We start from the raw sequence: 57,671 nt of genomic DNA, 5'->3' as shown, positions 1-57,671 counted from the left end.
CAAATGTATTCATTATACTATTATATAAACAAAACATCTATATAATGGAAAAAATCAGAAATTAAAAAGGGATTTCACAAAAAACAGCCTTCGTCCAGTAAATAACCGAACTAAGACTACTTTTGCTATCCTCAAACGGATATATCCATGTCAGCACTAATTTTGTCTTTGATTAAATTTCCAAGTAATCGGATGGTTTGATGCTCTAAAAATTCTTTATACGTTATATTTATGTTCATGAATTCCTGAATCTTGAATATAATTTTTGCTATCTTTAACGAATGTCCTCCGAGCGAGAAGAAATTGTGTGTAGCTCCTATATGGCTAACTTCAAGCACTTCTTCCCATATAGCCGCTAATGCTCGCTCCACTATATCATCTGGAGTTTGATATTCCGTTTCAGCATAATTTTGTCTTTCAATCATCGGAAGGTTCTTACGATCAACTTTTCCATGAGATGACAATGGCAATTCATTTAATTGTACAAAATGGCTTGGAATCATATGATCCGGAATCAATTCCCTTAAATGTTCTCTCACTTCCTCGGGATTAACGCCCGCCTGCTTTGCAGTATAATAGCAAATCAGTCCTATAAGGCCCGTTTCTTCCGTATAGTGGACTACCGCTGCCTCTTCTATAAGAGAACAGCTGACCACCGCCTTCTCAACCTCCTTCATTTCTACACGGAACCCTCGAATTTTTACTTGGTCATCTTTCCTTCCCATATATTCGAACATTCCGTCAGGCCTAAGGTAACCTAAGTCTCCAGTACGATAAAGCTTCTCTCCTGACTGCGGATGGACAGTAAAGGCGTAATCGGTCAGATCAGGCCTATTCCAATATCCATTTGTAATCCCTGCACCACCAATGCAAATCTCACCTTGCGTATTAAATCCAGCAATCTGGCCTTCACGATTCAGAATGTATACATGAGTATTTGATATCGGTCGTCCCAATGGAATCCGCAGTTGTCTAGAATCAGGCTTTCCCGCGATGATATAATTGATTGCATAGGCCACTGACTCTGTCATACCGTAAATATTAGCTAGTTTCGCCTTGTTGAAGATCGTGTACCATTCCTGTACCATATTTACCGGCAAAGCCTCTCCGCCGCAAAAGACCCATATTAAATCGGGCAGGGGATTATCCTCGCCCTTTCTACGTGCAACACTTAAAAAAACACCTAACAGGGATGGAACAAATTGAGTCACTGTTACCCTATTATTCTTTAGACAATCATACAGTTTCAAAGGGTCTTTAACTGTATCTGAAGGGATAATAGTCATTTGCGCCCCTACAATCAATGGCCAAAAAAATTCCGCAACTGAATCAGTAAAGCCCATAGTCGTCTTTTGCGCCAATACATCATGTTCACTTAAAGGATATTCCTCTTGAAGCCACAACAACGAATTGAGCGCTGTCTTATGTGTAATCATAACCCCTTTGGGACTTCCTGAAGATCCGGAGGTATACATGACATACGCCAAGTCATCTTCTACAGCGATCAACTCCAAATCGTCGAACGAAACAGATTGGCTGGAAGCTTTCAGCAACTGATAGGAATCACTGGCTATCTCTCGTTTGTATATTGAAATAGCTGTAGTTAATTCCTCAGTTTCGTCTATGCAGATCACTGTGTCTATACTATTAGGCAAAACATTAATCATCGATTCAAAATATCTTTCTTCCATGATCAGCACTTTACAGCCACTATCGATAAGCATATACTCAATCCGCTTTTGTGGATAAGCGGGGTCTATAGGGACATACGCGCCTCCAGCTTTTTGTATGCCCAGAATTGCAGCCAGCAACCTCGTTCCCCTGTTTACTAAAACAGCAACCAACTGATTGGGTTGAATGGCGTATTCACGCAGAAGGTTTCCTATTTGGTTCGATTGGGTATGCAATTCTTTATAAGTCAGCCGCTTATTATCTTCAACAATACATACTGCATGTGGGGTCTTGTCCACTTGCATGGTAATTAGTGAAGGAATCGTGGAGCCTTGGGGGCGATCTTTTGATGTTTGATTAATTTTGCTAATAACTACTTTCTCTTCTGTAGATAGATAATCAATGTCCCGCAACAGCTGATCCGGGTTCTTTGCAACATTGACAATAATACGATAGAAATTTTCGGCAATACGACGCATCGTAGCAGCCATAAACAAATCCGTTGCATAATTGAGTGTAATCACCATTGAGTCATCAACTGTTTCAACAATTACCGTTAGATCGAACTCATTGATCTCCGCTCTATCCCCAACTTGGATCTTTTCGAACATCCTCCCGCCGAAATCGGATTCTCCACTGAAACTGGAAGCAAAATTGATTAATACATCAAAAAGAGGCGCCCGATTCATCTGGCGAGAAATGTTGAGTTCCTGCAGCAATTTATCAATGGGATAATCCTGATGAGCATATGCTTCCACACAATTTATTTTCACTTGCTGCAAAAAATCAGAGAATTTACCCCCGACCTCCAGGTGGTTTCGCAGCACAATCGTATTTACGAATAAACCAATTAAGTTTTTGTCATGTTTATTGCTTCTGCCTGAAATCGGAGTACCGATAACAAACTCATTTTGATTCGTTAGCTTGCTTAATAGAATGTTAAGACAAGCGACTATTGCCATAAACATAGTGGTTCCATATGTTGTATTCAACTGTTTAAGTCTTTTACATACTTCCGGCTCTACAACGATCTTCTCCACCCCGGATGATGTTGTCCTGTTAGTGGGCCGAACAAAGTCGAGCTGCAAATCAAGAATTGGCAATTCACCAGCAAGTTTCTCTCGCCAATAATCACCATGCTTCCGGAACTTCCCCTTGGATACCATTTGATTCTGCCAATGCGCATAGTCAACATACTGAACCGGCAACTCTGGCAGTATGACAGGCACATCGTCCCTTAGAGCCTGATAGATCGTGAAAAGCTCATGAAAAAACAAGTTCATAGACCAGCCATCTTCAATAATATGATGCATACAAATATAAAAAATATAATCATCTTCTGCAAGTTTGATTAAGCATGCTCTCAATAAAGGCCCACGTTCTAGATCAAATGGTTTTTCAGTAAGAGCTAACTGCTCTTTTTGCGCTTCAGTCCATCTCTTTTCCTTATCCAAGACTGAGAGGTTGATCACAGGAATCTCTACATCCAAACGATGTAAAATAATCTGCCTCGGCTCTCCATTTACTATTGTAAATATAGTACGTAGGATATAATGCCGTTCAATTATTTTATGTAGTGCAAGATTCAAGTACTGGTCATAGACATGCTGATTAATCCGAATTGCGATCGCTTGGTTCAAAACACTGCTTCCTGGACTCATATGTGACTGAATCCAGAAGCGCGTTTGTCCATGTGACAGTTCATAAGTATGCCGCTCATCCATGCATTGCAACCTCCATTTCTATATTGATGAGAACTGTTTATGATTACAATTCAACTACTTTTTCTTATACTGGCAATGCAGTTCACAAAATCATCTATCGTTTCAAACTTTTCCATTACTAGGAATTCATCAGGGATTTCAATTTCATAAGCGGATTCTAGTGCAACAATTAACTTAATAAAAATAATTGAATTTACCCCATTGTCTGTTATCCGATTATCCAACATTATATCTTCAGGAAGCTCCAACAATTCCTTTATAATTCGTACTACATCTGCCTTAATTTGATTTATCATTCTGTTCCCCCAGTATGTTTAGTGCATAGCTAAATACGTCGGATCCGGCTTGACTAGCTGGATCCGTTACACCCGGATTTATGAGAAGGCTATGCACAAACACATAGACCTCCCCTGATTTTGGTTTGTAAATAGGTATCACGCTATTATGGATTTTATTTTACAGGCGGCTTGTTCTTATGATTCCAAAATGGCAATCGTCCTTGTACGTCGTCAATAACTGAAGAGAAGCCTGGTACTAATGACTTAAAAAATCCTGCACAATGATGAGCTTTTTGATATTCAAAATCATCCATTAAAACCAAATGAACCTTCCTAATATTGTAATGAGGAACAGCAGGGAACAAATGGTGGACCAGATGGTAAGAGTTTTGGTGAGGATGGATAATAACTCTTTCAAACCAGTTGCCAAATGAGTTTCTAGTTGCGAAAATTTCCTGCTCATTCTCCAGACCTGCATGTTCTGCCATTTCAGCCCAGTATTTAATGATTTGCAGCGTCGTCAAGAACGGAACAACCCAAAATAAAATGAGTTCTTGCCAAAACCCGAATACAATGGAACTCGCTATTATAAGCAAATAGTATAAGTTGCGAATAATTCCATCAAAACGCAGTTCATCTTTAGAGTACATCGTTACTTTAATCATCCCAAGAATGTAACGTGGGACATGAAAAAGGAACAACGGTTTTATAAGATGGCGTAAGAAAAATTCCATGCGGTTTTTCGGGGGCTGATCTAGACCGAATATTCGATATCGAATCAAGTCTGGGTCCTCTTCGCTCCATAGATACTTATGGTGAGTCATATGTCCTTTACAGTATGCGCTATAGGAAATCATGATCGGAAATGCACAGAACAAACATGCAACCCACTTGTTAAGTTTACGGTTTTTAAAAAGTATGTTATGGCTGGATTCATGCATCATGATGTCTAAGCCACGCATGCGACTCCCAATAATAATAATAGCGATAATATACATCCATATAGTCGTAAATATGTAATAATATATCATGATAAGCGAGAAAATAATCAGCCAATCAAGTGCTATGGCAAAAATATTGTACCAGTTATTTTTTTGCTGCAACAAGCGAATTTTTTGGATAATTTCAGACGAAAAACGATGTTTTTCTAATACCCGCGGTGTACTGACATTGTGATTGATGTCCACAATTATTCCTCCAATTCTCAATCATTTGAGATTTCAACTTATATATTCGAAATAGACGAGGCAATGAAAATTAGTAGAGACATGATTGCATATTTACGAATCTTCCCTTATTTACTCTCTCCGAGACTAGCATCAGGATACTTCGAATAAAGGGAAAAGCTCGTGTGTACACGTATTGGTGAGTATTTGATTGAATCGCTCCCGCTGAAGTTCTTTCGTTGTCAATTTGGTCTCTAGTATCGACCTAAGCATATCTAGAGCGAACTGCAATTGATCGATTGTCGGTTCTGTATTCGACTGAATCAACTGATCCCTTAAGTCCACAAGTTTGTTATAGGGAATCACAACGCCCGTCTCATAATGCTCATTATCCCAATTCCGATTTTGAGTCGAGACTGCAACAGCAATGCATTTGGAAATAAGACCCATCCCGTCCGGATGGCTCTCTATGCCTGCTTCACGAATAGCTCCGATTTCAAATGGATGTTCGAAAGACACGGACTGATGGACTTTGGAATAACCCGTTAGCAGGTTTTTCAACACTTTTTTTGGTCCAACTTCAATAAAGGAATGTACGCCTTGGTTCAGCATGTATTGAATACTATTATGCCATTGGACCGGCTTGAATAGCTGGGTCGTCAAATTGGAGACAATGTAGTTCGAATCAGAATACGGCGTAGCCGTTACATTAGAAATAACAGGATATGCAAATTTGCCATACGAGCAGCTCTCCAGTTCATCACGCAGCCCGGCGAACGCTGAATACATTAGCGGCGTATGGAACGGCGCGCTAACCTTCAGGGCTATCGTCTTCACGCCTTTGGCACTGAGCTTTTCCTTGACGATGTCCACTGCTGCAGTGTGTCCTGACACAACGATTTGATCGTGAGAGTTATAATTGGCAACGACTACCATGGATCCATAGCCGGTGGACACCTCTTCACAGACCGCTTCAACTTCCAGATCGCTAAGGCCGATGATTGCCAGCATGGCCCCTTCATTGGAAACGACTGCATCTTGCATAAGCAATCCGCGTTTGCGGACAATTCGTAGCGCATCCTCAAACTTGATGGCTCCTGTGCATGTAAGTGCTGAAAACTCTCCAAGGCTGTGCCCCGCCGCAAAGGTCGGAGTTAATCGGAGTTCCTGCAGCAACACGCGAAAGGCTGCCACACTAGCGGTCAAAATTGCTGGTTGGGCATTGAAGGTCATAGTCAACTCGTCCATCGCACCTTCAAAACAAAGGGATGACAGATTAAACTCCAGTACTTCGTTGGCCTCCTCGAACGTTTCCCTAGCAACCGCATATTGTTCGTATAAACTTTTGCCCATCCCGATATATTGCGAACCCTGACCCGGGAACAACAATCCAACTTTACTCATGTATACACACTCCCCAAATAATAATCCGCAACCTTATAAAGAACCATTACCGTTTTTCGTAAAGCGTTTCATCACACCAAACATACTTAGTACCATTCCATTCCGTAGCAGAACGTACGTCTGGAAAAAATCCACTGCCTAATGTATTTGCGCTCGTATTGCATAATACCGGAATGCCACTCAAGCGCTCATATTCTTGAAGAAGCTCATATATTCGCTCGTTATCGTTCGGGCCGACCGTTTGAAGCCGGGCCGTACCATCCAGATGGCGAATGGCAGGAATTCGTTCGGCCCATTCATCACGAAGCTTGTGGTCAAACAACATATAAGGGTCGCGTGTACCCGGCGAAAATATCATCGATGCACGTTTCTCCAAACAGATTGGAGAGACTGGCCGGTAGCCTTCCCTACACTTAATTTCGTTCATCCGGTCTTTCATTTGGGGCTGTACAGCAGCGGCGAGGATGCTTCGATTTCCTAAAGCCCGCGGCCCCAGCTCAGCGTTTCCGCTCAAAAAAACGACAGGATCTTGGGTAACATGAAGTAGCGAAGCTAATTCATGAATGGAGCAGTTCCTGCTGCTCCAACCCTCCGCCGGCTCATTCTTCACTATGGCAGGTCCGCTGTACACGGACCAGTCGAGGCGAACTTTGCCGGTTTGCTTATATCTCTCGCAGCACGCCACCCCAATTGCCGTCCCCGTATCATTCGTGAATGGGGAAACAAACATCTCATCAAACAAACCGCTGTTCCGAATCGCACTATTCCATTTAATATTCAGCGAGCATCCGCCAACAAAACCAAAATACCGGCTCTTTCGTCCGTGCTTGCGAATTCTCTCGTTTAGACAGTTGACCAGCATCCGTTCGAGATATTGGTGAAAGGATGCTAATACATCGGCATGTGGGATTCCTTGTTCGGTAACTTGTCGTTGTACCTCTTGAGAAAATGTCCAGCTAAACTCCAGTGAAGGTGAAAAATGTTTTTCATAAACACGTCCAAACATTTGAATTAAATCTTCCCGTACTTGTCCAAGCGCAATATACGCCATTACCTTCCCTGCAACCGATAGGTCATCTACCCGTGGGCCTGAGCCCTCGTTAAAAAATGGTTTAAAATGCAGCGAGAACAACGAGTAGATATTTCCCATAAACATGAACAAAGGACCTAAATTCTCGAGCTTGCCTTGAGCGGGATCGAAATAATAGAGACGGGGATACATCCCACCGTCATATACAAGCATATAGCAAGGATCACTCTTCTCCGAAAACGGACTCGCACAATACGTGCTGAAGATATGTGTCGTCGAGTGCAAATAGCTCGTATATGCTAACGATTGTCCGTCGATGATAAAGCCATTTCCCTCGTAAGTCTTTAGTGAATCAGCAGACAGTGAAGCTTCCCGGTAAGGGGCAACGATCACGTTCAACTCGGTTCCGTTGGAACGTACTCTGACTTCGCTCTCTTTTAACCCCGCCCATCCGTCAATGCTATAAAGATTAATGTCCGAAACCCCATAACCGTTCATGCCGAGTACTTCAGTAATAAAGTTTGTATCCGGGATTTCACTATAACGTTTATTATTGTTGAACTTCTCTACTTCATGACTGAAAACGAGCCTATTGTCCTCAATAACTGCTATACAGCCGTCATGTGTCAATTTAATACCACAATATAACATCCTTACGCCACTCCCTACCTATATTTGATAGAGCTACACGTCCTTGAAGAAGATCCAGATCATAGCCACGGCATCTCACTTATCCAAAATGTCGCGGCAAGAGAGGGATGTCGTCCATGTCGTCAGTCTCCTCAAAGACCGTTCCTTTTGCTTCATCGATCCATCGGCTCAATCCATGCACGGTCGGTTCCTGGAAAAAGATATTAATAGGCAGATCAACCGATAGTCGCTCATTAATTTTGGTCACGACGCTCATGAGCATCAAGGAATCTCCGCTCTCGAAAAAGTCAGTATGCACATCAATATGTTCCAGCCCGAGCACCTCACCCCATATTTGTCCCAAAATACGTTCCGTTGGTGAATCGCCCTCAGCTCCGTGCAGCGTTACCTTAAGCTCGAATTGTTTTCTTATGTTCGATTCAGCTATCTCTTTGTGCGGCTCCAAAGTCGCATACAATAATTCTTCGAAAGCGACAAATTTCGCTCCCAGTTCAATGTTGCGCTGCAAGCTGTCATGAATCGCCTCGTTAGATTGCATGACTCTCTTCAGTTCTTGATAGGACTCAAGAATTTGTCCCGAAGGGGCATCATCGAAGCGACTGCTTACCGGTTCAATCCATTCCTGAGTCAACGAAGAGGAGAATTGAATATTTAACAACGACAACGCTTGAACCAACCGTTCAATTCGAATATTTGCTATTGCGACCTGCGTCATTTGGTACTTAAACACCCGATCCAATAATAGCCCATACTCGTCTCGAGAAATCGGAAACGACAATTCGTGATCCGACATTTGATTAGAAGTTGCACCCATTTCAAAAAAGGACCAATTGATGGCAGTCATCTCAATCCCGCGACGGCTTTGGTAGTGGACATATTGGTCCATAAACGCGTTGGCTGCAGCGTAGCCGCTGAGTCCAGCACCGCCAAGAACTGAAGCGAATGAAGAGAACAATAATACAAAATCCAACTGTTGGTCTTTCGTAACTTCATTGAGTACCCATGTTCCTGCGATTTTCGATTCCATATTCCGGAGAATCGCAGTCCGGTCCTGCTGTTCAATACGTCCTTCCTCCAGATGCATGGTAGCGTTAATGACTCCATGGACCTGTCCGAACCTGTCTTTCACATCATTCATCACTTTTCTCATAGCGACTTCATCGGTTATATCGGCTGCATAGTAGCAAACTTTCGAGCCTAACTCTTCCAATGCCAATAGATTTCGAATTCTTTCCCCAGCCTGCGGATTATCGTTATTCCTTAATACCTCGTCCCATTGTTCTCGAGACGGAAGCGGCAGGCGATGAATAATGACAAACGTTACGCCGACTCGCCGGGCCAAATATTTGCACGTCTCCATCCCGACAACCCCAACACCACCGGCAATAAGATAGACCCCTTCTTCCCTCACTTTAATTTCTTTACGCGGAAGCTTGGACAATTCTACTCTTTCCAGCTGCTGCGTATACCTTACATCGCTTCTCCATGCCACTACCTGATCACCCGCATGTTGGCCGGGTGCCAATTCTCGCATAACCTCCGAAGCCGACTCTTCCGCTGTCCGTCCGATCGTCTCGATATCTATGCTGCTAAAACGGTACTCTGCAAACTCTTGCGCCGCCACTTTCATCATTCCCCATAGCGAAGCCTTTTCCGGGAAGATGTACGTATCATCTTTATTTACAAGGTTCGCATAGTTGGAGACAATTTTTATATCAAGAGACTGTTGAACCTCATACACCTTTAATGCATGTAATAGATGGAACAGACTAAGCACGCCTTTTTCCTGGCTAGCATGCAGATCTTGCAAGCTTCTCAGGCTGCTGCGAATGTCCGTGCACGTCCACAAATGAATGATTCCGCGAAGATGCCGCAACGAATCGCAGTCGGCTAACTCCGCTACAAGTGTTAAGTAATCCTCAGGCGAAGCCGGGTTAATGCGATACCGAAAAGCGGAAACTTTAGCAAAACCATCTGCGGCTTCGACCAAAATCGAATCCTTACCTAACGTACTCGCCCGATCGTTCATTGCCGCGGCAATTCCTTCATCGTCGGCCAAAATCAACCAAGGGCCTTCAACGGTCTGGCTCTGTTCGACCGGTTCCAACGGCTTCCGTACCCATTGCATCTGGTAGAACCAATTGTCAATCGCCTGCGAAGATGCCTGCACCCTTATCGTTGCCTGTACCGCTTCCTGTTCCGGTACATAATCGAACCAGTGACGTTTACCCGAGAACGGATAGAACGGAAGAGGAACCCGGCGTCTCTGATCCGCTGTATATAAATATTCCCAGTTAATTTCACTCCCGAGCATGTACTCTTTCACTACAGTGTTAACACTGTAGTCGGAATCGGCTACAGTGCGTTTCTCGACTCTTTTAGACAAAAAAGTATAATAGATGCCTTGCTCTTTCAATTTGTCGCGACCTGCTTCGCTCGTACTCCCGAAAATGTCTAGCTTTGCTTGCAATTCCTCAAGACTCGTTACGATAATAGCAAGACGGTATGTATAGTGCCCCCGGCCGTAATTGCTCGTAAAGCATATATCAGTAAACGAACTGTCCGTTTCGGCTAAATAAGTGCGGTAGCAATCCACCAATTGAATAAACGATTCTTTGCTCTTCGCCGACAGCGTGAACAGATGCGGCACGGGTTCCAGTTCTTTCTGACTCCGGGAAATGCCGACATCCTCATATTCTTCCAGAATGACGTGGCAATTTGTTCCGGCAATTCCGAACGCGCTGACACCCGCCCGCCTAGGCGTATCTTCCATCGTCTCCCAAGGGATCAGTTCCGTATTTACATAAACCGGTGAGTCGATGAAAGCGATATGCGGATTCGGTTCATTAAAATGCAAAGTTGCAGGTATCTGCTTATGTTTCAAAAGGAGCACAGATTTGATCAACCCGGCGATACCAGCAGCGGTGTCAAGATGCCCGATATTGGTTTTCACCGCCCCCAGCGCGCAAAATTGACGCTCATCCGTATAACTTCTAAAGGCATTCGAAATGCCCTCGATCTCTATAGGATCTCCCAGTCTGGTTCCAGTGCCGTGAGCTTCAAAATACGTGACGGTGTGGGGTGGAACTCCCGCGTTGCGCCATGCCTCCTTGATCAGCTCGGTTTGAGCCAATGCGCTTGGTGCCGTGATTCCATTGGATCTGCCATCGGAATTCATAGAGCTGCCCTTAATAACGGCATGAATATAATCCCCGTCTTTCTTTGCCTTCTCCAGTGTTTTTAGAATGATGACGCCGCATCCCTCACCCCATACGGTCCCGTTAGCCGCAGCGTCGAAAGTACGTGCTACTGAATCAGGAGATGCTATGCCGATATCTGCAAGCCCTTCGTCAATCGGGAATAAGGTGAGATTCAAGCCCCCTGCGATAGCCATCTCGCAATCGCCTGTTATCAGTCCTTTTATAGCATGGTGTACGGCGGCTAGCGATGCCGAGCAAGCCGTATCAATTAAGTGGCTGCCGCTTGAGAGATTCAGCATATATGCAATCCGGCTCGCAATTACAGATAGGGTATTTCCAGGTAAAGCATATGGCTCCATCTCTTGAATGAGCTTTAAGTAGTCAGCGTCGGTATCGCCGACATACACCCCGGTACGGGAACCGTAGAGCTCTTTCTCGGAATATCCAGCATTCTCGATGGCTTCCCACGTGACTTCAAGAAATATGCGCTGGAGAGGATCCATGCATCGCGCCTCTACCGGCGTAATATTAAAAAATTGAGCATCAAAAAGATCAACGCGATCCAAATATGCACCTCGACGATAGTTCAGGTCAGGGGCATGACGCTTTCCCTTAAAGTAGTCGCGTATTGGACGATCTACATCCTGTTTGCGGTTCTCGGGAAAATCACGAATCGAGTCTACTTCATTGGCCATGTTTTTCCAAAACTCATCCGTTCCATTCGCACCCGGAAACCGGCAGGACATTCCGATTATGGCAATATCGTCAACCTTAATCGTTTTGGATTGATTCTCGAAAAGTTCCTTTATCATCGGCAAAGCATCCATTTTAGAGAGATTTTTCGCTGCAACCTGGGCTAATAAGTAATTCTGAACCAGCTTCACTGCATTATCCCTCCTTAAGACTATTCAGTGCGTTCATGGATTGAGACACATCGATGGATCCACTCTCAATTTGATCCAGCAGACTCATCAGATCCTGATCCAGTTTATCATCGCCATTATTCCGATTCTCAAAATGATCAAAGTACGCTGTGATGGTAGGATAGGAGAAAAGATCGGCAACCGTTACGTCATGACCCAGCTCCTGTTTAATTCTGCGATGCAATCGAACGATCGAAATCGAAGTGCCCCCAATTTCGAAGAAGCTGTCATGTATACCAATATCGTTCTCATCTTTGTTCAATATATTGGCCCATATGCGTGCCATCACTGTCTCTTTCTCATTGCGAGGGGCTGCATATTCAAAGGTTCGTGTCGTGCGCCCCTCCATCTTAGGCAAGTTTTTACGATCAATTTTGCCGTTGGACGTCAGCGGCATTTCGTTCAATTCGATGAAATGAGAAGGAATCATATAATCCGGCAGAATCGTCTTTAACGATTCCAGCAAATCGTTTACTTCCAGCCCAATTTCACTCGAGGTAAAATAGCATAAGAGACTCTTAACCCCGTATGAGTCCTCCTCGGAAATAACCGCCGTCTCCTTGACCAAATGGAAATCTGACACTGCCCGCTCAACTTCTTTTAGCTCTACGCGAAACCCTCGAATTTGAACCTGATCGTCTTTCCGTCCCAAATATTCGAGTACTCCGTCCGAACGCAATAGTCCGAGGTCCCCTGTCCTGTATAGGTTTTCTCCTGTCGCCGGATGCTTCGTAAAAGCCTTCTCGTTTAAATCGGCTTTATTCCAATATCCCTGCGTAAGCCCTGTTCCACCAATGCAAATCTCTCCTTTCCCATTAAAAGGGCAAAGCTGGCCCTGATGATCAAGAATGAAAACTCTCGTATTGGAAATCGGTCTCCCCAGTGGGATTCTTAATACGCCCTCCGCTGGCCTATTCTCGATTACGAAGTTTGTTGCATAGATGGCCGACTCAGTCATACCGTATATGTTAGCAATCTTCGCATTTCCAAACGTGTCGAACCAATCCCTGACCATATTCACGAGCAGCGCTTCGCCACCGTTGAACACCCATTTCAATGCCGGAAGCGGATCACCCGAAATTTCGGCCTTGACTTCATCCAAAAAGAGGCTCATCTGTGCTGGTACAAACTGCGTGATCGAGACTTCATCCTTCAGAAGCTGTTCGTACAGCTTACGAGGGTCTTTAACAGTTTCACTTCGAATTATGGAAATGTTCGCACCGTATATCAGCGGCCAGAAAAATTCCCACACTGAGTCAGTGAAGCTAGCCGATGTCTTCTGGGCTATCACATCCGTTTCCGTTAATTGGAACGTCTCCTGAAGCCAAAAGAGAGTATTTAAGACCGCTTCGTGAGAAATCGTTACCCCTTTCGGCTCCCCGGTAGACCCAGAGGTATAAATAACGTAAGCAAGATTTTGCTCGCTGGCCAGACACGTCCATGCCCCATTATCCTCCGACTCGATATCTGCCCGTTGGTAAACCAAGTAACGATCCGACTGAATAGAAGTATGATCTAGACATACAATTACCGAAACTGTCTCGGGTAAGAAACCGATGAGAGCTTCCAGGTTGGCGGAATCGGTTACCAGTACTCGACAAGCGCTGTCATGAAGCATATATCGAATTCGTTTCTCCGGGTAATTTGGATCGATAGGGACGTATGCTCCTCCCGCTTTCAATACTCCGAAAACAGCTGTCAAGAGCCCCATTCCTCTTTCCGTCATAACTACCACCAACTGGCCCGGCTCAACACCTGCACGGTTCAGAATTCGGGCAATACGGTTCGACTCCTGCTCAAGCTCGCGATAAGTCATGCTGCTATCCATATCTTTGATTGCAATCCGTTCTGGAGCTACAGACGCTTGCCGCGTAAACAGTTCGGGAATTGTCCCCCTCTCCGTATACACCTTGTAGGTGTTGTTCATTTCAGCAATAACGCGTTTCTCTTCTTGCGTTAAAATTTCAAAATTGTCAAGGTTCAGTTCCATTTCGATTACCTACTTTGCAAATTTTCTATAGAAATTTTTATTTCCTGACTGTGACGAATTTTGAAGATGTCGATACGGCAGATTCGACGGTAAAGAAGTCGACCAGCCTGTCGATCCCCTCGTTATACCGTTTGTTCGAATAGGACAAGCGCAACATAGTCGGCAGTCCAAAATCCGATCCCGGTACGGTTGCAACTTGCTTGGATCTCATAATACACTCTGCCAGTTCAAGACTTGTAGAAATATTATGCTCTTCCATATATTTGGAGCAATCCAACGTCAGGTAGAAGCTACCCTCTGCCGGAATAGCCCTTACAAGAGGAACTTTCTCAAAAGACTCGACCGTATAGTTTCTTCTGCCTCTATATAGCTCAACTAATATATTGACTTCTTCTTCGTGCTGCAGCGCTTCAATTGCACCAAACTGAACGACAGGATCCGTAGTAAGCAACGTGTGGTGTTGCATAACCGTCAATGGCGTCACTAACTCGTCCGGTGCGATGCAATAGCCTACGCGTCGGCTATACATACGGTAGCCTTTTGAGAAAGCATTGGTTGTAATAAAGGTAGACTTTGTATTTTTCAGTTCCAATACTGACGTGCTCCGCTCGTCGAAGCAAACATTGGCATAGATCTCGTCATTTATGACAACGGCGCGCCCGTTAATGATTTCATCGATACCATAAAGATCCTCTTTCGTTAAAATATTGCCCAGTGGATTACCTGGCGAGTTTATCACAACGATTTTGGTTCGATCCGTAAAGTTCTCTTTAAAAGAATTCATATCCAATGCCAAGGTGTCAGTATTGATGTTATAGTAACGAACTTTGGCCCCGACAAGCTGCGCGCAGAAATGATAGAGCGAATAATAAGGATGCGGCAAAAGGATCTCGTCTCCCTCCTTCGCTAGCAAATAGAATAAATTTCTGAACAGCGAGCTCGTTCCTACATTAATTACAATATTGTTCGAATTTATATCCAGATCGTACGTTTTCTTGTATTCTGCAGCTAGCGCTTCCCTGAGTTCCGGCAGTCCTTGCGGGAATACGAGTGTACTCTTTTCAAATGAATCCAGAGCATCCTTCATCGCTCCGGTAATCTCGTCATGCAACGGCAGCTCCGATTTTCCCAACGTCATTCGAATAACGTCTCCCGAGCCATTTTTCTCATATTCGTAAGCCATTTGATCCAGCACAAACATTAAAAAACGATTTTTGAAAAATTCAATTTCTGATCTCAATTCCATATAAATACCTCCTATTATTCCGGTATATTTTGTGCAATAATGCCGATTACCTTCTGATACCTCTCCGATAACGACTCCACGTAAGAAGCCTCTAATAACGCCGTATCCCACGTAAATATACACTCGATGCCATTCGTTTTAATCGCTACGGTCAACTGTAAGGCATAGTGATCCGGACGATATTGCTGAAGGTCCACCATGCGGCATCCTGGCATTGTTTCCGTCCAATCTTCTTCTGCGAAACATAGCTGATACAAAGGCAAAGGAACATCTTTTTTCGTCGGTGCATCGCTATCATGTTGCAGCAATTTGCTAAACGGGTAATGGACTTTTTGAACTCCCGTACGATATGCTGTCGCGACTGATTCCAACAACCTATGAAAAGACGATATGCCTCCCACGTCAACCAGCAAAGGAACGATATAGTTGAGTCTCACGGGTACGCCTGAATTGCCAATGACGTCCGCATTCGGACGAATGAGGCCGATTCTAAACTGTTCCGATTGTGTGAGCTGTCTCAAAAGCAATAAATAACCAGTCAGCAAAACTTCTGTTACAATCGCTTGGCAGTCGTTGGCAAACCACTGTACTCCCTTGAGTTCCTCTTCTGTTAGCGTGAAACGAACTTTTCCTTTGTCATGCCTCTTCACGCCCGATTCTGCCTGCATGACTGGGAACCCTTGCAGCAATGGCGGGGATCCGAGAACCTCGTCCCAGTACGCTTTGGATGAATCCAAATAATGTCCCTTGAACATCCGATGCTGCCAGCAGGCATAATTCACTACCGATACCGGCTTCAGCTCGCAATTACTCGCACCCGAGCCGGCCAATCGATATCGCCTGAACAAACGCGACAAAAAGTCGTTAGTGTCTATACATTCGGCGATTAAGGAATGGATGACGACAACAATGTGGTAGCGCTGGTTGCCTTCACGAATCAGCCTCACTCGGCAGAGTGATCCTTTCATCGCATTGAAGGAATATCGAAGTTCTTCCGCGATCATGTCGGCAACCGAATTACGGCCACCGCCATCCGAGCAATCCGTATAGGTATAATCCAGCGGAAGTTGATCATGAATCTGTTGATAAGGGATCGATGACGTTTCAACGAAAGTCGTCCTCAAAGATTCATCCTCAGCTTGCATCTCTTCAAAAGAGATCTTGATCTTATCCCGATCAATATTCCCGATAATTTGTGCATGAGCGATGAAGTGGCTTAGGTTTTTCTTGGTCTCCCAAATTCTCTTTTGATAGAATGATAATGGATAGAACATGGCATGCGGAGCCGGGGTAATGGGAGGTAGCGCAAATCCTTCTTGGCTACTATTCCGCTTGCGTTCAACCGCTACTGACTCTATCGGAGTGAATAAACGATACTCCATCAGCGTTAACTCCGGAGTTTCAACAATTTGATCCATTAATTCAACAAAAAGCTTTGCCAGATCTATAATGGTTTCTTTTTGAAACAATCGATCGTAATACTCAAACCTGCCGCTTAATTGTCCATTAGCAGCCTGAAACAGATCCAGTTTAAGATCCAGTGTCGAGCTCTGGCGTTTCCATTCGACCATGTCCAGTACCAATCGATCCATCTCAATTCGGGTATTCTGAACGCCTTGATTATGCAATATAATCATGGTGTCGAATATTGGATTTCTGCTAATGTCTCGCTTCTGATCGAATTTTTCTACGATTTTTTCAAACGGATAATCTTGGTTGTCATAGGCTTCCAACGTTTTTTGCCTGACTTCCTTCAAAAACTCAGTAAACATTCGGTTACCGATCGGAAAGCTGCGTATAGGCAAAAAGTTAGTAAAAAGCCCAATTGTTCGACCAAGTCCCGCATTTCGCCGACCTGCAACTAACGAACCGACAACGATATCCTCCTGCCTCGTATATTGATACAGTAGAACCTTGTAAACGGCTAGTAGCGTCATATAAAGCGTTGCACCATGTTGAAGTCCGAGCAACTTGAGTTTGTCGGTCAATGTGGTTTCAATCATGAATGAGTAGCTATCGCCTTCGAAAGTCATGACGGGCGGACGAGGATAATCGTAAGGCATAGCAAGTACAGGCGGCCTTGTTCCTGTATGTATGCCCAGTGCGGTCATCCAATAATCTTCTTGTTGTTTCATACGCTCGCTCTGAAGAAATTCATACTGCCAGACTGCGTAATCTTTGCTCTGTTTACGCAGGGGCGGCAGCTCCCTGCCTTCATAAAGGCTGACGAATTCTTGCAACAGAATCTCCATAGAGACGCCGTCGGAAATCATATGATGGATATCAAACAGAAATAAATGCTTAGGGTCTGCCTCCTCCGAATCAAGCAATCGTTGCAGCCTGACCCTAAGCAGAGGAGCTTCCTCAAGTCGGAACGGCCGAATAAAGGCTGTAACAAGCTGGTCCGTATCGCTTTCCGATACCTCGCTATATTCCACTACAAACTCTACTTGTTGACGCACAATCTGAACGATTTCATCCCCCGACATCTCGAATACCGTCCTGAACGATTCATGGCGAGTTATTAACGAATCAAAAGCGCGTCTGAACCGCTCCATATCGAGAGGCCCCGTTATGTAAGCGGCTCCCGGCATGTTGTAGCTAATGTTGTTCTCATCCAGTTGATTTAAGATATACTGGCGCCTCTGGGCACTGGAGACGGGATAGCTCAACCTTGGAGAAACAGAAACGATTCCGATCTCTTTCCTGCTCCCTTCTTCAGCCAGCAAAGCAGCGAGTCCCCTAATTGTTGGGTGCCCGAAAAAGTCGGCAAGCGTTAATTGGGTTGCAAACTCCTTCGCAATTGCGACTACAAGATCGGTCGCAAGCAACGAATCACCGCCCATTTGAAAGAAATCTTCATCTACGTCTACTTGCTCTAAACCCAGCTTGTTCCCCCATATCGCACCTATCCTATATTCCGATGAAGTAGGAACGTATCCGCCAATGAAACCAATCGGCACGCGATGGAAGTCCTGATCTGACGAATTGTCTCCATCATGGCGATGTCCCACAAGGGGGGCATCGACCCAATATCTCTTCTTCTCCCACGCGTAGGTGGGAACCGGAACCTTCTTACCTCCCTTTGGGTAGTAATCCGGCCAATGCGTCAATTCACCAGCAACATAACGCCTAGCCAAGTCCGACATCGCTAGCGGATTATTCTGAAGAAGATCTTTCCTCGTTGTCTCTCTTTCGATATGAGCATTGTACGTTAACGGCGGCTCGCCAAAAAGCGTGGTGAAAATGCCCGCTTCATCCCTCAAGCTTTGATAAGACTTCCACGACATATCGTGTACCAACTGGAGCTTCTCCTCAAGCATATGAAGATCCGAGACGGGAATCGCAAGCCGATGCTGGTAGTGACCTCTTCCCGTGTTAAGGACGTAACACAACTCATCCAAACCTACAGCCGTATCGTTGCGCAAAAAGTCAACGTATTTGCCGATCAGCCGGCGAAGAGAACCTTCACTTCGCGCCGACAGGGTAAACATTCGTTCTTGTTGAGAAGATGGCTCTTTGGCTGGCGCATTCCGATACTCCTCCAACACCACATGACAGTTCGTTCCGCTCAGACCAAACGAGCTGACACCCGCACGCAAAGGCTCGTCGCCCAATCCTTTCCATTCCGTTACCGTTGTATTTACATAAAGCGGTGAATGATGTAAGCTCATCAATGGATTTGGATAAGCAAAATGCAAGGTCGGGGGAATTTTCTTATGTTGCATGGCAAGCACAATTTTGATTAGACCCGCCATACCGGAAGCCGAATCGATATGTCCAATATTGCTCTTGACAGAACCGAGTCCGCAAAATTGTTTTTTGTGAGTGTACTTGCGGAAAGCATTCGTTATCCCTTTCACTTCAATCGGATCTCCGATCTTAGTTCCGGTACCATGCGCTTCCATATATGAGATCGTCATCGGATCGATACCCGCACGCTTCCAAGCCTCTACAAGAACCTCCTCTTGCGCCCGTGCATTCGGAGAAGCTAGCCCATTGGATGTTCCATTCTGGTTGATAGCGCTTGCCTTAATGATCGAATAAATGTGATCTTGATCCTTCTCTGCCTGGTCAAGCCGCTTAATTAGCACGACTCCGCAGCCTTCTCCCCATCCCGTACCGTCGGCTGCGGCATCGAAGCTGCGAGATCTCCCCTCCGCAGATGTAATGCCCAGATTGCCGATTTCCAGCTTGCCTGGCAATGCTCCGATGGTCACGCCTCCTACGAGCGCCATGTCGCAATCGCCCGCTAACAAACCTTCACACGCAAGATGAAGGGCAACCATGGACGATGAGCAGGCCGTCGCTACGCTTAATGCGGGCCCTGTCAAATTAAGCGCATAAGAGAGACGACTGGCCACGATCGGAGGGAAATTCCCAATAAATGCAGCAGGAGAGTTGTCCGCTATCAAATCTTTGTAACGCGGCTCGCTAAATCCTACATAGACACCTACATGGGAATTGCATATACGCTCTCCACCGTAACCAGCATCTTCTATCGCTTCATATCCCGTCTCCATAAAAATGCGCTGCTGAGGGTCCATATATTTGGCCTCTCCAGGGAGAATGTTAAAAAATTCCGCATCGAACGTTTCTATGTCATCCAGATATCCCGCCGAAAGGTAGGACTCCTTATCTTTTTCACGCAGAAACGGGAGAACTCGAGCAAACCGCGAATCTGGAAAATCCCTTATTCCATCAACGCCGTTGATGAGATTTCTCCAGTATTCCTCTTTGTTAGCAGCCTGTGGAAAGCGGCAGGAAATCCCTATTATCGCGATATCTCTTGCGTTTAATTGATTTTCACCCGATGGTTGAATCGTTTTCATCCGCAACTTGTACTCTTTAATAAGATTGAAAGCACTCTTTTCGGATATTTCTTGTTTGGCGACAAGCTGCAGAATGATTTCAACAAACTTATCTGTCATATTTCTCCAATTCCTTTCATCGCCTCGTCAATTGAGATTTCTTCCTCCTTTACGCGTCGGATCAATTGTCGAAGCTCCTCTTCTTCCTCTTGCTCGATTGCATATTGCACTTCCGTTTCTTCTAACGCTTTCTGCTCTCTTGCCATATACTTCGATTCGATATACTCCGCCAGGTTGGCAACGGTCCCATAAGAGAACAAATCCCCAGCTTCCACTTCCGGATCAACTCGTTCATTCAGAAGTGCCAAGACTCTCAATATAAGCAGAGAGTCTCCGCCAATTTCAAAAAAATTGTCATGCACGTTGATTTCTTCATAACCGAGTGTTTCCGCCCATATTTGAGCGATCTCTCGTTCCAATTGCGTAATAGAATTTTTCGTTTTTCCAATTAAGCGTACTTCTATTACCGGCCTACTGACGGACGACACCTGTCCCAAATGGCTGGAAGCACCGCTTTGAGCCCGGGTTAGTAGCGGAATTTCGAGAACATTGGATGCAATCTGTATTTTCATCATCGGTGCCCACTCGGTTAGCTTTTCTTCATCGAATTTGCCTATCACAACTTGATCCAGTCTCCTAGACAGCCCTAGCCTGAAAGCATCAAGCGCTTCTTGAACGGACATGTAAGCCATACATCCTGGGCCAGTAAGACCTTCCCACGCATACCAGTTGATCGCCAGAGCGTGTTTTCCTTGCCTGTTCCGATATGCACTGAACGCATCCATAAAACTATTGGCTGCCGCGTAATCGCCGCCCCCGGCCCCTCCCCATAAAGAGGCTACCGAAGAGTACAGGATGAAAAAATCCAATGACTCTTCGGCGAACAGCCGGTCTAAAACCAACGTCCCATAAATTTTCGGTCTCAACACCTTTGTAAAATCTTCCTTCGTCTGGACAGCCAAAGGTTTGCTTGTCTCAGCGGTTGCTGCCGCGCAATGAATGACGCCGTCGATCCTGCCCAGTCTTTCCCGCACATGATCCACGATTTGTTCCATCGAATCGAAATCCGATACGTCTCCTGAATAATACAAAACTTCCGATCCGTTCTCTTCCATATCCATGAACGCCTTAATTAAACGGAAGGCATTTGCATTTTCAGAATCGTGACTGTGAGCGGTTAACCATTGTCTCCATGTCGATCGTTCTGGCAATTGGGTTCGGTTCACGATCACAAGCTTTACGGGATTGTCCCGTGTAAGGAATCGACATACTTCCAGCCCTAATCCTCCAGCCCCTCCCACTACCATATACACCCCTCCGTCACGGAAGACAACGCTCTGCGAAGTTCCTTCGCTCAGATCCAGCCTGGACATTTGTTGAACGAATCGTCCGTCACGAATGGCCGTCAATGCATCCGTCTTATTTTCACGGATCTCATCAAGGATGCTCTTCGCCAACTGCAGCGGTGTTGCATTGTACGTATCTAGATCTAAGCCATAGCATTGCAGCATCGGAATCTCCTGCGGGATAACCTTCGTAATCCCGTATATCGAAGCATTGTGAGGCAAAGGGTCCGACTCGTCGAACAGCCGATATCCGTTATTGGACACCGTACGTATCTCAATGATTTCATTTTGTACGCGCCGCGACAGTGCTTGCGTCAGCAATAATAAGCTGTAAATACCTGATTGCAAACACTCCTCGACCGATATCGGTTGCAAGGCTTCTGTACAGGTCCATAAATGAACAATTACGCCAATCTGCCTATGCCTTTGCTCCACCTCATCCAAAAGACGATCATAATCTGCATTCTCATCCGGTCGAATCATAAACCTGCCGTCGTCAATGCTACAAAACGTCTCCCCTATCGCAACTGTGACCACAGGTTGACCAACCGATAGGAGATGGCGGATCAATTCCTCGGCGATCCCCATGTTATCCTGGAAAATTAAAAATGCTCCTTCTGGTAGAGTATTACTTCTGGTCTTCAATTCCTTCTGAACCCACTGGACACCGTACAGAAGCTCATCGGGAGAATGCCGTGTTTTCCCGGTATTGTGTGCGACAATCATGGCCGTTTCCGCCTCGTCGCGCCGCTTTGAACTCATAGGAAATGTTCGCACTTCTCCAAAATACTCTTCCCGCAACAATTGCTCCCAGACATCGGCGGATACAAGAGGCGAATCGGTTCGCCGGTCACCGTCTTCATACAGCCACCACCCTTCCGTCATCCCCCAGACCAGATTTTCCGCAACTTCGTTCTGAACTTTCTCAATCAGGTGCAGCGTACCGTTGACAGCTAAAACCTTCTTCAATTGAGCAAGGGAGTTTTTCATAGAATGGGTGGCATGGATCACGTTAAGCGCGATAATCATATCGAACTCTCCCTGCTTAAATCCTTGTGCGAATGGATCCTCCTCCACATTAAAAACCTTGTAATGCACAAAAGGATATGGTTCGAAATTTTTTTGAGCCTCAAGTATGATAGCCCTTCCAATATCTGTGTAATAATATTCGATTTCCAGATGTTCGATTGCAGGAAAGATCGCTCTTCCTACCGTTCCAGATCCCGCTCCAACCTCTAATACTTTTAAAGGCATTCCAGTATGGGATACAATCTTTTGCTTAATCGAATCGATTGCCATGATTTCATAGAGATCCCCTGCGGTTTTCCCCTTATTCGCGAACGACGCCAAGAAATTGGGAGTACCATCAGGGAAAAGTACGCTCAGCGGAGATCTGCGTCCGCTCAACACATCTGGATAATAGCTGAGACAGTAATGGATCACTTTGAAAGTTCCAACAAACTCCGGGTACTGGGTACAATTGCGGTCTAATAAGGTTGTAAGGTTTTCCCCAGACCTATTCTTCAAGAGAATAACCGTATCTTCGCTAGTGCGAATCCAGCCTTCTGTTTCCAGAACGCTAAGCATGAAAGCAAGCAGCCGCTCATATTGTGGTACGACACCGAGCATGCTCTTCACAAATAGCTTTTGATACACTTCACTTGGATCGGTCAGCGTCCCAACGGATTGGAAAACATCGAGAATAAGCAGAGCGGCAAACTTGCTCACCGCCTCTTTATAGCCTGCCACCGGTGTAAACCCGCTCTCATCCAGCAACCGTTCCCCGATTCCAAAGGTTGACTCATAAATAAGCCAGTGATTAGCATCCATTTGGATTTCTGTCGAGACCCCACCAGTCTCCTGACTTAGATCATCATTACTTTCCTTCTCTATCCAGTAACGCCTCTCATCGTACGGATAGGTTGGCATCGATACACGCTGCCGGTCTTGTCCTTGGTGGTAGCGGCCCCAATCCACATCTTCACCACGAATAAAGCGTTCCAAGATTCCAATTATTGGATCACCCAACTCCATCGTCCCATAGAAACCATTAACCTCTTGCCCCGGATACCTGCAATAAATATTAGTCTTATTCAACCTCATCGTATTCATATCGGATGGGCATCTTTGGCTAAGCACAAAATCGCTCAGCTTCCGCCGTAAATCTTCCAGAGACTCCGCAACTATAGCCAAACGATAACTGTATCCGCTGCGGCTGATATTGGAGCAATAGCAAATATTCTCCAGTCTGTTGTCGGTATTAGCCAGATAGGCCACGAATCTGTCCGCATACTTCCCAAGCGTCTCAAGAGATCGAGCCGATAAGGTAAACAACTGTTTTCCCTCTATTGCAGACTTCCTAGTCTCTGCCTGATACTCTTCCAGCACCACATGGCAATTAGTCCCGCTGAGTCCGAACGAGCTTACACCTGAGCGCCGAATCCCATATTCCGGCGCCCAGGCATGATAACCAGCGTTCACATAAACAGGAGAATCGATAAAATCGATATGACGGTTGGGCTCCCGAAAGTGAATCGATACAGGGATTTGCCGTTTATAAAGAGCAAGGGTTGCCTTAATAAATCCGGCTATTCCTGCGGCCGAGTCGAGATGCCCAATATTGCTCTTGACTGAGCTAATAGCACAAAACTGTTTGCGGTTTGTATAGCGTCGGAAGGCTTGCGTAATCCCTTCTATCTCGATAGGGTCGCCTAATTTCGTACCGGTTCCATGCGCTTCAATATAACCGATCGTGACCGGATCAATGCCAGCCCGCTTCCAAGCTTCATCGATCACATTGGCTTGGGCGGCGGCATTAGGTGCGGTAATACCGTTGGAACGACCATCCGAGTTCGAAGCTGTGCCTTTGATCACCGCGTAGATATGATCGCCGTCAGCAACAGCTTGTTCCAAAGACTTCAGAATGACGGCACCAATTCCTTCTCCCCCGCCTGTACCGTCCGCTGCTGCGTCGTACGCCTTCGTCCGTCCATCCGGCGATGCAATTCCCATCTCGAAGATTGATCTTTCAACAGGGGACAAATGCAGATTCACCCCACCCGCGATGGCAAGCTCGCAATTCCCTGTAACGATATCTTGTACCGCATGATGCACTGCCATTAACGAAGATGAACATGCCGTATCGATAATCTCGGAAGGGCCCGTCAAATTGAACACATAGGAAATTCTTCCAGCTATTACAGAATGCAGATTGCCTGGCAATGCCGATGGCTCCACATGAGCAATCAAATCAATGTAGCGCGGCTGGCCTGCTCCGACGTATACCCCTGTTCTTGACCCGTATAACTCTTTCTCCGAATAGCCTGCGTCCTGAACGGCCTCCCAGACGACTTGCAAAAATAACCGTTGCTGAGGGTCCATCATTCGTGCTTCATTGGGAGAAATTCCAAAAAAGGCCGCGTCAAAGCCGTCGATTCGTTCCAAATATGCGCCTTGAGGATATTCCACATCGGCTTTCTGGCGGACATCGTATACACTATCCTTCGACCTGTTAACTGGCACATCCCTCACAGCATCAACTTCTTGAAGCAAGTTATCCCAGAACGCTTCATATCCGTCTGCAAGCGGAAACCTGCATCCTATGCCAATGACCGCCACTTCCTGACTGTATCCAGCATTTTTGGCTCCAGTTGCTGGCAGACGGCTAATTCCAGCGTCTGTTGCTTCTGCCGCTTCGGCCATCGGTGCGTTCAAATTGAGCCGCTTAGCTTGCAGCTCTATGGTGTGATAAGTAAATAACTGGGCAATCGTCAAGTCCGCATGAAAAGTATGATTGATTCTACTCTGCAACCGCACAATGGATAGCGAATCACCGCCGACTTCAAAAAAACTATCCTCAACCCCTACAGAAGCAATGCCTAGCAGCACACACCATATTTGAGCCAGCTTTTGTTCAATTTCATTGCGGGGCAAAACAAAATTTCGGCTATTAGCGCTACCAATGAGATCGATAGGCAGCGCTTTCTTATCAATTTTACCGTTATTCGTGACAGGCATTGCTTCAAGACAAACCAATTGAGAGGGGATCATATATTCGGGCAGATGCTGCTTTAAATACGACCGCAGCGCGTCCGGCTCAAGCGATTGTAAAAGCCTGCCGGCTGCATTGTTCAAGGTATAGAAAGCGGCCAGTTGCACGGAATGCTCCGAAGCTTCAAGTGCTATAACAACAGCCTCTTTGATCAGGGCATTCTCGGTCAACACATATTCGACTTCACTTAATTCAACGCGCATTCCCCGAACCTTCACTTGTTGATCTAATCGTCCTATAAATTCCAGATTGCCGTCAGGCAGCCACTTGACCAAATCGCCTGTTTTGTACATTCGTTCAAACCCAGACCGGAAGGGATTCGGCACGAAAGCAGCATCTGTCAATTCCTGATTATGCAGGTAGCCCCGCGCTAGTCCCGCTCCGGCAATATACAGCTCCCCCGTAGCCCCCAGCGGCATAAGGCGCCGCCTATGATCCAGAATGTACGTTTCATAGTTAGTCAGAGGCTTTCCGATCGGCATGACAACATGTTGGTCTATCGGATTGAACTCGTAGAGGGTCGTATTAATGCTTGCCTCTGTTGGACCGTAAATGTTAATCAATTTATCGATATTGAGTTTTTGGACTAACCGTTGAGCTAGATCTCTTGTGAAAACTTCTCCTGCTAGTATCAAATACGTAATGGCATGGTTACGGCCTTCGGACTGTTCGAGAAGAATCTCCATTAAGGACGGAACCGTGTTGACCACATTGATGCGATTGTCAGTCACCCATCTCCAAAACATACTTGGATTCGTTCTAACCTCTTTCGTCAGGAGATGAACAGTCCCACCGGTAGCAAGTGGCAAAAATACTTGTTGGATAGAAGGATCGAAAGTTAATGGCGCCATTAATACATGCCTATGATGTTCGTCGAAAGAATAGCGCCCCATTAGTCCTTCAATTTGATTGACAATGCTTCCATGCTCAACCATTACTCCTTTTGGAGCACCCGTTGATCCTGAAGTATAAATGACATAGGCAAGGTTAGAAGGGTAAACGGCGGTAGACGCGTCAACATAATCCCTTATATACAGATTCGGATCTGAGATGTTAACAAGCGTTCCTTTAAAGCGGTGCCTATTCAAATAGGGTTGGGCCGATAACAGCACTTCTATCCTGCTGTCGGCCAGAAGGAGCTGTACGCGATCATCCGGATTTTCAGGATCGATCGGACAATAGGCTCCACCAGCCTTTAGGATCGCCACGATAGCGATGACGACCTCAATCGTAGGCTGAACCATTACACCAACGATGCTTTCAGGTCCGACGTCAAGGCTTCGAAGCGTATGCGCCAGTTGGTTTGCTTTTTCATTCAGCTCTTTGTAGCTGATCTTAGCCTTATGATCCACTACTGCAATATTCTCAGGAGTTCTTTCCGCTTGTTCCTCAAGCAATTGATGTAGCGTTAACTTTGCAGGAATTTTTATAGCTGTCCGGTTAAACTCGTGCAGAAGAAGCTCGCGTTCCTCTTGGGCCATCATGTCCATCTCGTCATCCTCGAGTCTGCTGAGCAGGTTCCCCTGCAGCTGATCCAGGCAGACTAGCAAATTAGCCGCGAATGCACGAATGATTCCGTGTGCATATATTTCAGGACGATAGGACAATCGAATCATACTGCCAGTCGATTCGTTAGGATCCGTTAATAACTCAATAATCAGATGAAAACGGTCCAGTTCCTCCACGTAGGTCTGCAACGCATAGTCGATGCACGCAACTTGCCAATAATCTTCCAGCTCTATACCATGATGAGATTTTATCTTCTCAAACATCGAGTCCAGCGACACATCTCTATGGTTAAACGTACGAGAGACTTCAACCTTCATCTCTTCGATCAGTTCCCGCCAACGCTTCTCACCACTCACCTTGCTCTTTAGAATCAGGATTCCGTCATTGGCAGCTCTAGGCTCAGACTGCAATGTCGACGAGGTCCCCAAATGGATCTCCTTACCTTGCGAATAACGGTACAACAACCCAGTAATTGCTGTTAGAACCAGAATAAATCTGCCTTTGTCGGAAAATGTTGACATAATTTGTAATTTCTTAGCAACATGAACAGGAATGGAAATTTCTAATCTTGAACGCTCCGCTTCCTTCCCATCACAGATCGATTTACCCTTTGGAAGCATCTCTCTTGTAGCATCGCGAGAAAGCTTATCTAGCCAATACTCTTCAATTATTTTTGATTGGATATGCACGGGCTTTTCCATATACCCCCCTCCTTTTTCCAATTGAGACTGACTTCAATGATTATTTCCAATTTCCATTTACAGCTCATAATTAAAATCAATATTCCAAACCTCATGAAACTTTTTTTCTGCTTCAGTAAGTGCCTCAATGTGTTGCACTGGGCACTCACTATTGGCGGTTATTAGTTTTAGCAGTCCCACGTACCTTGCTTGCAACAGCTCAATCGTATCTGCTTCATAGTTTTGCTGATCATATATAAAATGGATCGTCGTTTCTTCAAAGGGATTAATAGCAAGCAAAAGGGAATAATTCGTCGCACTGTATCCATCAAACGATGTTAGTTGAAGCTCGCCGTGTATGCTGAAATCTAAGGGATAGTTTTCAATAACCAATAACGTATCAAAAAGCTCTTCCGTGCTTTTCCGCTTCGAATAAGATTGAATATCGACTAGAGGCGTGGTCTCATACTCTTGCCGTTTATAGACTGCTTGCTGCGTATCCAGTATGATATCTTTCAACGTCGTTTCCGACTGTGCACGAATCCGGACCGGGATCGTATTCATCAACATGCCTACAATACGTTCAACCTCACGTAAGTCTCCCGATCGTCCTGAGACCGTTGTGCCGAAGAGCACATCCGATCGCTTAGAATATAGCTGCAGTAACACTCCCCAAGCCGAAGTATAGATAGAGCTAACCGTCACCCCTATTTCTTGCGACACTGCCTCTAGCTCATGCACCAACGATTTAGGTAGCGTAAGCGATGCACAAGCCTTGCTGCTCGGTTCAATATGTAAAACATTGTCCTTCCTTAGCGTTGGACGAAATTCATAGCCCTGCAGATAACTGCGCCAATATTGTTCCGGCCCATGCTTGTCTTTTTCCCTGAGCCAATCGATATAGTCTTTGAAATCCGGCTTTGCTGCAGCCTCTGGCACTACACTGCTGCGGAACGCTTCATAAGCCTGAATAAACTCACCGAGAATAATGCCGTTGCTCCATCCGTCAAAAATAATATGATGATGGCTGACCATCATGACATACTTCTCTTCTTCCAATTTGATTACCGCGGTCCGAAACAAAGGACCCTCTGCTAGATCAAATCGCTCGGCAAGATCCGACTGCTTGATTCCCTGCAGTGCAGTCTCCTTCTCGTCTTCACCGACAAAGGTAAGATCATGAACCGAGGCAGATATCAACCGTTCCCTAAGTACGATCTGAACGGGATTTTGAATCTTCTCCCAACGGAATACCGTGCGGAGCATCGCATTTTGCCGGATGATCCAATTCCATGCCTGCATCCATGCAGAAAGGTCCAACTTGCTTTTAAGCGTATAGCTGAACTGTTCAAAAAACTGGTCGTCCCCTGGATTCCGCAGATAATGATAGAGCATCCCTTCCTGCATGGGGGTTAATCCGACAACATCTTCAACTTTACTCTTATGTATCGGGCGGTGAGCCATTGAATGATTATCCCCTCTTCCTTGTCTATCCCTCACATTACACCATTAACATACCTATTCCATAAGCCAGATAAGCCCCTGAGCGATCCGGGAGCAAAGGCTCGCTATAGCCCGATGGATCGATGATTTCTTCATAGTTTCCGTGAGAGTGTTTAATCTCGTTCCAGAAAATACCGACATCGTATCCCCGTCCCCATGTTTCCGGGCGCATATTAATATCGTGAAAGGCAATCACTCCACCTGGTGCGACCAGATCTTTGTACATGTAGTAATCTGAGCTAACCCCCCCGTAGGAATGGTCGCCGTCAATGAACATGAGATCGATTTTACGATCTTCTAAAATATTCACCAGATCCTGCTTTGTCGTATGATGGAACGAGCGATCCCTAATAAAATATTTTTTTTGCTGGGGACCTCCAAATTTCGAATAAAGTTCTGCTTCTCCATCGTCTTGACCCCCGCCATACGGCCCCCCCGGATAATCTATGCTGACTAGAAGGGCGTTCGGATCAGCCAATTGACTTAAACAATAAAATACCCCTCCGCTTGCCGTACCGATCTCCACGACCGTTTTAGGCTTTTGCTGCTGAACGCAACGCAGAAACCGTTTTAATTCGTTGCCGTTCTGGATAGCTGGAAATATAGGCGCTTCGTCAGAAACTTTCTCCAGAATGGTTCTCAGACGGAGCAACCGCGGGCTGGTTATGCTCTCATTTGCATTGCTTTGCATAAGCAGCTCGAAGAGTCCGGGCACCAGTACTTTGTTCAGTACACCGTCCAGTTCCGCCTCTTCTTCGTAATCCTCCAGCCAAGCAGACGGAAGCGGCGGAAGAGATGGTGAATAGGTGTTTCTTCCAAGCATAGCGCTTAGGACTAACTCTACTTGTCCGTTGTTGAGCTTTACGAAACCCGGTTTCCAGGCATGGATCAGAATAAAGTCCCCCGTAAACTTAATGTGGTCGAGCCCAAGCTTCCGAACCCACTGCAGTTCATTGAAACGTTTGTGAAGGTAATGATTAAATGCAGGAACCGGGAGCAATCTTAAATGTTGATATACGTTCATCACATACTCACCTCATTATCAAATAACGACTTCCGCAAAAACTGTCCAGTATACGAGGTCTCCACTTTAGCCACATCTTCTGGAGTACCGGCAGCAACAACATAGCCTCCGTGAGTCCCTCCTCCAGGTCCCAGATCGATTAAATAATCTACGGCTTTAATAAAGTGAAGGTTGTGTTCAATGACCAGTACGGTGTTTCCTTGATCCACGAGTTGTTGAACAATGGCAAGTAACCGTTGGACATCTTCCAAGTGCAAGCCGCTTGTAGGCTCATCCAATATATACAAATGGCTGCATCCGGCTTGTTGGTTGCTTAGTTCCTCTACCAGCTTAATCCGCTGCGCTTCACCGCCGGACAAGGTTGTGGCGGGTTGGCCAAGCTTCATATAACCAAGTCCAAGTTTATTCATGAGCGCGAGTTTATTATGGAGTGCCGGATGATCATTGAAAAACTCTACTCCCTCCTCGATGCTCATGTTGAGAATGTCGGCAATATTTTTCCCCCGGTAAGCGACTCCTAATAGTTCTTCACTGTACCGTTGCCCATGACAAACTTCGCAAACTGTCTCGACGTCGGACATAAACTGCATCTCCGTCACAATTGTTCCGATCCCCATGCATTCTTCACAACGTCCTCCAGCATTATTGAAGCTGAAGTGCGATTCCTTGAATCCTCTTTGCTTGGCGCTTGCTGTATTCGCAAATAATTTCCGAATGCTATTGAATATACCGACATAGGTAGCAGGATTGGAACGCGGCGTTCGCCCGATCGGATTTTGATCAACATAGGCGACGCGATCGATCCATTCTGCGCCTTTCAACTCCACATCGTTTCGCGGTTCACCGGATTGGCCATCAAAATATTCCCTCAGTTTCTCATATATGACCTTATGCACCAAAGTACTTTTTCCGGAACCTGATACGCCAGTGATGCAAACTAAGCAGTGAAGAGGAATCTGTACGTTTACATTTTTCAAGTTGTTTTCTTGGGCTCCAATTATCTCCAACTGCTTAAAGCTACCGTTGATTTTCTGTACTCTTCTTCGATTGGCGGGAATTTCTATTCTTCTGCTGCCGGACAAATATTGTCCGGTCAGGGAAGCGGAATTTTTCTTCAATTCCTCAACCGTACCTTGGGCAACAATCTGTCCGCCGACAACTCCCGCGCCCGGTCCGATATCAACAATGTAGTCCGCTCTGGAGATTATCTCATCATCGTGCTCGACAACAAGCAGCGTATTGCCCATGTCCCGCAACTTGCGCAGCAAAACAACCATGTTCTCATTATCTTTGGAGTGAAGTCCTACACTAGGTTCATCCAGAATATAAATCATTCCCATCAACCCCGAGCTCAATTGAGTAGTTAACCGGAGTCTCTGGGATTCACCGCCCGATAGCGTTATAACCGGGCGATTCAAGGTTAAATATCCAAGGCCAATGTCGCAAATTCTACGAATGCGAATCATCATATCTCTCAAAATAACTTGGGTTACAGCAGTGCCGGACCCTAGGCGTGCTTCGCAAAACTCAAGCAGCTCGATTAACGGCAAATTAGAGAGAGAATGGATTGTCTTGCCCTCGACATTATAGAGGAGCCTTTCTGCTTTTAGTCGGGTTCCCTCACAGTCCGGACAGATTTGCTCACGCATAACCCCTTGTTCTTCTTTTTTAACAGTGCTCATCTCATCCTTGGTATTGGTATTGAACCGTTCGTAAATCATATTTACAATACCGGCGAACTTTTCTTGCATCGGCTTACCGCCCGCTGCAGGATTTTCAATCCGAATTTTCTCTCCTTGTGTGCCGTACAAAACCGCGTGCAGGGCATTCGTCGACAAATCTTTCACCGAAGTGTCGAGCGAGAAATTGTACCGCTGGGCAAGACCCTCATATATCTTGCGATTTTTGTGGAATTTATCCGTATCGCATTGCCAGCCCAGCAAATTGACGGCCCCTTCTGCAATACTTTTCGTTTTGTCTGGAATAACCAGGTCAGGGTCTACATAGTAGTGGCTGCCCAAACCGGTACAGGTGGAACAGGCTCCCGCAGGGGTATTAAATGAGAATGCGCTCGCCGGTATCTCGCTTACTGCAATCCCGCAAGAGGAGCAAGCCAAATGCGATGAGATGCTTGTTAAAGGCTCTCCCGCGGAACGGATTAGCATTAATCCATTCCCAAGCTCCAACGCTCTCTGGACCAACGAGCGAATTTCTATATATCGTTCGGGAGATACCACAATCGAACCGATGTCGAGGTTCAGCCTATCCGGGGCCGAATTCCGGCACTCTCTCAACCGCTGCTCTGCTTCGTCAATTGTGATCTTTTCCCCGTTCCAATACAACTTTTCGAAGCCTTTTTTGCGAACTCTATCGAAATACGACCCATTTACTTCACGAGAGAAATGGAAAAGCGGAATACCTATTTGAACTTCTGAACCCGTCGCATATTGAATCAAATCGCTTACAATCTGCTTGTTCGTCCGAATAGGTATATGTCCCTCGCAGTAAGGGCATACCCCATCACTTACCCGCGAGTATAGCAAGCGCATATAGTTGGAAAGATTACTTAGCGTACCCACCGTGGAACGCGGACTACGGGATATCTTCTTCTGTTCAATTGCAATGACAGGCGACAGTCCTTCTATTAAATCAACGTCAGCCTCATCGGATTTGCGAAGCCCCATTCGCTCGTACGCAGAGAGCGACTCCATTAAACGCCGTCTTCCCTCGGCATAAAGAGTGTTGAAAACCAAGGAGGACTTGCCCGAACCACTAACTCCCGTAAAAACCACGAACTGGTCGCGAGGAATTTCCAATGTTACGTTTTTCAAGTTATGCTGTCGAGCACCTTTGACAAAAATAGTGTTTTTCATTCGCATTCCTCATCCTATGAGATTTGTAGTGATGCATTTACTTCCTTTATTTTTAGCTGCCCCATCTCCATCTGCAATACAAGATCCGCGACATGGAAGTAGTGGTCATCATGAGTAATAGCAATGACGATTTTTCCCGCTTCCTTCATTTCCGGCAATAAGGTACGGTAGAAAAACTTACGGAACTCGGGATCCTGGTCGGCAGCCCATTCGTCAAAAAGGTAAATCGGTCTATCCTCTAAGTAACATACCAATAAGGCCAAACGTTTTCTTTGTCCGCCGGATAAGTCGACAGTACTGAAAACACCATCCTTAATACTTACTTTGTCATGCAATTCCAGCAGCTTTAAATAGTGTTCGATTTCCGGCTGTTTTTTCGCGCAGTCAATCTCATACAATTTATCAAACAAATGATAGTCACTAAAAACGACTGAAATATATTCCGAGAGTTCCCTTGGATTAATCACTTTTCCATTAACTGTAATATGTCCCTCTTTAGGTGAATAAAGCGCTGTTACTAGTTTACCAAATGTCGTTTTCCCGCTGCCATTGCCGCCGGTAATGAAAACAATCTGAGAGCATTCGACCTCAAATGATAAAGGTCCTACCAAGAAGCTGGATTCACCATCCGAATTTTGATACTCATACGAGAGATTATGGAATCCAATTCGCTCAATCCGCAAATCGGTTTCAACCGAACTCAACGGATCTTCCAAATTCCCTTCACTAGCAGCAACCTCTTCAATGAACCCTTCGATCCTTTTCAATGAAGTGCGAATTTGAATGATCTCCGGTATTGCTTGCAGCAACCCGTTCATAGGACCGATCATGTAAAGAAAAACTATGACAAAACTGATTAAAGTATGGTCTTGGATATCCTTGAAAATGACCGGAAAAGCAAAGGTAACTGTGCCCAATATCAGTATGAGTAGCATTTCTCCTACTACTAGCGCATTCGTGAATTTAATTCTGGAAACGATTCGCTTCTCGCGGTATTTCTCGCAGCTAGCCTCTACATCCTTTTGGAATCCGAACTTTTTACGTCTATGCATGCTGAGCTCCTTAAAGCCCTTCAGCAAATGATCGATAAAGCCCAAATAAACGTTCTGGGTATCTCTAGCTTCTTCCCAATAGCGATTGGCGGTAGCGCTTACTAGACTGTATAAGATAGCAATCGCTACTATGACAACAAGGGAGAGCAGCATACCCCAGAAGGTGATGGTTCCCAGATAAACAAAGCAACAGATAACTGTAAGCAAACTAGTAGCAAACCCGACAACGATGCTGGATGAGTAACCGATCATTTCTGTATCGTTGTTGAGTGTTGCCAGAACTCTACCGTTATCAATTTTTTCCATCTTTTGATAAGAACTTCGCAAAACATGCTGAATCAATTCCATTCTCTTTCTGTAAATCATGTTATATGTGATCTTGACCAGTCGCCCTTCAATTACTCTACGGCCGAATATATAGACCACTAATGCTAAAGCGAAGTAATAGAGCAAATATTTAAGCGCAATATTGCTGCTTATAGAAAAGTTAACGATAAAAATAACAAATGCGTTGGCCAAACCGCTCATTATACCCAACATAACCAGAGAAGGAAGCTCGCCTATGTCGGACTCCGAATTAGGAAATAGCGTAGAAAGAACCATATACACAAAACTTAATACCACACCGACGCAAACTGCTCCGATAGCTGTCAAGAAGCTGAACGGTGACCAGACAATTGCCGTCGTCCACGAAACTCCTTGCATTGCTTTCGGGATAAGATAAATGCCATAAATGAACGGTAAGGAACTTGCCAGAACGGCTAACCATGAAGCGATCTTCTTAAAGTTAAGCGGCTTCCAAATTCGCTTCTTGCGCACAATCCCGATTATGATAGCGGCCAATAGTCCCACTACCGACAGTACGTAAACCATCGCCAAAATGGTAATAATCGACCAAGAGTTATCCGCCTTTCGGTCCGGCTCATAAGGAGAAGTTGGATCCTGGACTCTTAAAATGTCCATAACACCGTGACCGGTAATGTACGTTAGCGTTGTGCCGCTATTGGCCATAATGCCAACCGCAAGGTTATCTTGTGGGCGCAAAACCATATAAGCGGAAAAGTTCGGATTCAAGCCGGCCTTTGACAGTTCTCCGTTTCCGGACTGATAATCTGCCCACCCCATAGCATAGGAAGAATAATCGAATCGGCTTGGCTTTACTGTCCGATCGGGAACGTGAGTTTCCATTATCAAAGGAGTTAGCGGCGTTTGGATGCTTCCCAATTGATATTTCAGCCATAGTGCCAGATCATTGCCATCCATCATGATGTATCCTGCAGGACGGTTCCCCCGGAAGATAGGGGCCTCATACTCTCTAGCCTTGAAAAATCCGTTTTTATACCCAAGAGCCAGCGATGTAGCTTTCTCCGGGTAAACGGTAGTATGTTTAAGACCCAAAGGCTGGAACACATTCTTTTCCATATATTCTTCAAAAGGCTGACCCGTCACTTTTTCAATGACTGCTCCAATGATCGCGTAGTTAATGGTAGCGTATTGAAACTGTTCCCCTGGACGAGAATCTAGTCTCATCCCGTTCACGTTGTTCACAACCTCTTCTAACGCATCAGGATGGTCGGATATCGGAATGTTCGTAATCGTATACCATGGCATTCCGCTCGAATGGTGCAACAGCTGCCGCAGTGTAATCTCGTAAGGCTTCCCTTTGTAGGTCGTTTTGAATCCGGCAAAGAACTTGGAAATCGGATCGTCTAGAGTTAACAGTCCCGCTTTCTCCAGTTCCAGTACCGCTAGTCCCGTAAATGCTTTGGAGTTGGATGCAATCTCGAAGCTAGTGTCCTGAGTTACTTTAATTTTATTATTTACGTCAGCGTATCCAAAGCTTTTTGAATATACCGTTTCATTTCCTTGGACAATAACGACCGTCATGCCGGGAATATTTCCTTTTTTCATATTCTCGTTAATGAACTTCTCAATCTTTTCAGTATGTTGCTCGACTAAGTCATTTGCACCAGCTGCTTCAGCTCTGTTTGCAAATAACATCGATACAAGCACATGACCAGCACAACATAATATCAAGCAAGCCATCATAACTCTCTGAAATCGACTTCTCACCTTACAGTCACCAGCCTTTATCTTTAGCATGAATGTGTTACATTTGATTTTACGAGTGACTCCCCTTTCTGATCGTGATTAGAACCGAGAAAATGAAAGAAATGGATGCTCTAGATGCGATCGAAACAAAGATGTGGGGGAATGGCGAGTTAATTACATAACAGCTTCTTAGCAAACATAATTCCAGCCAAATTGATTACAGCACTTATGAATGACCTCACCCACTAAAGATTCTTCCTGCGAAACTCCTGGATCTGAATTGGTCATTACCACAATGCCAGCCTGAATACGTGGGAATGCAACGAGCATACATTGATACCCAACTCCCCAGCCCTTGGAGACGAAACATTCGCCTTCGTTAGCCTGCGGAACGAACACCCCAAGTCCGATCGACTTGTCGCAGCCGAACCCAGAGAGCATCATACGTGCCATATCAAGAGACAAAATAGCCGATGTACCGCCGTTCCAAGCCTCAATGATGGATATTGCTATATGAGCCATTTCGCGAGGGGACGTCCATAGACCTGCCCCTGCCAGATTAGGATAAAACGGGTGCTTCCCTAGCACGACTTCCCTGTACTCGTTATGACCTGCAGCCGACATTTTCATTAACGTTCGCATTGAATCTGTTTCGTCCTGATAATTGCGAAAAAAAGTGCGCGTCAGGTTCAGTGGTTCAAAAACCAATTCCTTCATGACCGAAGAAAATGAGCGTCCGCAGCAGTCCTCTATAACCTTTTCAACAATGCAATAGCCATAATCCGAATATATGAACTGGTTCTCCGGCAAATAAGATACTTGCACCGGTGTCGGGTTGTAATTAGTGCTTCCCAAAAGCAAGTCGTCCAATGTTGGATAGGAGGTGTCAAATGTGAACGCATCAAAGCTTTCTTCATGATCCATGAAGCCCCCTTGATGAGCTAATAAACTGGCCAATGTAATCTGTTTGCCATTCGTGTATTCGCTTTCAGAAAGTTCCCACGACTTTAAGTAAGAGGCTACGTTCTCATCCAAACGAAGCACGCCTTTATCTACTAGACGAAGCACCCCGATTGCTGTGATCATCTTGCTTATTGAGCATGCATGAAAGATTGTATTGACATTAACACTTCCTCGCATTCCATACTCAAGCAATCCATGTCCTCTAGTTAATTCAAGCTTTCCATTTCGAAAAACAGCTACACTGATCCCTGGCACACGGTAACGTGTCAATAATTGTTCTACGTCCATAGAAAATACTTCTTTTTTTTCCATAACCCAACTCATTCCATGCAATTTTTATCTCTAATAGCTTCTACAAAACAATTTGTATTTAATTTACAAAACGAATATTAATATATAAAAAAATATACTTCATAAACATATTTTTTTATCAGTAAACACAATTCAAATATCGTCTATCTATCGTCGTCACTCAAACAAAATGTCGATATCCTCTTTTGTAATACTGGCTGAAGAAAAATCGGAAGGGGTAAAATGATACTCCTTCAACCGTTTATTTGTATATTGGATGATGCTCCTGATGTGGTGTAAATAGATATTCAGTAACCTCTCTATTTCACCCTTGCTGAACATGCCCGTACTATATTTTAACGATATGGAAAGCGCATTGTTGATTATCGCGCTGTTCACTTCAATAGGAGCGCTTAACTGTCCGTCACGGTCCATGAATCCATTGATATCTTCTGCAATGTCAAAAAACTCAAGTACTGGGCCATGAAAATCGAACTGCCCTAAATAGTTAAACCGGATAGCCCTATCCTCCGATTCGTTCAGCAACTTCAACTCATGCTTTAGAATTCCGTACCCCAATCCCTTGTTGGGAACTCCTCTAACACGCTCCTTTACTTCCGCTAAAACTATCGCAATTGCATTGGTCGCAACTCGGATCTTCAGAGGGTAGATGGCTGTAAACCAGCCAACCGTCCGCGAAACATCGATGTTTTCCAAGTGCCTTCCATGAGTTTCAATCTCGTATACATACTCATCCCCTCCTGCCCACTCTTTCATGCCCATTGCCAAAGCGGTTAACAATATTTCGGCAGGCTGAATTTGATCATTACTACTCGCCGCCGTCAGCAATTTCGCCGTTGTCTCGACATCAAATCTTTCCTCAATAAAATCAAAGTTTAACGCATGCGTTGTGCTTGCGTTCGATTTCGCTTTATTGAAGAAACTTGACTCGGTCCTCTGATTTTCATTCCAGAAGCCGATTTCCTTCGTTACATTCGACTCCTTGGAATATTTCATCATTTCCTGACTGAACTTTTGGAACGAAACCGTTTTGCTAGGGAGGCTTGCGTCCTTTCCTTCAAGTAAGCTTTTATACACATGGATGAGATCATCAATAATAATTCGCCACGAAATCCCATCTACCGTGAGATGATGGGCAGTTACAAGCAATTTTTTAATATTTCTGCCATAATCCAACAATGCCGCGCTTATCGGAAACTTCCCGTCTAGACTCACCTGACCTTTCACCTCTTCATAAATCTGGATGTATTTATGATAGTGCCAGTCAGCGTTTACGGATGAAAGATCAAAGGCAATAAGCTTGAACGGCAAGCCAACTAGCGAATTATTATAGTACAATGTCTCGTTCCTGCTCTTGTTAATTCTAAACGAATCATGATGGCGAATGATGAATTCGAACGATCGTTCAAGTAACGCAACGTCCATTGGTTGTTTGAGCACAAGTAAAACGGACTGCGTATAAGGCTTCGTACGGCTTCCTTTGCTCATATACCATTGCATGATTGGCGTTGGAAGCACATAGCCTTCGACAAGGCGATTGTCGGTGAAGCCCCCATTTGCTTGTACATGCTCCGATAATTCCGATATGGTGCGGTATCTCATAATATCTCTAACATTTGTCGTAATGCCTCTAACGTTCAATTGGGATACGATTTGAATAGCCTTAATCGAGTCTCCGCCTAACGAATAATAATCTTCGTGAACCCCAATCGTTGCGGACCCGAACACTTCTCCCCACACATTAGCCAACACCCGCTCCATCTCGCTTCGCGGAAGCTCTATTGCCCTCGATTCCCCACTGAAGTCAGGAAGGGGAAGCTTCTTCGTGTCTATTTTGCCGTTGCTAGTAAGCGGCATGGCATCAAGGCGATAAATAAATTGGGGAATCATATGAGCTGGAAGATGCGCATACAGAAAATCATTCAGACTTTCCCTGTGCATTTCTTCGTTCGAACAATAATACGCGCATAAATGCTTAGTTCCCGCCCTATTTTCTACTACCGTTAAGACCGAGTTGCTGATGCCTGGATACTGTGAAAGCAAGCCCTCTATTTCGCCCAGTTCAATCCGATAGCCCCTAATTTTCACCTGATTGTCCGCTCTGCCTACATAGCCGACGAGTTGGCTTTCCAGCCACATCGCTAGGTCGCCCGTCTTATACATCCGCTCTCCCTTAGCAAATGGATTGAGGACGAATCGCTCTTTAGTCAGCTCCGCTTTGCCCAGATACCCTCTCGCCACGCCAGGACCGGCAACATATACTTCACCGACTACACCGACAGGGACTGGCTTTAAGCTCTTGTTGAGTATGTAGATTGAAACATTATCAATCGGCAGTCCAATTGGCACCGAATGGCCTGTATCGGTATGCTCGTCATACTGATGGATCAAGCATCCTACTACAGTTTCTGTGGGGCCGTATTCGTTATAGATTGTGATTTCGCAATCGAACTGCTTGTAAATTTGGTAGGCTAGACCGACTTTTAAATCTTCCCCTCCGACGATTAACTTTTTAACATTAGTATGCCGAATTCCTGATTCCAGAATCAGAGCCAGATGTGCAGGCGTCAACTTGACGACAGTTGTCTCTGTATCTTTCATAATTTGGAATAGTACAAACTCTGCATCATCCACTGCGTTAAAAATTTTCAACTGACCTCCGGATATGAGAGGCGTAAAGATAGAAGTGACGGTTAGATCGAATGAAATGGAAGAATACACGGCAAACACATCGTCTTGCTGAAGGTATCTTTTTTGGGCCCACCAAAGATAGTTGACCAGTCCTTTCTGTAGTACCATAACCCCTTTGGGGTTTCCTGTTGAACCGGACGTATACATGATATAGGCTAAAGACTCTGGAGTGCTTATTGAGGGAACGTTGCTGCCATCTTCCTCCGAATAAGTAGGTTCGTCGCTCAAGTCGATTATTTCCCCGTCAAAATGAATAGCTTCACCTGCCAGGCCATTCGTAATGGCCAGTTGGGCTCTGGAATCCTCCAAAATATATTGAATTCGATTGGCAGGGAAATGGGGATCTATCGGAATATAAGCTCCTCCAGCCTTTAACACCGCTAGCATTGCTACAATCAGTTTAATGGAATGATTACCGATTATGGCTACTGACACATCATGCGTGACGCCTTTTTTGATCAGCAACCGTGCTGCTCTATTCGCTTTCTCATTAAGCTCTTTATAACTCATCGTGCCATTCTCGAAGTAACACGCAACTTTGTCTCCATTCAATTCGGCCTGCTCTTCGAATAGCTGAGAAACCGATCGGGATAGCGGATATGTGGGATCGCTGCTAAATTTCTCCGTAAGCAAGTCTATTTCGTCACGATCGAGCATCTCGATATCGTTCACTCTTCGTTGAGGATATTTCATCATATAGCTCACAATGTTGAGTATATGTTTGTATGCCCTTTCAATTGTTTTTGAATCGTACTCTTCTTCTTTATAGTCAAAGTCAAGGACATACCCGTCATCAACCCAGTCCCTTATGACCAATTGCAGCTTATAAGGCTGTTTGCCGTTGAAGACCTCCCTCGTTTCATAAGAGCAGCTGTCGAATAAATGGCGGAAGGCGGTATTATAGAAGTTTACGGAAATATTGAAAAGACTATCCCGTCCCAGATGGCTAAGACGCAAATCGTTTACTAACAAATCATAAGGATATCTTTGATGGTAATAGCATTTGGCAAGATCCGAATGAACACGTTGAATAAAATGTTGGATTTGATCCGTGTCATTCATTTCGCTCCGAAAGGGCATCGTGCTGGTGAACATGCCAAAAGTATTTTTATCCTTCTTTCCTGTACGGTTCATAACCGGCATGCCGATGATCTGTTCTGTCTCCCCTGTAGTAAACCATAAATAGACGAGCAGGGCGGAGACAAATAATGAGTTGACCGTCATATCCCCGGATTTAACGAATCTTTTAATCTCATTCGATGTACGTTCATCCACTTTAAAAGATACTCTACTTGACTCAAGACGATTGTTTTTGTTCGACTCCATGTTATTAGGTAAGGTTGCAAACGTGCGATTCCAAAACTCCTTATTTTTAAGAAACCGTTTCGATTGCAAGTAATTATTCTCTTGAATGATGTAGTCTTTATACGTATAGTTCCCGTCCCTAATAATAGGCTCACCATTCATTAATGAAGTATATACCGATGCAATTTGTTCGCCCACCAATTGCAGTGACCAGCCATCCGCTATAATATGATGAAATTTTCCTATATACCCACCTTCACCAGAACTTAACTTAAACATAGCAAAATAAAACAAATCCGCATTAGAAAAAGTAAACGGCTTTTTCCTTTCCTCATCGACCCATTCTTCAAACTTGCGATAAGGGTCTTCGTACTCGCTGAAGTCAAAAAAATCTATCGCTTTTCTATTGTAGGGGTGGAAGTACTGCTCTGGCTTCCCATTGTTCTCGTCGATTCTTATTCTTACTCCATCATTTCTTTCTATGAATATATGTATCGATTCCATGAGGCTTGCATAATGAATATCCGTACGAATACGAACTGTACCAAACAAATTATACATTGTTGCCTCATCATGTAGCTTCTCGTTATACCAAATCCTCTTTTGAGCATGCGTTAGGTTATACAACCGCCAACCACTCCCTTCTTAGCGTTGTTGCTTCTCCGTCAGAACATTGATTAATTGAGAGTTAATGAACCTCACCACAGAATGCATTTCATCATTAAGGTAGAAATGACCGCCATTAAAATATTGAATACGGCAAGTCCCGGCAGTATGCTGCTGCCATGCGGATAACTCTTCATATACGAAATCATCATCCGTTCCACACATTACAGTCATATCGCAATTAAGCAATATATCTCTTGAAGACAAATTGTATTGTTCAATTATTTTGTAATCAGCCTTAATAATGGGCAGAAAATACTCCAAAAATATTTGATTACCAACCAATTCGCTAGTTGTACCCTGCAGCCGGACTATCTCACTAATTACAGCATGGTCAGGCTTCGTGTGGATTAAATCCCCGCTTCTCTTGCATTGAGGAGCCTGTCTGCCAGATGCAAATAGATGTACGGGATCCATTCCCTTGCGTTCTTTAATTTTGCGGCAAACTTCGTAAGCTAATAAGCTCCCCATGCTGTGACCAAACAAAGCAAATCGACCATCAAGCAGATAGTCGATCTGTGAATAAATATCTTCTGCCGCATCATCTATTGATTGATAAAAATCTTCCTTATGTCTGCTTCCCCTGCCGCAAAGTTCTACTGGATGCAACTCAATGGCGGGATTAAGAAACGCTCTCCATTTTGAATATATGGAGGCCGAGCCTCCAGCGTGCGGAATGCAAAACAGCTTGATCATGAAACCAAAAACCCTCCTTCGCCCTATGCCTTTATCCGTTCAATAAAAGCAAAGACTCTTGCGTTAATTGTTCAAAACTTTGGATTGCAATTTCTTCAGGAAAGTTATTCGAATTAGCGCATACCGACAGCTTTAGCGATTATCCACATGATATTGCTTGAAATAACGAATTTCGTGAGAGTACCGGTTCTCGTACCTGATATTATTTTCATTGAACAAGAAGGAAATCAGATCCAAAGGGATCGACAGGCCATGTCCTATATTTTTGACATAGCTCTCCTTTAATGTCCATAAATCATAAAAATAGTCCAACTTGTCATTTTCGATCATATTAAAGAGGCTGCTTCATTTCATGTTGGAGAAAAACCGTTTGGCTATGTTAACATAAATCGACTTTTCTCTTCAATATTGATCCCAATTGGTGTATGGTCTATTGCGCAAACAACTCAATGTTCGGAATGGTATAAATTGAACTCCAATAAAGAATTCATAAGGTGCTGTTTACCGTAAATGTTATTCTCAAAAATAATCTCTTGGTTTTTCCAGTTATTCTTTTTAGTAATGATTACTCTAATCAACAGTTCGGCAGCAAGGGACCTGCAACAATCTTCATTATTTCTATTACGAATCAATTTCTTACTTTTTTCCTCCGGAACATTCTACATGAGGGCTAATAATGTATGTTCAACTGGAAGTTACTTAAGATTAACTGCGAATAATTCCAATTATTGAGTTCCTCTTATATATATAATAACTAACGTTGCATAAACTTCTGATTTCAAATAGTTATAAGTTAAAAAATATCTTTTTGATCCAAAAATTCAAAAGCTCGATGTAAAAGCAATTAATCTCTGAAACTATTTTTTTAATTTCATAAACCTAGACTCGTCTATTAAAACAATTTTCGTTTACCCTTATACCTCAAATACAGTTCTGCCATTTGATTCATCAGAACTTAACACAACAACCGTCTGCGAAAACCTCAAATATTTTTACACAATAACCAGTTTCTTAGCTATCATTTTTAAATATGGAAAAACAAAAAAAAGCATGTCCTCTAAAATAGACAACAGCTTTTCCGATTTAATTAGCACAGATTGCTCGTGGCTTTACTCGCCATCTATCGCCAACTTAATATGAAGAGAGTATGGCAGCGCCTCTTCTTGATGACTCACAACATACTGCTTGACTTGTACATCATGCAGTTTGATTCACAATTCAAGTTGCAAAGCTTCGCCCTTTCATGTATTAATTAATACATTACGAAGTTAACTTCTATATCCTCACTCGTCGACTAACGTGCCTAAACAACGATTAGTTTCCTTATGATTGATGTCAATTTATCCTTGTGTTTGCATTATGTCTTAAACGTAAACATAGTCTTCACAAGAGCTCACCTCATCGATTTAATTTTATACTCGCATAAAACTCGTTATTTTCACTTTTTTATTATTATTCACTCATAGATTCTATAGATCTCCATGTGCAGCTCTATAGCTTCAGGTTACGTCCATATATTTTACAAGACAATGACTTCTTCATCTATCAATTGACAAAATCTTAAACATATTAGGGCCAGTCTATGGTATGCATAGTTCACAAGTGCTCTACAAATCATATACCTATTATGTAATTATTAGCCAATACCTCGAAATTAATTGTACACTATTCTCTATTAGATGGTCAATACCGAATATGTCTTGGTGTTGTTAGTTCTTCTGTGATGAGGTCAGATATATTATGCTGATGTACTAAACATGCTTATTTATTTAGGTTTGTTGCAACTGTCGTATGATCTCTTTGGTTCTTTAATGAACCTTGGTGACGATTTTTGTCCCCAATTTATCCCCATAAAATATTAGTTTCCGATAAGCATCAGAAGTAAATCAACGAAAGAAATGTAAAGATGAGTTAGCTTAAGGGCTCGTTCCTCTTTGATGAATTTATTAGGTAAGTTGACATCCTCCATGCATGAGTAATCATTAGCTGACTCTGACACGTCTAGCAGAGGAGATGCTTCATCCGTCATCGAACATATATAATGTAGCATTATTCAACTTAACACTAAGACCTCATATATCCTTGGGTGAAATGAGGTCTCATTTCACATAGTCTTTTTACACGTTATTCAACTTACCGCTAATCTTCAAGTACCCTGACGAGCACGAGTCAATATAATTGTGATGGATCTCTAGGAACTTTCTAAGCTCAATAACTAACCTTTTCTAATATTTTGAATGAGAAAGATTAAGGCTGCCATTGGCGGTGAGGACACCACTTTGATAATACCTGTAAGAAGTTCTTCTATTCGCTTCTATGAACAGAAAATTGAATCTCAAGTAAGTGTAAAATAGCCCCCACCTATTAATAAGATAAAGACTTAGATATGCTAGCTATGAATAGGAATCCGGCAGTAGTCAGGTAGAAGTAGCTAGGAAATGGTTCAACCCATTTTCTTTGGCCGATTCAATAATACTCTATATATGATGGCACTGCCCTTTGCACCCCGAGATGTATTGGAAAAATTGTAAGTTTTTCTGTCTGTTGACAAAAGAGTTGATAGAACGTTCGGGTTGCAGTTCAGACTCTTCCCCTTAGAACATCGATACTTAGAACAGGATGATTCATATAACCTCCTTAATTTCACTGGGGCCAGCACTTTTGATCTCCACAGGTTGGCACGGTGATTCCGGTTCAAAGACCCAACCAGCTGAATCGGGGTATGAACAAAAGAAGAGGGCTTATAACACCTTATGTGACGGGATCTATGTCCCAACATAACATAACTAATATGGTTTAAGCAGGAAGCTATCGAACAACTTGTCCATCCTCACCATACAAGCCTCCCACTACACACAAACCGCGCCTCCTCCTGACATCGTTTCGTGTTCACAATATTGTTGACGTTATGAACAGAACACAATGTCATTGACTTACTTAGATGACGAGATTATTTCAAACTACATCCAGTAAACCTCTCCTCCTGCTGTCACGGAATAGGTATACATTACAACAACATAATATTGTCAAATTAATTCAACTAAAAGATTAATTGCATCTCCATCATTTTCCTTAATTTGTTATAACAATAAATAAATTGATTCATCTACAGAATTTAGAGTTTCAACAAAGAAGGATTTCAAAAGCACATTTCTAAGTGTCAAAGTATCTTTTTCAACATCATAAAAAGTTTTTTTAATTAAATTTTTGATTACCAACACGTTTTGTTACAAATTAACTCACAACATTTTATGTATAATAAATCATGCCATTGTATCAAGAGACAATTGACGTAACTTTGCTGTCGCTTAAGGTATTTTCGTCGTCTCTACAAAGTGGTAGAGTTAGACATCTAATCCCACCTCCGCCCTTTTCCAGTTCAGTTATATCAACAGTCTGCACATCTACTTGCACGTCCGCAAGAATGTCTCTAATTGCAACAGCAGACTCGCTCGCCAATACTGTCGATCGGTCGATATTTATGAAATTCGTATAGGCTAAAGGATCGTGGTTCTCGGGTAAGTATCGCACGTGGTATCCGTGACGAGCCACAAAATCAGGAAGCATTTCATAGCGCTCCTCTTTGTCTTGCATTATTATCCTTACAGGAACATGACGAAGGAACTTTGAAGCTAAAAAGAGATGACTTCCAACGACGTTGCATACAACGTCCAAATGCGGCAGGGTTAAGTCCGGTGGCAATGAGATTAAGCCTATCTGCTCAAAACCAGATTTAAAAATCAGGTTCTTTATATTCATCACTCCGTCAAGACTCGTCCTCCATCCTAAATTAATAAGAATTGCACTTCTATTCAACATTAAAAAGTCTCCAAATTCCAATGAAGACTGTATCGAGCTAGTGACTTCACTGATTACTGATGTTCCGACTGCTTTTCTTAAAGCTGAGTGTGCTAACTGAAAATCCGGTTTCCGTACATCGACCCCGGCCGAACCAAATAATAGGGCATTACCAATGACACCAGCAACGTCACGAGAATATGTTCGATTCACGAGTTGATCGCTTAATGCACGTTCCTCATCTTCAAAATATGAGGTGAAATCGATCGTATGAACTCCATTCGATTCCAGACTCTCTCGTAACCTCTGATGGGCCTCAACAGCTATTTGCGGATCAACAGGTTCACGGAAGCAAACATATTCCGCCTCATTACGAGTCTGCACTTGAACGAGACTTGGTCTACATAAAGCCACTGTTCGCAGTCGATCGTATTCCGAAAAGCAATGGAGTTTCATAATTATATACCACCTAGTCTGAATTTTATATTAGCGCCTCAAACTGCGTACCCATCCCTGTTTTATAAGGTAGATGTTTTTTAATGTTTCAATTGAACAGATCTCTCCAGCAGAGGTAGCACGTTGGATATACGTTCTATTAAATTTGGATGAATCTTGTTTAGTTCATCTTGCCATTCGGCCTTACAGCTGCAGTTTTCAATTTCTAAGTATTTCGGATCATATGTCGCATTCCAACCTCGAATAGCATCTTTAACTCTCATGGTACAAGAGTCGCAATTGTTTGAGTAATGTTCGTATTTTGGGGCAAATTGATAGCCACCTACTCTTAATTCTCCTAAATGGTTTACCTCACGGGCTACTTCAAGAACAGTCCATAACCATGGAACTCGATACATTCCTAAGCGATTCAAAGCGCCAGACATAGCATATACCCCAATGTTTAAAGGTTCAAGCGACACTACCTTAGACCCCACTTCGAATGCATACTTGGCAGTCTTTATTGAGTCCTCAAGTGCTTCTCTCTCAGTAAGAAATGATGGTTTAACTAATACATACGACAATAAAGTCCCATATTCGGTTATAAGCTTTGCCGCCTGCTCAAAACGCTTTAAGGAAAATGACTTATTTACACATATTTTTCTGATCATTTCATTAGAGCTCTCAAGACCCACACCGATTTCCAAATGTTTATCACCAAGGATTTCGCGTGTTTCATATAAAATTTCTTCCGTAATAAATTCTGGTAGAGATTCAAGTATGACACTCTTAATGTTAGGATCTGCAGCAATTATTTTAAGGATCGTGCGACGCGCTTCATCTGGGAGCTCGACATTATTGAAGATACTGCCCTCGTTGTAGAGACATAAAACTGGATATTTTGAGAAGTCATACTCTTCATATGCTCCTAGAAACTGCTTAATGTAACTCTGAGCCGAAATGGGTTTTCCAAATGTTGTATCAGCAACACTATGTTCACAATCAAGACAGCCGGCTTTTAAATCAATCTGTCCATCCTCTGCGGTCCGCATACTCCAAAAGCATCCACTCGATCTCAAATAAATAATAACACGCTCTATAGGCTGTCCTTGAAAGTTTCCTTCCCAGACCTCGCTACCCTTCACCTTATCAGGAGATAAACTGAGCCGTGGGGTTTGTTTCCTGATTTGTATCATTACGGATGATATATCTTTCCGCAATTTCTTAACTGATGTTGCATCAAAATCATACATCGATAATCTTCCCCTTTTAATTCTAATGCTTCTCTGTAATTTGACTTAGTGATAGTTCATTACCAGAGCGGTTTAAAAAGTTACGCTTTTCCTAGCTATCCCTCTAGCTTATTAATTATAAAAAGATTTCTAAGAGGTTAAATTGATAATTTATGTAATACGCTTACAAAGTTTAGGGTATCACACCATTTTTCAAAATTCAACTTTTTATTCCAAATACATACAAAGTTTTTAAAAACATTTACAGATTTCCTTTTTAGTTATTTACATACCTAATTCCTTATCAAGAATCAAAATTTGATAGTGCTTTATTCAAGGACCAGCTTACTTGATTAGAAAATTTCAGCTTGTTCTACTGGAATCTTTATACTTTTTAATTTCTCATTTCTATAAGAATAGATAGGAATTAGATTAGGAATATAGTTTCCAAAGATGCATGACAAACTACGTCTGTGACATGAATTCTCCAACAAAAAACAGCCAATATACTTGTAAACACTTCAAGCTTGGATAAATTGCAAGTATACAATTTTATACAGCATGAATAACCTTCAGTGTGGCATGAAGGTTTTTGGCTTAAAATGGTTTTATGCTTTGTAGGGTTGGCCCTTATTTAGGATGGCAAAGATATGATGAAGAAATTGCAGCGGCAAAAGTTTGGGTCTGTCAAATCTTTTTTGTAAACTCTTTTAATAGGCTCCTCCCCGAGGGGAGAAAAGTTATCTGAGATACTGCCCGATACGATCTGGAAAAAATACGGAAAGTTAAAGGAGCATTTGTCCCCAATTCTGTACACGGCCTGTCCATTTGCGGGTAACATCCATCGTTGCCAAGTAGAGCATTTTCAGTAAGGAATCGTCCGTAGGGAAGATGCTTTTTCCTTTCGTTACCTTGCGCAACTGACGGTGATAACTCTCAATGATGTTGGTCGTATAAATAATGTTACGGATCTCTGCCGGGTATTTAAAAAAGGTTGCGAGTTCATCCCAGTTGTTTCGCCAGGAACGTACAATTAGGGGATATTTACTACCCCAGGTTTCCTCAAAACGGTCCAGTTAGGCCTTCTCCTCATTTACGGCTTTGTAAATGGGCTTTAGATCAGCGGTTACTTTCTTCAGATCTTTGTAAGAGACAAATCGAGTAGAATTTCGAATCTGATGAATGATGGATTTTTCTATTTCTGTCTGCGGATAACAGGCTGAAATCGTGTGAAGCCTGTTAAGTTGTCTACGCATGTGATGAGAATATCTTGTACACCACGGTTTTTCAGATCATTAAGAACGCTAAGCCAGAACTTGGATGATTCATTTTCGCCAATCCACATCCCGAGAACGTCTTTACATCCATCCAGATCAATACCAATGACCATATAGGCTGCTTTGTTTACAATGGCACCATCCTGTTTGACCTTAAACCTCCATTCTCGGAAAATTATAACAAGGGACCCGGGAAGCCTTGCTGCTAAAGGAATATTGAGAGATTCCCCAAAACCTTGGTATAAATAAATTATACCAAGTGATGAACAGAAAACTCAGTACCTGTAAGGGATTTCGCCACCTAGGTATAATTAGTTCGGGAATGCAGGCTTAAAGTGAATGGCATCTAGAAAAACAACCGCGTACACAGCTTGTAGTGGTCGATTCTGCCACTCCTTAATGAGGGGAACAATCTTGTTCGTGACGTTAGAAATGAAGGTCGGAGAGACCTCAATACCATACAGATTGTTTAGGTGGTCTTGAATCTCCCGCGTGCTGATTCCTTTAGCATATAGGGCAACGATTTGATCTTCGATACCGGTTACGTTCGTCTGATGCTTCTTCACAACAAGCGGCTCAAACTCACCTTCGCGATCTCGAGGAATGACGATTTCTTTCTCACCGTACTCACTAATAATATTTTTCTTGCTCTTGCCATTACGGCTATTCGTTGTCTGCTTATTCTGCATGTCGTGCTTCTGGTAGCCCAAATGAGCATCCATCTCAGCTTCTAGCATCTCTTGCAACGTCTCCGCAAACAACTCTTTCAATGCATTCTGAGCATCTTGTGCAGATACCAATTTGTTCTCTTTAATGAACTCACGGGGCTGCTGTTTTGTCCATAATCCCATGTGTTCTCCCCTACCTTTCGTATACTACTATTTTAATAGGTTTAGGAGTTTACACAATCTATTTTACAGACTCGAATTTCATTAGTTTCGATAATAAATCTTGTATTGGACGATCCTTTAAGTTAACACCATAAAGCTCCATCTAGACATTCCCTCTTGACTAAATATTTTTAAAATTCAATAACCTCATAAACAATTGCAAAAATAAGTTTAAATAATATTTCCTTGAATAGAGTGATTTTAAATGTTTTTTGTGCTTTTACAAATTATACATCAAAAGAAACAATATGTTCATCGAAAAAGAGTCTGTAAAATACATTTTGTAAACTCCAAAACCTAATGAAACTCCCCGTAGCAAGCTGCGGGGTATCTTAGCAGGTGAATTCGCTTTGCTCACTTAGAATAAGGTCAACTGCTCTCCTTCTATCTTTTCGTGTAACTTTACGTATTCTTCTTCTACACCTTGCTTGTTCACCTAATTCCTTATTGTCGCTTCACTACCAAATTTACTGACGGTATTGACGAAATATCAATCTGACCAAATTCCCCACCCCATAGTTTTTTCTTCACTTCAGGATGTCTTGCAAATATCTCTCTCGCCGTTATACTCTTGATTGTTTGTATGATTTTCGTTGGACTATATGTGTGGACAGACTGCACCCAAAAGTGAACATGATTTTTATCCGTACCTATTTCAAAAAACTCTATTTCATATCTTTTCGATATTTCCACGCATACATCTTTCAATGTTTCATCTACTTCTTTACTGAATACCGTTTTTCTGTACTTTGCTGGACATACAAAATGATACATAAGCACCGACACGTTGTGTGATTTATGGATATACTCGCTCAAATCACAGCGTTCCCTTCTACGTTTCTGTTATATGCTCATTATAGTCCAATCTCAGTTAGTTACGCAGCAAGCTGCGGGGAATTAAACCCGTAGCGATTAAAATGGTAGTATACGAAAGGTTGGGGAGAACACAATGTATTTTACAGACTCGCCTTCTTAATCAAGCCAATTGAAAACACAGAGACCGTGCAATGGCATGGTCTCTTGTTTTCATTAGAGTTATACGGTAAAGTACCACTCTTAATTGCTATAATTTTCTAAACTCGTCGAGAGATTCCAAAAGTAACTCTTCACTGATTGGGATAGAATAATCCCCAGAATTAAATTGCTTCATCTTTCCGATTCCATCTTGAAACACAAAATGAATTTGTGAATTACGGACTTTTTTATCTGTGTACATTTTATTTATTAGATCAACACTTTTTATATCATTCGGGATCTCCGTAGGAAGTTCAGCTAATTTTAAAAGATTAATAATTCTCCTATACTCATCAATTGTATTAAAGTTTAACTTCTTACCTAAATAAGCTTGAAAAGCTAAACCAATCGCTACTGCTTCTCCATGTAACAGATTATAATTACTTAAAGCTTCTATTGCCCTACCAGCCGTATGACCTAGGTTAAGTACTTTTCTGAAATTTTTTTCCTCATCATCTTTTTCTACAACTCGAAATTTAATTTCACAATTTTTAAATGCGATATGTTCACATACTTCATTATCCAGACTTAATTCATTATTAGGAGAATACAATCTTGCGATGTTATTTTCAAGATATTGAAAAAAATTAATATCACCTAAACAAGCATGGATAATCGTTTCTGCCAATCCACTTCGTATTTGTCGATATGGTAAAGTTCCCCAAGTTATTAAGTCTATATATACCTTGCGAGGCTGATGGAATACTCCAATAAGGTTTGTAGCGACTGGAGTATTAACCGCAGTTTTTCCACCAATTGATGCATCAGCAGCAGCTAATAGTGTTGTGGGGTAATTTATGTAAGGAATACCTCGACAATAAGTCCCTGCTAAATAACCAGACAAGTCTGAAACGGTGCCTCCTCCTAATGCTATGATGCAGCTGTCTCTTCCATAAGACTTTGCTAGCATTTGATCTTCTAATTGAGCTTTTGTTTCTCGTGTTTTATTTTGCTCTCCTGAAGGAAATGTAAACATTTCTACATAAAAACCATCATTTCTTAACAAATTCAATAAATGCTCACCAAATAAATCTTTTACATTTGAATCAGTAATAATAGCATATCTATTTACATTTTCTATGATACCATCTTTTAAATCTCTACTTAGTTTTCCGTAAAGATTACTTCCTACTTCGATGTCATATGAACTATCAACATATTTTTTCAAAGGCACCCTAAAATTCGCCAAATTCCTCTCCTCCTATTGTCTAATTCAACCGCCATGGGTTGGATGGTATAATAATACCCCGAATTCCTTTCCAAAAATAGCATTAATTCAGGGGTATAAAATAGATTGTGTAAACTCCTAAACCTAATAAAATGGTAGTATACGAAAGGTTGGGGAGAACACACGGGATTATGGACAAAACAGCAACTACGATAGTTCAATAAAGAAAACAAGGCTATGAGGAAAAAGAAGGGTTATACATCTATGAGTTACTTTAAGTTAACCCAATTTGTTCTTGATTTACTTGACTATATGGAACTACGAGTAAACCTTCCATCTCGACTCATTCATGATGAATAGCTAGCCAGTAAAGAACTGATCAGCAAATTTTTTTGAAGATTCCCATCCCAATTCAACTGAAACAACCTTACTCAAAACTCTTTTCAAAAACCTACTACCTGACCAAGAGTATCCAAATATCTCTTCTCAGATAGATTCATCAAAAAGTGTTAATTCTTCATTAGATCATGTGGCCGTAAACGAACATATAAAAAACCTGATTCGTTCTGGAGTAAAAGATCTCTCCATTCAAAAATATAAATCTAGTTATTCTAATTCTGGCTTCATAACAACTATGCTGAGTTTCAAAATACGGAACCTAATCTGATCCCGTTATCTAGGGTCCAAGAAACTCACTTGATAGAATACAAACAATATCTACTTAAACTCGCCCAGAGGGGAACCTACATCAAACAGACCGTTAGTAATATTTTTTACGACATTAGATTTCTTTTTGCAAATCTAAACTACTTAGGATGGCTGACAATAGATACTACTTTAAATGTTACAGGAACCCAATTTGAGCGATATTACTATCGGGAATTACCGACAGATATTGAATTGCAACTGTTCTTTGATAATGTTGATAATTACTCGGATAATCCCCTGATCGAAGAAGCTACATTTGGTCTTATTTTGTGGCTTGATTTTAGAATTCCTGAAGTAGCTCGTTTACTTTGGGAGGATTTGAATTTAGAAAACCATACCATCTCCGTGTTCGGCAATAACAATAAATCCGCATTACTTCCATTACCTGATCTTCCTGCCTTACTGGTGTTGCGAAAAAAGGCCCGAGCGATCTGGGGGGACCCCGAGGACGAATGATCCAAGTCTCAGATCGTCAGTTAACCATCGCATTTATTCAAGAGGCTGTACAAGCAGGAGCAAGAGAACGACTAGCATGCCAGGAGCTTGGAATTACTCAACGAACCTTGCAGCGCTGGCGTAGTGACAGATCTCCTCTCGAAGATCAACGTCCACATACCATAAAGAAGGCCCCTTCTCATAAGCTTAGTGAACCTGAAGTGCAATAACCAAACGGAATTCAAGAGTTTGCTACCCAGTCAGATTGTTCCTAGACTTGCAGATCAAGGCATCTATCTCGCCTCAGAATCTACCTTTTATCGCGTTATGCATCAGCATAAACAACAACATCATCGCGGACGTAGCCAGAAGCCTAGCTCGAACCCCCTTACCAGTCACTCTGCTACAAAACCTAATCAAGTATGGATGTGGGATATTACTTGGATACTAGTCCCAGTAAAAGGGATATTCTTTTATTTCTATCTCATTCTCGATTTATTTAGTCGTAAAATTGTAGGTTGGGAGATTTGGGATGAAGAATCTTCTGAATATGCGAGTCAACTCATGCGGAGAACTGTGCTGAGTGAGCAATGTGTTGTTCGAATTAGTCCACTCATTTTACATTCAGATAATGGCAGTCCAATGAAAGGTTCAACCTTACTTGAAACCCTATACAGTCTCGGAATTACACCCTCTAGAAGCAGACCTCGAGTGAGCAATGATAATCCGTATGCCGAATCTATTTTTAGAACGTGCAAGTATCGACCGAATTCTCCCGTTAAAGGGTTTCAATCTATGGATGAAGCACGTGAATGGACATTACAATTTGTCCGTTGGTATAACACCGAGCATCGCCATAGTGGCCTGAATTTCTTGACTCCGAACCAAAGGCATCAAGGTCAATCTGAGAAGATTTTCGCAAAAAGAAAACAGGTCTATGAAGCAGCAAAAGCGAAGCATCCTAGTCGTTAGTCCAAAGAAATACGCAATTAGAATCTGAAGGAACAGGTATGGCTCAATCCCGAGAAAACAGTGGTTAACGAAGCTAATAAGAAACAAACCAACTACATAAGTTCTATAGAATCGCGACAACTATCTTGACAACTACCGTTACCAATAAAAAACACTTCGAAGGTATCCGAACAGCAGGCAGCAAAACGGTTCCCCAACCCATGCCCAAACTGGTCGCAACAGTATCCCTCGAAGTGTTCCATTTTGATGCGTTTATGAAAAGTATTTTGGACTATGCCCACTCAACGAACAGTTCTCAACATTTTTCTCTGTTTCGAAATGAAGATGATAAGGCGTATGGTCTTGATATTTATCCATATATCGATCAGTATCTAATGAATTCACTTAAGGAGACATTTGACATACGCATTTTTCATTTAATATGGGAACATAAAATAAACATGGTCTTAAAACTCAATTATATTTCGTCTCATTTTAGGCCCATCCGTCCAGATATTATCGACCAGTTTTCACAGATAGAAAACCAAGCACTTCTTGTACGAAATCTAGCTTTAAAATATATCATTACCTGCCAACATGGCCTCCTTGATAAACTAAGAGGGTTAATGGAGAAACTAGCTCGCGATGAAGAAAACTGTTATCACGCATTGATTCAATCAATAGGATGAACGAAATGCCCAATTAGAGAGCCCTGCAAAACGATTACAGTATCTGCAAGAAACAACCCAGTACCGCACTGGTACTGGGTTTGTTGTATACTAGTTAAAGGAAAAGCGAGTGAGCGTTTTTGTTGCATTTAGCCAACAATTAACCGAATCGTTTCATGCGGAGCTTTTTAAACTTGTCCCCGAAGACCATATATTGCAGAAGATTCATGGCATGGTAGACTTCAGTTTTATCCACGAGTTAGTGGAACAATTCTACTACGTATATGCGGCAGACCTGCTTTCGAAACGGAAATGCTTTTTCGTGTACAATCTTTCCGACGAGCCAGTTGTACAAGAAACCCAAAACTCAAGTAAATCTGGCCCTACAAGTGGTTTTTTGGGATTAATCCCAAAGATGCGGTACCGGACGCTACTCAGTTGTCCCGGTTTCGAAACCATCGGCTCGGAGCCAGTCTGATTGAGAATGTGTAAGACATGTCATTCGCCAATGCATCTAGTAAGGCTTGGGGAAAAGTAACGCCATCATTATGGATGCCACGCATACGCAGACCGGTAGCTAGAAGCAACATCCTCTCGACGTGTTGCGAGATACGGCCATCTGTTTCGTGTTGTCATTTAATATTACCCCAAGCTGGAAAAGAAGTTTCCAAAGCAGCCGCAAGTAAAAAGTTATCAAGAAGACGCGGAGCGCGTGATGCTTACTTATCTTGCATCATTAGGTGAGACGATTGATGATCTGCTTCCCAATCTTGAGTGTACAGTAACCGAAAAACTGGACATGGCCAAACAATTAAATTGCTAATGATGAGCGCCTTCTATCAAACAAAGGTATCCTGTCGGCCATCGATCCGGATGTACGATTTGATCGGAAGAGTGACATGAAATCGTTCTTTGGTTACAAAGAACAAACCGCCACAACAGAAGAAATTATTACAGCCTTGGAAGTAACACAAGGAAATACCGAAGATGGAGAGCAACTACCTGTGCTGCTGGAATAAGCCACAGTAATCGGCATAAACGTGAATCAATTTCATAATTCCAAAGCCTTACTGTCCTTAAGTTTTTAGAACATGAAAAAAGGAGTACCTCCCCAAATCTCGAAGTGTTTAGTACCACTACTACACACGAAAGAGAAAGGAAGAACTCCTGATGTATAATATTCGACAAGAAAGTTTGTTTTCCTTGGAGGATTTATTAGAAATGTCTTCCAAAGATACGTATGGTTTTCTTTTTGAGACATTAGATATTAATCCATTCTTACGCGTTGTTTCTAAGAAGGCATTTCTAGGGGCGCCAACACAGCTCAACTATGCAGCTATGCTACACTCGCTGTTCATTCGGATCATCGAACGGATCCCGACGATTAAAGATCTAAGAAATCGCTTGAATAGAAGTATTGAATTCAGTATGGACTGTGGCTTTACCGGTTCCGATCGGATTCCAAGTGAATCTTCATATACACGGTTAATCCAAAAGCTTCAAAAGTCCCAAGTTTTTCAGCAGTCGCATGAAAAATTAGTTCAACAGGCCTTTCAAGAAGGGTTTATTGATGCATCCGAGATCGCTATGGATGCCACTCATGTTGAAGCTAGAGATCGCCAACCAGAGAAGAAAGACGATCCCGACCCATTAGCAACTGAACTTCCCAAGAAAAAACGTGGCCGAAAATCCAAGGATGAGCGAGAGCAATGGTTAAGAGAACAATTAGAGCTTGAAGAGAATCGCCCCCTGTTCGACAAGAAGGTAGAAGCACAATTGTGTTACTCGTATGAAGAGTTGGTGGAGGAAATCCCACTGAACCCAGCCTGGGGTGTAAAGAAGAATTCCAAGGGGGAAAATGTATTCTGGTATGGCTTTAAAGCACATCTTCTCGTCGATTGTAAAAAGCAATATATCCTTACAGCATTACTTTCTTCCGGTAACATTAATAATGGCAAGATGGCGATCCCCTTACTTAAAAGAGTGGCCGAAAGGCACCCTGACTTACCTGTTTCTCACGTGCTCGCAGATGCTGGTTATGATTTAGTACCCATTTACAGCAAGTTCAGGAAATGGGAGCTAGAGCGCTCATTGATTACAACCGTCGTAACGAAGAACCGGATCCCGATGCGGACAAGTACTTTCGTCCAATCTGTAAAGAGGGTCATTCTTACCGATATGATAGTTTTGACTCAACATATGAAACCATAAAATACAC

General features: G+C 43.2%; 25 protein-coding genes and 5 pseudogenes. 6 read left to right on the top strand and 24 right to left on the bottom strand.

Annotated elements, in window-relative coordinates; all coding sequences use genetic code 11:
• Positions 1-131 precede the first annotated feature (131 nt).
• The 24 genes and pseudogenes from BW961_RS15480 to aroB all read right to left on the bottom strand — a co-directional run bounded on the left by BW961_RS15480 (position 132) and on the right by aroB (position 52,712).
• Positions 132-3,395, bottom strand: a complete 3,264-nt coding sequence (locus tag BW961_RS15480) for a non-ribosomal peptide synthetase (RefSeq protein WP_068579281.1) — start codon at positions 3,393-3,395, stop codon at positions 132-134.
• A gap of 50 nt (positions 3,396-3,445) precedes the next feature.
• Entirely contained in the window at positions 3,446-3,691 is a 246-nt protein-coding gene (locus tag BW961_RS15475) for an acyl carrier protein (protein ID WP_068579278.1), read from the bottom strand.
• A gap of 155 nt (positions 3,692-3,846) precedes the next feature.
• Positions 3,847-4,860, bottom strand: a complete 1,014-nt coding sequence (locus BW961_RS15470; RefSeq protein WP_244555970.1) for a fatty acid desaturase family protein — start codon at positions 4,858-4,860, stop codon at positions 3,847-3,849.
• Between the two features lie 132 nt (positions 4,861-4,992).
• The gene (gene fabD / locus BW961_RS15465) at positions 4,993-6,243 is read right to left on the bottom strand and encodes an ACP S-malonyltransferase (RefSeq protein ID WP_068579275.1); all 1,251 of its coding nucleotides are present in this window, start codon (positions 6,241-6,243) and stop codon (positions 4,993-4,995) included.
• A gap of 46 nt (positions 6,244-6,289) precedes the next feature.
• Entirely contained in the window at positions 6,290-7,924 is a 1,635-nt protein-coding gene (locus tag BW961_RS15460; protein ID WP_068579272.1) for a carbamoyltransferase N-terminal domain-containing protein, read from the bottom strand.
• Positions 7,925-8,003: 79 nt separating this feature from the next.
• The gene (locus BW961_RS15455) at positions 8,004-12,008 is read right to left on the bottom strand and encodes a type I polyketide synthase (RefSeq protein ID WP_068579269.1); all 4,005 of its coding nucleotides are present in this window, start codon (positions 12,006-12,008) and stop codon (positions 8,004-8,006) included.
• A 4-nt stretch (positions 12,009-12,012) separates the two neighbouring features.
• Entirely contained in the window at positions 12,013-14,037 is a 2,025-nt protein-coding gene (locus tag BW961_RS15450; protein WP_068579266.1) for a non-ribosomal peptide synthetase, read from the bottom strand.
• Positions 14,038-14,074: 37 nt separating this feature from the next.
• Positions 14,075-15,283 (bottom strand): pyridoxal phosphate-dependent aminotransferase, encoded by a 1,209-nt coding sequence (locus tag BW961_RS15445; protein ID WP_068579263.1) that lies wholly within the window; start codon positions 15,281-15,283, stop codon positions 14,075-14,077.
• 14 nt (positions 15,284-15,297) lie between these two features.
• A complete protein-coding gene (locus tag BW961_RS15440; RefSeq protein WP_068579260.1) occupies positions 15,298-20,214 on the bottom strand; it encodes a condensation domain-containing protein in 4,917 nt (1,638 codons plus the stop codon).
• Positions 20,211-27,761 carry an amino acid adenylation domain-containing protein gene (locus BW961_RS15435; RefSeq protein ID WP_068579257.1) on the bottom strand — a complete coding sequence of 2,517 codons (7,551 nt, stop codon included), beginning with the start codon at positions 27,759-27,761 and terminating at the stop codon, positions 20,211-20,213. The genes BW961_RS15440 and BW961_RS15435 overlap by 4 nt, the downstream gene beginning before the upstream one ends.
• Positions 27,762-27,818: 57 nt before the next feature.
• Positions 27,819-29,204, bottom strand: a complete 1,386-nt coding sequence (locus BW961_RS15430; RefSeq protein ID WP_068579254.1) for a condensation domain-containing protein — start codon at positions 29,202-29,204, stop codon at positions 27,819-27,821.
• Positions 29,205-29,241: 37 nt separating this feature from the next.
• Positions 29,242-30,267 (bottom strand): class I SAM-dependent methyltransferase, encoded by a 1,026-nt coding sequence (locus BW961_RS15425; protein WP_068579251.1) that lies wholly within the window; start codon positions 30,265-30,267, stop codon positions 29,242-29,244.
• The gene (gene uvrA, locus BW961_RS15420) at positions 30,267-33,140 is read right to left on the bottom strand and encodes an excinuclease ABC subunit UvrA (RefSeq protein ID WP_068579247.1); all 2,874 of its coding nucleotides are present in this window, start codon (positions 33,138-33,140) and stop codon (positions 30,267-30,269) included. Before uvrA ends, BW961_RS15425 begins: the two co-directional genes overlap by 1 nt.
• A 14-nt stretch (positions 33,141-33,154) precedes the next feature.
• Positions 33,155-36,265 carry a cyclic peptide export ABC transporter gene (locus BW961_RS15415; RefSeq protein WP_244555969.1) on the bottom strand — a complete coding sequence of 1,037 codons (3,111 nt, stop codon included), beginning with the start codon at positions 36,263-36,265 and terminating at the stop codon, positions 33,155-33,157.
• Between the two features lie 168 nt (positions 36,266-36,433).
• On the bottom strand, positions 36,434-37,519 hold the full coding sequence (locus tag BW961_RS15410) for a serine hydrolase domain-containing protein (protein ID WP_170878574.1): 1,086 nt from the start codon (positions 37,517-37,519) through the stop codon (positions 36,434-36,436).
• Positions 37,520-37,675: 156 nt separating this feature from the next.
• Complete coding sequence (locus BW961_RS15405) at positions 37,676-42,142, bottom strand: non-ribosomal peptide synthetase (RefSeq protein ID WP_068579244.1); 4,467 nt, start codon at positions 42,140-42,142, stop codon at positions 37,676-37,678.
• An 18-nt stretch (positions 42,143-42,160) separates the two neighbouring features.
• Positions 42,161-42,877 carry a thioesterase II family protein gene (locus BW961_RS15400; protein ID WP_068579243.1) on the bottom strand — a complete coding sequence of 239 codons (717 nt, stop codon included), beginning with the start codon at positions 42,875-42,877 and terminating at the stop codon, positions 42,161-42,163.
• Between the two features lie 132 nt (positions 42,878-43,009).
• A complete protein-coding gene (locus BW961_RS31945; RefSeq protein ID WP_082867275.1) occupies positions 43,010-43,207 on the bottom strand; it encodes a 4'-phosphopantetheinyl transferase superfamily protein in 198 nt (65 codons plus the stop codon).
• Positions 43,208-46,153: 2,946 nt separating this feature from the next.
• Positions 46,154-47,131: an arginine deiminase family protein gene (locus BW961_RS15390; protein WP_068579240.1), complete on the bottom strand. Its 978-nt coding sequence runs from the start codon at positions 47,129-47,131 to the stop codon at positions 46,154-46,156.
• An 80-nt stretch (positions 47,132-47,211) separates the two neighbouring features.
• Entirely contained in the window at positions 47,212-48,363 is a 1,152-nt protein-coding gene (locus BW961_RS15385; RefSeq protein ID WP_068579237.1) for an archaeosine biosynthesis radical SAM protein RaSEA, read from the bottom strand.
• A 764-nt stretch (positions 48,364-49,127) separates the two neighbouring features.
• Positions 49,128-49,777 (bottom strand): annotated as a pseudogene (locus tag BW961_RS15380) (IS256 family transposase); the annotation flags it as partial.
• A 177-nt stretch (positions 49,778-49,954) separates the two neighbouring features.
• Positions 49,955-50,470: pseudogene (locus tag BW961_RS15375) on the bottom strand (transposase); the annotation flags it as partial.
• 397 nt (positions 50,471-50,867) lie between these two features.
• Positions 50,868-51,325: pseudogene (tnpA, locus tag BW961_RS15370) on the bottom strand (IS200/IS605 family transposase).
• A gap of 247 nt (positions 51,326-51,572) precedes the next feature.
• On the bottom strand, positions 51,573-52,712 hold the full coding sequence (gene aroB, locus BW961_RS15365) for a 3-dehydroquinate synthase (RefSeq protein ID WP_068579234.1): 1,140 nt from the start codon (positions 52,710-52,712) through the stop codon (positions 51,573-51,575).
• Positions 52,713-53,387: 675 nt separating this feature from the next.
• On the opposite strand from aroB, the gene BW961_RS15360 reads away from it, so the two are divergent.
• The 6 genes and pseudogenes from BW961_RS15360 to BW961_RS15340 all read left to right on the top strand — a co-directional run.
• Positions 53,388-53,855 (top strand): hypothetical protein, encoded by a 468-nt coding sequence (locus tag BW961_RS15360; protein WP_068579232.1) that lies wholly within the window; start codon positions 53,388-53,390, stop codon positions 53,853-53,855.
• Positions 53,852-54,064: a hypothetical protein gene (locus tag BW961_RS29520; protein ID WP_082867274.1), complete on the top strand. Its 213-nt coding sequence runs from the start codon at positions 53,852-53,854 to the stop codon at positions 54,062-54,064. The genes BW961_RS15360 and BW961_RS29520 overlap by 4 nt, the downstream gene beginning before the upstream one ends.
• Before the next feature lie 19 nt (positions 54,065-54,083).
• Entirely contained in the window at positions 54,084-54,806 is a 723-nt protein-coding gene (locus BW961_RS15355; protein ID WP_082867273.1) for an IS3 family transposase, read from the top strand.
• A gap of 125 nt (positions 54,807-54,931) precedes the next feature.
• Complete coding sequence (locus BW961_RS15350; protein WP_068579229.1) at positions 54,932-55,474, top strand: hypothetical protein; 543 nt, start codon at positions 54,932-54,934, stop codon at positions 55,472-55,474.
• A gap of 109 nt (positions 55,475-55,583) precedes the next feature.
• Positions 55,584-56,466 (top strand): annotated as a pseudogene (locus BW961_RS31940) (transposase); the annotation flags it as partial.
• A gap of 157 nt (positions 56,467-56,623) precedes the next feature.
• A pseudogene (locus tag BW961_RS15340) lies at positions 56,624-57,671 on the top strand (transposase); the annotation flags it as partial.

The organism is Paenibacillus macquariensis (assembly GCF_900156375.1).
Lineage (GTDB): Bacteria > Bacillota > Bacilli > Paenibacillales > Paenibacillaceae > Paenibacillus_AQ > Paenibacillus_AQ macquariensis.
This window is presented reverse-complemented; position numbering and strand designations above follow the sequence as displayed.

What these genes read in the sequence shown, in the direction of transcription:
- BW961_RS15480 (WP_068579281.1), bottom strand. Translation starts at nt 3,395, where the DNA reads ATGGATGAGCGGCATACTTATGAACTGTCACATGGACAAACGCGCTTC.
- fabD (WP_068579275.1), bottom strand. Translation starts at nt 6,243, where the DNA reads ATGAGTAAAGTTGGATTGTTGTTCCCGGGTCAGGGTTCGCAATATATC.
- BW961_RS15385 (WP_068579237.1), bottom strand. Translation starts at nt 48,363, where the DNA reads ATGTATGATTTTGATGCAACATCAGTTAAGAAATTGCGGAAAGATATA.
- BW961_RS15435 (WP_068579257.1), bottom strand. Translation starts at nt 27,761, where the DNA reads ATGGAAAAGCCCGTGCATATCCAATCAAAAATAATTGAAGAGTATTGG.
- BW961_RS15425 (WP_068579251.1), bottom strand. Translation starts at nt 30,267, where the DNA reads ATGAACGTATATCAACATTTAAGATTGCTCCCGGTTCCTGCATTTAAT.
- BW961_RS15475 (WP_068579278.1), bottom strand. Translation starts at nt 3,691, where the DNA reads ATGATAAATCAAATTAAGGCAGATGTAGTACGAATTATAAAGGAATTG.
- BW961_RS15430 (WP_068579254.1), bottom strand. Translation starts at nt 29,204, where the DNA reads ATGGCTCACCGCCCGATACATAAGAGTAAAGTTGAAGATGTTGTCGGA.
- BW961_RS31945 (WP_082867275.1), bottom strand. Translation starts at nt 43,207, where the DNA reads ATGATCGAAAATGACAAGTTGGACTATTTTTATGATTTATGGACATTA.
- BW961_RS15450 (WP_068579266.1), bottom strand. Translation starts at nt 14,037, where the DNA reads ATGGAACTGAACCTTGACAATTTTGAAATTTTAACGCAAGAAGAGAAA.
- uvrA (WP_068579247.1), bottom strand. Translation starts at nt 33,140, where the DNA reads ATGAAAAACACTATTTTTGTCAAAGGTGCTCGACAGCATAACTTGAAA.
- BW961_RS29520 (WP_082867274.1), top strand. Translation starts at nt 53,852, where the DNA reads ATGATCCAAGTCTCAGATCGTCAGTTAACCATCGCATTTATTCAAGAG.
- BW961_RS15410 (WP_170878574.1), bottom strand. Translation starts at nt 37,519, where the DNA reads ATGGAAAAAAAAGAAGTATTTTCTATGGACGTAGAACAATTATTGACA.
- BW961_RS15445 (WP_068579263.1), bottom strand. Translation starts at nt 15,283, where the DNA reads ATGGAATTGAGATCAGAAATTGAATTTTTCAAAAATCGTTTTTTAATG.
- BW961_RS15390 (WP_068579240.1), bottom strand. Translation starts at nt 47,131, where the DNA reads ATGAAACTCCATTGCTTTTCGGAATACGATCGACTGCGAACAGTGGCT.
- BW961_RS15440 (WP_068579260.1), bottom strand. Translation starts at nt 20,214, where the DNA reads ATGACAGATAAGTTTGTTGAAATCATTCTGCAGCTTGTCGCCAAACAA.
- BW961_RS15400 (WP_068579243.1), bottom strand. Translation starts at nt 42,877, where the DNA reads ATGATCAAGCTGTTTTGCATTCCGCACGCTGGAGGCTCGGCCTCCATA.
- BW961_RS15460 (WP_068579272.1), bottom strand. Translation starts at nt 7,924, where the DNA reads ATGTTATATTGTGGTATTAAATTGACACATGACGGCTGTATAGCAGTT.